Below are 57,671 nucleotides of genomic sequence, written 5' to 3' on the forward strand. Positions count from 1 at the left end.
CAAGCAGGCCGACATGGCGCTGGTGACGCTCAAAGCACCCGACGGCCGCCTCGCCATGCCCGTGTTCACCTCGGCGGCAGCCCTGGCGTCGTGGCACCCGGAGGCGCGGCCCGTGGCCGTTTACGCCGCGAGGGCAGCCTTGTCCGCCGTCGCCGAAGGCGCCGAGCTGCTGGTCGTGGACCCCGGTTCGGAGATAACCTTCGTGGTCCGGCGCCCCGGCGTCTGGGCCCTCGCGCAGCAGCGGCAGTGGGTGCCGGCCTACCTGGACACCGAGCTGGCCGCGGTGCTGCGCGCCGGAGCGGACGGCAAGCCCGCAGTCCGCGGCCTCGAGGTCCTGCCCGGCGGGGGAGTGGCCACCACCACGACCTCAGGCCGCCGCGTCGATGGCGGCGGAGCCGGACCGGAACTGCGCGTGGTGCTCTATCTGGAGGACGGACTTGATGCAGCCGCGGTCCAGGCCCTCGTTGCCGGCCTCCAGGCCGAGTGGAGCCGGAATGTATTGTTTGGTGAGCGCGTTGATTCGATCGAAGTCAAGCTAAGGCGCGCCGCGCAGTAGCCGCGGGCCCGGTGGGCCCGTTCCGTTGCTGTCCGGCGGCGAAACTGAGGATCCACCTGTGAATTTCAGCCTGTACCGGGAGCTGCTGGCCGTTCGGCCCATCCGCCGGCTCCTGGCGGTGGGCATGATTGCCCGCATTCCCCATTCGGCGGCGGGCGTCCTGCTGACGCTGCACATCGTCCTGACCCTCGGCGAGGGCTATGCGGCCGCGGGAACGGCGGCCGCCGTGATGACCATCGGAATCGCGCTTGGCGCACCTTGGCGCGGCCGCCGGGTGGATACGGCGGGTCTGCGGACGGCCCTGATACCTTCCGTGATTTCGGAAACCGTCATCTGGTCCATCGTGCCGCACGTCTCCTACCAGTGGCTGCTGCCCCTCGTGTTTGTCGGCGGCCTGCTGACCCTTCCCATTTTCAGCGTGGTGCGGCAGTCCCTGGGCGTGCTGGCGGACGGTGACCAGCGCAGGACCGCGTTCGCGCTGGACGCAGTCAGCACCGAGCTGGTGTTTATGATCGGCCCGGCAGCGGGTGCTGTGGTGGCCACGAGCGGCCATTCCGTGCTGGGGCTGACCGCCGTCGGTGTCTCGACGTCGCTGGCCGGGCTCTTCCTGATGTGGTTCAACCCGCCCACCCGCAGTGCTGTCCGCAGCGAATCCTGTGAGGCGGACGAGCAGGAAGCTGCGGAGGTAGCCGTTGTGGCCGCCGCCCCCGCACACCTGCAGGAGGCTGCGGCTGAGCTCGGCCCCGCGGCGGCGGGCAGCAGGCGGCGGGCTGTTTTGAAGGGCCGGGTGGCGCACAGCTTCGGCTGGTTCACCGCAGCGGTAGCCGCGGTCTTCGCCGTCGCCGCCGGCGCCGGCATGGTGCTCAGCGGCACCGACGTGGGCATCGTGGCCGCGCTGGAGACCGGGGGCCACCAGGCCGAGATCGGCGTTGTGTTCCTCTTCTGGTGCGCCGCCTCGGTGGTGGGCGGCCTTGTTTACGGGGCCATGCACCGGCCTGTTTCACCGATTCTCCTGCTGCTGGGCATGGCTGCCCTGACCATTCCCATGGGCTTTGCCACCGACACGCTGACGCTCAGCCTGCTGTCGCTGCTTCCGGGGCTCCTGTGTGCTCCGGTCCTTTCGGCAGCTTCCGAGAAGGTGGCCGAACTGGTCGATGAAGCCCGGCGGGGCGAGGCCATGGGCTGGTACGGGTCCGCGCTGACCGCGGGCGTGGCACTGGGGGCTCCGCTGGCCGGACTTTTCATCGACAGCATTGGCGCTGCGGGAGGCTTCGTGTCCGTCGGAGTGGCAGGAGTGCTGCTTTGCGTCGTGGGGCTTGTCCTGCAGCAGCGGCGCCGCCGCGCCGCCACATCCTGACGGGCCGCCACGACCTGACGGGCTCGGGCTTCGTTGGGTGAGGTTTCGGTGTTTCGGTGGGAAGGACTTCCCCGGGAAGTGCCCCAAGAGACAAAAACGGCGGCGGTCCGGCCCCGAAGAGCCGGCCCGCCGCCGTCGAAGTTCAATCCTTAGTTCACTGCACCGGTGAATTTCTCACCGGGACCCTTGCCCGGGGGATCCGGGATGATGGACTCTTCGCGGAAGGCGAGTTGCAGTGACCGCAGGCCATCGCGCAACGGACCGGCATGCTGCGAACCGATTTCCGGGGCGGCCGCCGTCACCAGGCCGGCGAGGGCGGTGATGAGCTTGCGGGCCTCATCCAGGTCCTTCAGCTCAGCGGCGTTCTCCTCTGCGGCCAGGCCGAGCTTCACGGCGGAGGCGCTCATCAGGTGCACGGCGGCCGTGGTGATGACCTCGATCGCAGGAACTTCGGAGATGTCGCGGATTTGCTGCGTGACGTCGTCCCCGGCGCCAGGCGCCTGGTAGACGTGTGAATTGCTGTCTGGAGTGCTCATACTGGTAAGCTTGTCACAGACCGACTGGATGTCGTTATTTTGCCGTGGATGAGACCCACTGCCGCGAATGTGCGGTAAGCGGGCATCTTTATGTAGAATTGATATTCAGTTTGCAAGCGGAGTTCTCTCCCACCCGCGTCAGCCGTTTTTCCCGGAAGTTTCAGGGAAGCAAGGTTGCCGGGTAACGGTCGGGCGGTTCACCGGGCAGGAGCCTGGGGAAGTGCGTGCAGTCCCTCGCGGGATGTGCACATCCGATCCTTTGAGGCCTTCGATTGCTCCGGCAATTGGGGGCCTTCTCTATTTTGCCGGTGGAACACCCATCACGAACACAGGAGCTTTAACATTAGCGAGCCAAGAATCAATGAGCGTATCCGCGTCCCTGAGGTGCGGCTGGTCGGCCCTGCCGGCGAACAGGTAGGAATCGTCCGTATTGAGGATGCCCTGCGTCTGGCTGCCGAGTCCGACCTGGATCTCGTTGAAGTTGCACCGCAGGCCAAGCCTCCGGTGTGCAAGCTGATGGACTTCGGCAAGTACAAGTACGAAGCCGCGGTAAAGGCCCGTGAGGCCCGGAAGAACCAGACCAACACGGTTTTGAAGGAAATCCGGTTCCGCCTGAAGATCGACACCCATGACTACGAGACCAAGCGCGGCCACGCCCTCCGCTTCCTCGGAGCCGGGGACAAGGTCAAGGCCATGATCCAGTTCCGTGGCCGTGAGCAGCAGCGTCCCGAAATGGGCCTGCGCCTGCTTCAGCGTTTCGCGGAAGATGTCGGTGAGGTCGGTGTCGTGGAGTCCAGCCCCCGCATCGACGGCCGCAACATGGTCATGGTCATCGGTCCGCTGAAGAACAAGGCAGAAGCCAAGGCCGAAGCGCGCCGTGCAACGCAGCGTGCGGAAGCCAAGGCCCAGAATGAAGCCAAGGCCGCAGGCCGCGTGGACACCTCCGGTGACGATCAGGCACCCCTGACGCAGTCGCTTGCCGACCTTCTGCCGGAAGGCTTCCAGGTTTCCACGGAGGCCGCTGTGCAGGACGCCCCGGCAGTAGCTGAGGCAGCCGCTCCGGAAGCCGCCGTCGAAGCGCCCTCGGTTCCGGTCGAAGTAGCTCCGGCTGCCGAGGCTCCCGCGGAAGCACCCAAGGTTGCCGAGGCGCCCAAGGTTGCCAAGGAGGCCGAGCCGAAGCGCGAGGTACCCAAGGCTGCAGCACCCAAGGCAGCCCCCGCAGCACCGAAGGCGGCAGCGCCTGCAGAGCCGAAGGCGGCAGCGCCTGCAGAGCCGAAGGCGGCAGCGCCTGCAGAGCCGAAGGCTCCCGTAGCTGAATCGCCTGCTCCCGCAGCGCCGAAGCCTGCGGCTGCCCCGGCCCCGCCCAAGCCGGTGGCCAGGCCGGCAGCGCCGAAGCCTGTTGCACGACCCGCAGCGCCCCGGCCCACGCCAAAGCCGGCGGGCAAGAAGACCACCTAGTTCGAAACTGCGGAAGGCATCGCCTTCAGGCAGCCAGCAACCAGCATGCCGCCCGCAGGGGCGGCTGCACGATAGAACTGCGGACATTGTCCGCGGATACGTAAGGAGATCGGTTTCCATGCCGAAGATGAAGACCCACAGCGGTGCTAAGAAGCGCTTCAAGCTGACCGGCAGCGGCAAGCTGCGCCGCCAGCAGGCCAACCGCCGCCACTACCTGGAGCACAAGTCCTCCAGGCTGACCCGCCGCCTCGCCGGCGACAAGATCGTCTTCAAGGGCGACGCCAAGGTCATCCGGAAGATGCTCGGCATCTAATTTCCAAGCATTCTGACTGACTGACTGCCGCCTGGCAGCAGTCAACTACCAATAAGCCTTCTCAGGCCAGCCGGTTACCGGCAGTAGTCGCTTGGGATCAGATTTTTGAAGGAGTACGCACGTGGCACGTGTGAAGCGGGCGGTAAACGCCCACAAGAAGCGCCGGGTTATCCTCGAACGCGCCAAAGGTTACCGTGGACAGCGCTCACGCCTGTACCGCAAGGCCAAAGAGCAGCTGCTGCACTCGTTTGTGTACAGCTACGGCGACCGCAAGAAGAAGAAGGGCGACTTCCGCCGCCTGTGGATCCAGCGCATCAACGCTGCGTCCCGCGCCAACGGCCTGACCTACAACCGCCTGATCCAGGGCCTGAAGGCCGCTGAGGTCGAGGTTGACCGCCGCATGCTGGCCGAGCTCGCCGTTTCCGACGCCAACGCTTTCGCTGCGCTGGTCCAGGTTGCCAAGGACTCCCTGCCTGCAGACACCTCCGCTCCGGCCGCCAAGGCTGAGGCTGCACCGAAGGCCAAGGCAACCCGCGCACGCGCTGCGAAGAAGCCGGCTGCTGCAGCTGCTGAGTAAGCACGCAACTCCCAGTTCAAGGACCGGTGGCAACAGCCACTAAGGTTTCTTATATGAACGAAACCGGGCGCCCGCAAGACTTTCCACTCTCCAATCCCCGAGCAGATCGGGTCAGGGACGTGGCAAAGCTTGCAGGGCGCCCGGTTCGTTTAAAGCGCCGGCAGTTCCTGGCCGAAGGCCCGCAGGCGGTACGTGAGGCCCTGGTGCTTCACGGCAAGCGGATCGCCGTGGGCCAGCCGGGCATAGTCCGCGAGGTGTATGCCAGCGAGGCCTGCCTGGACCGGTACCCGGAGTTTGAGGAACTGGCCGTGGGAACCAGCGCCCGGCTCGCCACGGACGACGTGCTGGCCGCCATGGCGGACACTGTCACCCCGCAGGGCATTGTTGCGGTGTGTGATTTCGTGGACGTCGCCCTGGCGGACGTGCTCGACGCCGGTCCGCGGCTGATTGCCGTGCTCTGCCAGGTCCGCGATCCCGGCAATGCCGGGACGGTGCTTCGGGCCGCAGATGCAGCCGGTGCCGACGCCGTGGTCCTGACCGGTGCCAGCGTGGACATCTACAATCCCAAGGCGGTGCGCTCGACCGCTGGCTCCCTTTTCCACCTGCCTGTCGTCCTGGGCGCCGACGTTAATGAGCTGGTGGCGCTGTGCAAGGGCCGGGGGATCGGCGTGCTTGCGGCGGACGGCTACGGGCAACTGAACCTTGACCGCCTGCAGGACGAGAACGCCGCACGCCGGCTTGGCGCATCAAGCGCCGGCTCGGACTACGCACTGGAGAACCCCACGGCCTGGCTTTTTGGCAACGAAGCCCAGGGGCTCTCCGAGGACGAGCTTGCCCTTGCCGACCATCGGGTGGCTGTGCCCGTGTATGGCGCCGCCGAGAGCCTGAACCTTGGCACGGCCGCCACGGTCTGCCTCTACGCGAGCGCGAGATCCCAGCAGCCCGCCTAGCGCGGATGAGTTTTTGTACAGATGTTGGCCGCAAAGGGCACTCTAGGTCGCGACAACTGCACAAAAACTCCAACCGCAGGCACCGCCGGTAGCACGGCAAAGCTGGCAGCAACTCAGAGCCGGTAGCAACTCAAAGAGGAGCGGGGGTCCACCGTTTGGTGGACCCCCGCTCCTGTCTGTTTTGTCTGATATGGACTGGGCCTGCTGAGGACCAGTGCCTGTGATCCGGGGCTGTTACGGTGCCCGGGTGCTGTGGCTGCGGCCGGTGATTGCGCCGTAGATGCCTGCAACTACGAGGCCGCCGATGATGGCGAGGATCCAGGTGCCGAGGTCAAAGAACGCCAGGTCACCCTTGCCGAAGAGAAGGCTGCCAATCCAGCCGCCGACGATGGCGCCAACGACGCCCAGAACCAAGCTGGTGACCCAGCCGCCGCCGACCCTGCCGGGCATGACGGCTTTAACAATTGCGCCTACGATCAGGCCGAGAATAATCCAAGCAAGAAAACCCATTGTCTGCTCCTTCATATTCGTCGGGATCGATTCTTATCAGTCCCGATATGGCTTCAAGCTAACACAGTGCGCGTTTCTTTGTCAGCAGGCTTAGTTTTGGCTTTTTTGCGGCGCCCAGTGGCGCTGTGCGGTGTCTCTTCCGGGCCGGACGGGTACGGTATTTACTAGACGGCGGTTCCATACCGCCCTGTCCCATCCGTTGAAATACCCACGTGAAGAGGTGAGCCTCCCTTGGCTGCAAATGGCGGTACCAAGGCGATTGTTGCGGCGCTAGCCGCCAACCTGACCATCGCCGTCCTGAAGTTCGTCGCGTTCCTGCTGACACGCTCCTCATCCATGCTGGCTGAGGCCATCCACTCTCTCGCCGACTCGGGCAACCAGGTCCTGCTGCTGGTGGGCGGGAAGCGCGCCCAACGGGCGGCCAGCCCGGAACACCCCTTCGGCTACGGACGCGAACGCTACATTTACGCGTTCATCGTTTCCATCGTGCTCTTCAGCGTCGGCGGCCTGTTTGCCCTGTATGAGGCATGGGAAAAGATCCAGCACCCGCACGCGATCGAAGGTGACTTCTGGTGGGTGCCCCTGGCCGTGCTGGTGGGTGCCATCATCGCCGAGGCATTCTCGTTCCGGACGGCCATCATGGAAGCCAACCACGTCCGCGGCAGCCAGGGCTGGATCAGCTTCGTGCGGACCGCCAAGCAGCCCGAGCTTCCGGTGATCCTGCTCGAGGACTTCGGTGCCCTGCTGGGACTGGTTTTCGCCCTATTCGGCGTGGGGCTGACCCTGCTGACCGGCGACGGCATCTGGGACGCAATCGGCACCGGCATGATCGGCCTGCTGCTGGTGGCCATTGCTGTGATTTTGGCGATGGAGACCAAGTCCCTGCTGCTGGGGGAGTCGGCAACCAAGGACGACGTTGGGCGCATCCGGCACGCCATCGAAACGGACGGCACCGCCATCATCCACCTCAAAACCCTGCATCTGGGCCCGGAGGAGCTGCTCGTGGCCGCCAAGATCAGCGTGGAGGCGGGTGATTCCGGGCTGGATATCGCCAAGGCCATCGACGACGCCGAAGCCCGGATCCGCTCGGCAGTTCCCATCGCGCGGGTCATCTACCTGGAGCCCGACATCCGCCGTGCCCAGGTGGCCAGCGGGCCCGCCCTCGCGGGCGACTCAGGCGCCTAGCTGCTTAGCCGAAGTAGAGCCGCTGGCTCCGTGACACCTGTTACGGGGCCAGCGGTTTTTTGCGTTCCAGCAGGCCGCTGAGCAGGGCCACCATCAGGCCGAGAATGGCCAGGACGGCACCCACCAGCGCGGGCGCAACATAGCCCCAGCCCCAGGCGATCACCACACCGCCGAGGAACGCGCCCAGGGCGTTGGCGACGTTCAGCGCGGCGTGGTTGAGTGAGGACGCCAGCGACGGCGCATCAGGAGACGCGTCCAGCAGCCGGGTCTGCAGGGCCGGGACGAGCATGGACCCGGCGCCGCCCACCACGAACACCATGACGAAGGCTGACCACGGCCAGTGCACGGCCACGGCGTATACCACCAGTGCGACGGCGATTCCCGGCAGGACGCGGTAGATGGTCCCCATCACGGACTTGTCCGCGATCCGGCCACCGAGGATATTGCCGGCCACCATTCCCAGGCCGTACAGGGCCACCACAAACGGCAGCAGGGCGGCGGGGATCCCGGCCACGGAGGTCATGGTGTGGGAGATATAGGTGTACGTGGCGAAGAACCCGCCAAATCCGACGATGCCAATGAGGATGGCCAGCCAGACCTGCGCCCGCTTCAGTGCGCCCAGTTCCCTGCGGATGCTGGCGTCCGCATGCGCCTGCTGGAACGGAACGAATCTCCAGATGAGCGCCAGGGTCACCAGTCCCAGCACTCCCACCAGGACAAAGAGCAGCCGCCAGCCAAAGGCCTGGCCGAGCCAGGTGGCGAAGGGAACACCGACCACATTGGCAACGGTGAGCCCCGCCATGACCATGGAGATGGCCCAGCCCCGTTTTGTCGGCGCCACCGAGCGAAGCGGCAATCACGGCGGCCACGCCAAAGAACGCGCCGTGCGGCAGTCCGGCGGCGAAGCGGGAAACCAGCATACTCGCGTAATCGGGAGCGATGAACGAGGACAGGTTGGCAACGCTGAAGAACAGCATGAGGCCCAGCGCAAGGAACTTGCGCGGCAGTTTCGCCCCGACGGCGGCGAGTACCGGGGCTCCCACCACGACGCCCAGGGCGTAGGCCGAGATGAGATGGCCGGCCTCTGGGGTGCTGATCCGGAGTCCGAGTTCGACCTCTTTGAGCAGCCCCATCATGGCGAACTCGGTGACCCCGATGCCGAAGCCACCCATGGCCAGGGCCAGGATGGCGGGACCGATGCGCGTGGCGGCCTTGGGCGTGCGGGGAGCCTGGACAGTGGAAGTCATGTGCCTGCTTTTCGAAGGGAGATACGGAGTAGGCCTCGTTGCCACTGATATGTCTGATTTTAACAAGCTCTGGGGCGGGATGGATATTCCGGCCCTCATAGACTGGACCCGTGACTGAACTGATCAACGTCGTCGGCGGCGCCGTGCTCGACTCGCTGTCCGCTCCCGCCCGGCTTCTCGTGGCGCGCCGGACGGCGCCTCCGCAGTTTGCCGGCATGTGGGAATTTCCGGGCGGCAAGGTGGAACGGGGGGAAGCTCCGGAAAGTGCACTGCACCGGGAGCTCCGTGAAGAACTCGGCATCGGCGTCGTGCTTGGGGAGGAGCTGGAAGCGCCAGGACCGGCCGGCTGGCCCCTGAACGACAAAGCCGCGATGCGGGTGTGGTTCGCGGAAGTGGCCGACGGCGACCCCCGGCCGCTTGAGGACCACGATGAACTTCGCTGGGTCAGCATCCGCGAAGGTGACGAAGCTCTCAGCCTGCCCTGGATTCCGGCCGACCTCCCGATTGTCCAGGCGCTGCTCGCCAGCGTCGCCGCGGTGAACCGTGCGGACTCTGTCCCCGGGAATTAACACCACCCTTCACGGCTTTCCTTGAGCTGATTGTTCGGATTTGTTGCCCTTCGGGTGTGGTCGGGCAAAGCGGCGCGGGCAAAAGCACCCTGATCCGCACCATCAACTCCCTGGAGCAGCCGGACTCTGGCACCGTCCACGTCGATGGCCGGGATATGACAAAGCTTGCCGGCAAGGAGCTGCGGCAGGCCCGCCACGGCATCGGCATGATCTTCCAGCACTTTAATCTCCTCAGCGGGCGGACAGTGCAGGCGAACGTCGAACTGTCGCTGGAGATCACCGGTGCGGGCCGGGCCCAGCGCCGGACCCGAGCGCTGGATATCCTTGAACTCGTGGGCTTGCACGGCAAGGCGGACGCCTATCCCGCCCAGCTGTCAGGTGGCCAGAAGCAGCGCGTCGGCATCGCCCGTGCGCTGGCGTCCAACCCGTCCGTCCTGCTCAGTGATGAAGCCACCTCGGCGCTGGACCCGGACACCACACGCCAGATCCTTGACCTGATCCGGCAGCTGAGCAGGGATTTGGGCCTGACCGTGCTCCTCATTACGCACGAGATGGACGTGGTCAAACGCATCTGCGACTCGGCCGCGGTCATGAGCCAGGGAAGGATCCTGGAACAGGGATCCGTCGAGGAGCTGCTGACCACGGAGAAGTCCCTGCTTGGCCAGGCACTCTTCCCCCTCGGCGACATCCCGCAGACGTCCAACGCAGTCGTGGAAATCACCTTCACCGGAGTGGCCACCGACCGGCCGGTCATTGCCCAGCTGGCACGCCAGCACGGCATCGACGTCGGGATCCTGGGTGCCGCCGTGGAGACCATCCACGGCCGCCAGACAGGGCGGACCCGGCTGGAACTGCCCGGCGACGAAAGGACCGTGTCCGGGGCCGTCGCCGACCTGCGGTCCCAAGGACTCTACGTGGAGGTAATCAAGTGATCGACCGCAACGATCCGTACTTTTGGGCGGACCTGCTGGACACCATCCTCAAGGGCGCCGGGGAGACCTTTTACACGGTGGGCGCCAGCCTGCTCCTCACGGTTCTCTTCGGGCTGGCGGCCGGCGTACTGCTGGTGACCACTGAGGCTGACGGGCTGCTGGCCAGGCCCTTCGGCAGCCGTGCCCTGGGTGTCGCGCTGAACCGGGTACTCGACGTCGTGGTGAACATCGGCCGGTCCATCCCGTTCATCATCCTGATGATCCTCCTGATTCCCTTTACCCGCCTGCTGGTCGGCTCCTTCATCGGCCCGACCGCGGCGATCGTGCCGCTGGCGATCGCCGGCATTCCGTTCTTCGCCAGGCTCGTCGAAATCGGCATCCGCGAGGTGCCCAAGGGCCTGGTTGAAGCTGCCCAGTCGCTCGGCGCCACCCGGTGGACGATTCTCACCAAGGTCCTGGTTGCCGAGGCAGTCCCCGCCCTGGCACTGGGGCTGTCCACCACCGTTGTGGGCCTCATCGGATACTCCGCCATGGTGGGCGCGGTCGGCGGCGGCGGACTGGGCGATGTGGCCTTCCGCTACGGCTACCAGCGCTACAGCCCCGAGTACATGTTCGCCGTCGTCATCCTGCTGATCCTCCTGGTCCAGCTGTTTCAGTCGCTGGGCAACTTCGCCGCCCGCCGGCTGTCCCACCGCTGACAGCGGTTCCCACACCCACCCGATTTTCACCCCATCCGCTCCACCCTGAAAGAGTCCAGCATGATCCGATCCACCATCCTCAAGGCCGCCGCGGCCGGAGCCGCAGCCGTCCTGGCCCTCTCTGCCTGTGGCAGCCCAAGCTCGTCCACCGCCTCCGAGACCATCAAAGTGGGTGCCCTCGCGGTGCCCGCCGGCGACATGCTCAAGCACGTGCAGCGGGAGCTCGCGCCCAAGGAAGGGCTCACGGTCGAATACAAGGAGTTCAGCGACTACAACACGCCGAACCCTGCCGTGAGCGACGGCGACATAGACGCCAACCTCTTCCAGAACACCACGTTCATGGAGACGTACAACAAGGCCGCCGGCAAGAACCTGGTCAGCGTCGGGAAGGTGTACCTGCCGCCGATTGCCCTGTACTCCAACGAGGTGAAGAGCCTGGACGCCCTGCCCGAGGGCGCGTCGGTGGCCATCCCGAACGATCCCACGAATGAGGCCCGCGCGCTGAAGCTGCTCGCGTCCAAGGGGCTCATCGAGGTGACGGAGAACCCCATCACTCTCAAGGACGTGACGGCGAACCCCAAGAACCTGGAGTTCACGGAGATCGAAAACGCCAGCCTCCCGCAGGCACTGAACGACAAGGACGCTGCCATTGTCACCCTGGCGTTCGCTCTGCCGGCCGGCCTGAGCACGGACAAGCAGATCCTCGTCGAGGGCAAGGACAGCGCCTACTACAACGTGCTGGCCGTGAACGCCGACAAGAAGGACGACGCCCGGGTGCAGAAGCTCTACAAGATCCTGACGTCGCAGGAGATGAAGGACTTCATCCAGACGGAGTTCAAGGGCCTGGTGATTCCGGCCAGCTAGAGCTGGCTCAGAGCTAAGGCGGGCTCAGAACAGCGTGGGCTGGGACGTCCGGTCTGAGCTGCGGTGGCCATGCTGCCCCGTCCTCTGTTGCTCCGTCCTGTGTTGTCCTGTCCTATCCTGCCCTGGGCGATCCGGCGGAATGCTTCCCTCGGGGTAGGCGGCTTCCTCGCCGCGGGGATCGTCGGCCTGGTGATCGTCGACGTCCCGGTGGCTGAATCCGTGGGAGCCGGAAAAGCCGTGCCGGGCTTTGAAGTAGCGGACCCTGCCCGCCAGCCAGGTGCGGTATTCCTTGGACGCATACGAGCCCGTGCCGTACAGCCTGCGGTAGCGGCCCACGAGTTCCGGATGCCGGGCGGCGATCCACTGCATGAACCATTCCCGGGTGCCGGGCTTCAAATAAAGCGCTCCCGCCGTGACGCCGGTTGCACCCGCGGCCGCCAGTGAGGCGAACAGGGAGTCCAGTGCCTCGTCGCTGTCCGAGAGCCACGGCAGGATGGGCATGGCCATCACCCCGCAGGGCAGCCCGGCTTCGCGGAGCCTGGAAACGAGTTTGAGCCGGGCCCGCGGTCCAGGGGTGCCGGGTTCGATGGCCTCGGAGAGCTGCTCGTCCGTCATGGCGAGCGAGATCCCGACGCCCACCGGCACCTGTGCCGCGGCATGCTTCAGGAGCGGGATGTCACGCGCCAGCAGCGTCCCCTTGGTCAGAATGGACAGCGGAGTCCCCGAATCGGCCAGCGCACCGATGATGCCGGGCATCAGCCGGTACCGGCCCTCCGCCCGCTGGTAGGGGTCCGTGTTGGTGCCCAGTGCCACGTGCTGCCGGTTCCATGCGGGCTTGGCCAGCTCTTTGCGGAGCACCTCGGCCGCGTTGATCTTCACCACCACTTGGCTGTCGAAATCCAGTCCGGCGTCGAAGTCCAGATAGGTGTGGCTCTTGCGGGCGAAGCAGTAGACGCAGGCGTGGCTGCAGCCCCGGTAGGGGTTCACGGTCCACTCGAACGGCATCCGGGAGCCGGCGGGCACCTTGTTGAGCACCGATTTGGCGGTGACCTCATGAAAGGTGACGCCGGCGAACTCGGGCGTGGACACAGACCGCACCAGACCGGCCAGGGGAAGCAGCGGTGCAGTCCCGGGCATCTCTTCCTGTGCCGGTTTGAGTGCCTGTGCGTCCCATCTCATGCCCTCCATTCGAAGGTATGTTCGAACTTAAGTCAAGGTCCGCCGTCGGCGTTTCCCGCGGACAGGCGACTACGCTGGGTCCATGATTCTGCTCACCGGCTTTGAACCATTCGGCGGCCAGTCGATGAATCCGTCCTGGGTGGCCGCCCTGAGCGCACGGGATCTGCTCCGGGCCGACGGCCTTGCCGTGGGGGCGCTGGAACTGCCGTGCGTGTTCGGGGCGGCCGGGAGTGTGCTGCGGGATGTCCTCGGTGACCTGGAGCCGGAACTCGTGGTGTGCATCGGACAGGCCGGAGGCCGCGGGCGGGTGTCCCTGGAAAGGGTTGCCATCAACTGCGATGATGCGCCCATCCCGGACAACGCAGGGAACCAGCCCGTGGACCGGGATGTGGTGCCGGGCGGGCCTGCCGCCTATTTCACCTCGCTGCCAGTCAAGGCAGCCCTGCTCGCCGTTGAAAAGGCGGGTATTTCCGTGGAGATCTCACAAACGGCGGGAACCTACGTCTGCAACCACGTTTTCTATACACTCATGCACGAGCTCGCGTCCCGTCCGGGCGTCCGCGGGGGATTTGTCCACGTACCGTTCGCGCCGGACCAGGTAGAGCAGGGGAGCAGCAAACCGTCACTGCCTGTGGCGTCGATGGCGGAGGCGATTGCCGCCGTCGTCCGAACCTCGCTTAACCAGTCAATCGACGCAACCCAGCCAAACAACGCAACCCGGCGGTCCGACGTCGCGCTCGCCGCCGGCAGCATCCACTAGGCGGCAGGCCTTTCCCCCTGGTTCATCCGGTGGGGTGCGGGTCAGCCTCTGCGGGAGCCCAGCCCCCACTCAGCAGCTTCCACTCAACTGTGACACTGGTGCTAACGCCGGATTCACCGGATTCCACCGCCATGGCGTCGGCGGCGAAGGCCCGCTGCATCCCGCCCACCGGAACGGGCGCCGACGGCACGGGATGCTGCCGCACAGTGACCACCTCGCCCAGCTCAGTTCCGGCAAGCCCGGCGAGCTGTGCGGCTGCCGCCCGGGCGTCAGCCCAGGCGGCCTCACGGGCCAGCGCCATCACGGCTGCCGTATCGGCAAAGCCGAGCTGAACGCCATCCAGGCGCACGTCGTTGCCGCCTGCCTCCACTGCCGCCGCGATGACGCCCGGGCCGGCAGCGAGATCCCGGAGCCGGACGCTGAGCATGCTGGATGCCACATAGCCCGTGACCTGCTGGCCGCGGCCCTCCTGCCAGACGACGTCGGCACGGACGTTAAGCCCGGACGTCCTGATATCCCGGCCCTGCACTCCCCGCCTGCGCAGTGCGCCCGCTACGGCAGCGGACGCCTCGCCGGCGGCGGCATAGGCATCCCCGGCGCTGTCGCGCCGGCATTCCACGCCAACGGAGAGCGTCAGCAGGTCCGGTGCGGCCTCGGCGGTTCCGAATCCCGTGACGGTGACAGTCCGGGCTGCCGCTTGGCCCGCGGGTTCACTCATGCCTGCGCCTCCGGTCCACATAGCCGCCGGCCTCCAGGCCGGCATGCCGCTCGAAGGGATTTCCCGACGCCGGATCGCCGTAGCGTACTGCCGACCAGGCAGCGGCCGCGAAATAGAACAGCAGGAAGGGCAGCCCCAGGCACCACGCGTACTGGGTGCTGTGCCGCTCCTCGTGGCCCAGGAGCACACGGCCCGTCAAAGCCGTGTCGGCGTCTGCACGGAAGATGACCACGTTCCCCACGGTGAAAGCACCAGCCACCGGCAGCCGCCAGCGGTAACCGGTGGCGACAATCAGGCCGCGGGGACCCCGGAACGTCCTGGTGCCGGCCAGTCCGGCAAGCACCAGCCCCAAGGGGGTGGAGGCGTTCAGCACGTTTGCGAGTTGCCTAAGGCGCTGTCTTTGCGTCAGGGGGCCTCTTGTTCTGCGGCCTCTTGTTCTGCGGCCTCTCGTTAGGGGGCCTCTCGCTCGGGGGCCTTGCGTCATGAGGCCATGCTAGCCGCGGCCGGCCGCGCAGGACAGGCGCACGACAGGCGCAGGAAAGACAACGGCCCGGCGCTGCCTGACAGTCGCAGGCCTGACAGATGGCAGCCCTTTGACACAGGCGGCCGGGCCGCTGTCAATTAGCCCGGCGCTGTCAATTAGACTGGGAACAGTGCCTGCCGGCCACCCGCCGGCGAGCCTGCCCTTGTCTTTGGATGGCGTCTTTGGATGACGTCCTTGGATGACTTCATGCAATGACGTGCCAGCGACGGACGCGCTGCCGGGGAAACCGGCGCGGCTGCACCGGCGGCTGGCATCACCCGACTCGTAGCTAAGAACAGTAGATGACTGAAACTTTGCCGGGCGCCGCCGTCCCGAACCCTCTGGATGAAACCGCCATCAACGCCGCCGTGGAGCAGGCCGTCGCCGCCATCGCCGGCGCGTCCACGCTCGATGAACTCAAGGCAGTCCGCCTGGCCCACACCGGTGAGAAGTCGCCGCTCAGCCTGGCCAACCGTGGGATCGGAAGCCTGCCCAAGGACCAGAAGGCCGTCGCCGGCAAGTTGATGGGCTCATCGCGCGGCCGTGTTAACAAGGCGCTCGCGGACCGCACCGCCGAACTCGAAGCGGAGAACGACGCCCGGATCCTGGTTGAGGAGACCGTTGACGTCACGGCAGCCCCGCGCCGCCGCCGGGCCGGAGCCCGTCATCCGCTGTCCACGCTGCAGGACCGCGTTGCGGACATCTTCGTGGGCATGGGCTGGGAAATCGCCGAAGGCCCCGAGGTGGAATCCGAATGGTTTAACTTCGACGCACTGAACTTCAAGCCGGACCACCCGGCCCGCGAAATGCAGGACACGTTCTTCGTGGAGCCGCCCGAAGCCCACCTGCTGATGCGCACACACACCTCCCCGGTGCAGGTCCGGTCCATGCTGGAGCGGGAGCTGCCCATCTACGTGCTGTGCCCGGGCAAGGTGTTCCGCACCGATGAGCTCGATGCCACCCACACCCCGGTTTTCCACCAGTTCGAGGGCCTGGCCATCGACAAGAAGCTCAGCATGGCTGACCTCCGCGGAACCCTGGAGCACTTCGCCCGCCAGATGTTCGGCGACGAAGCCCAGATCCGGCTGCGCCCCAACTACTTCCCGTTCACCGAGCCGTCCGCCGAGCTGGACATCTTCCACCCCGGTGCCAAGGGCGGGCCGCGCTGGATCGAATGGGGCGGCTGCGGCATGGTCAACCCCAACGTCCTGCGGGCCGCCGGCATCGATCCGGACGTCTATTCAGGCTTTGCCTTCGGCATGGGCATCGAGCGGACGCTGATGTTCCGCAACGAGGTCGGCGACATGCGCGACATGATCGAGGGCGATGTACGTTTCAGCGAGCACTTCGGGATGGAGATCTAACAGTGCGTATCCCACTTTCCTGGCTGCGTGAATTCGCGCAGATACCGGCCGGAGCCACGGCCGAAGACGTCATGGCGGACCTCGTCAAGGTCGGCTTTGAAGAGGAAGCGGTCCACCGCCCCACGGACGCCCTGCGCGGACCCGTCGTGGTGGGCCAGGTCCTGAGCCTGGTCAAGGAACCGCAGTCCAACGGCAAGACCATCAACTGGTGCCAGGTCCGCGTCGTCCCCGAGGGGCAGGAACAGACCCTCACCGGCAAGGGCATCGATCCCTCCGGCGTGCAGGGCATCGTCTGCGGCGCCCACAACTTCGTTGAGGGCGACAAGGTGGTGGTCACCCTGCCTGGCGCCGTCCTGCCCGGCGACTTCCACATCTCGGCACGGAAGACCTACGGCCACATGTCCGCGGGCATGATCGCCTCCGTCCGCGAACTGGGCATCGGCGAGGACCACGACGGCATCCTCGTGCTTTCCCGGATCGGCCTGGACCCCGAGATCGGGGCCGACGCCATGGAACTGCTGGGCCTCTACGACCAGGCCGCCGAAATCAACGTGACCCCGGACCGCGGCTACGCCTTCTCGATCCGCGGCGTGGCACGCGAATACGCCCACGCCACCGGCACGGAATTCACCGATCCGGCGTCGAAGGTCAACGCCCCGGCTGTCCTCTCCGGTGGTTATGGCGTCAAGATCAACGACGACGCACCGATCTACGGCAAGCCCGGCTGCGACCGCTTCGTGGCGCGCACCGTCCGCGGCGTGGACGCCACCAGGCCCACGCCACCGTGGATGAGTTCCCGGCTGAGGTTGGCCGGAATCCGGTCCATCTCCCTGCCGGTGGACATCTCGAACTACGTGATGCTTGAACTCGGCCAGCCGCTGCACTTCTACGACCAGGACAAGCTGTCCGGCGACATCGTGGTGCGCAGGGCCGTGGCGGGGGAGAAGCTGACGACCCTCGACGGCAAGGAGCGCTCGCTTGACCCCGAGGACCTGCTGATCACCGACGCCTCCGGCCCCATCGGCGTCGCCGGCGTCATGGGCGGCGCGTCCACCGAGGTCTCCGACGCCACCACGGCCGTCCTGATCGAGGCAGCCCACTTCGAGGAAGTCTCCATTGCCCGCTCCCGCCGGCGCCACAAGCTCCCGTCCGAAGCCTCCAAGCGCTTTGAACGCGGCGTGGACTGGCAGGTCGCCAACATCGCGGCCCAGCGCGCCGTCGATCTTCTCGTGGAACTGGCCGGCGGGACCGCCGATGAGGCGGGCACCGACGTCGGAACCGCCCCGGATCCGGTGACCATCGCACTTCCGGCGGAATTCCCCGCCGCCCGGATCGGCATTGACTTCACCGAGGAGCAGATCGTCACGTCCCTCGAGGACCTCGGTGCCATCCTCGAAAAGACCGACGTCGGCTGGACCGTCACCGCGCCGAGCTGGCGGAACGATCTGGAAACCAAGGAGGACCTCTCCGAGGAGGTAGCCCGCCTGGTGGGCTACGACCAGATCCCCGCGACCCTGCCGGTGGCGCCCCCCGGCCGCGGCCTGACCCGCGTGCAGCAGCAGCGCCGCCGCCTGGTCCAGGCCCTGGCCGACGCCGGCCTGACCGAGGTCCTGGCCTACCCCTTCGTGTCGAAGGCCGCCAACGACACGTTCGGCGTGGCCGAGGAGGGTGCACCCCGGACTGCGGTCAAGCTTGCCAACCCGATCAGCGAAGAGCACGGATACCTGCGCACTTCGGTGCTGCCGGGCCTGCTGGAGATCGTCAAGCGCAACCACTCCCGCGGCTTCCGCGACCTCGCCGTCTTCGAAGCCGGCATGGTGTTCCTGCCCGGTGACACCCTGGGCACGCCGTCCATTCCTCCGCTGGGCGTCAAGCCGAGCGATGAGGTGCTGGACGCGCTGTACGACGGCGTTCCGGACCAGCCGCTGCACGTCGCCGCCGTCCTGACGGGCCACGATTCACCCGCTGCTGCCGGCCACGCCCCGCGGCTGTGGGACTGGGCAGACGCTCTGGACATCGCCCGCCTGGCCGGTGACGTCCTTGGGGTGGAGCTTGTGGTCACCCAGGGCCGGCACCAGGCCTTCCACCCCGGCCGCGCCGCGCAGCTTTCGCTGCGCTCCGGCGAGGTCGTGGGATACGCCGGCGAGCTGCACCCGAAGCTGCTGGCTGCGCACGACGTGCCGGCGCGGTCCGTCGCGCTGGAACTCAACGCTGACGCCCTCTTCGAGGCGGCGGCCGACGTCGTGGTGGCCCGCCACATCTCCACCTTCCCGGTAGCCACGCAGGACGTGGCGCTCGTGGTGCCACAGAACGTCCCCGCCGACGACGTGCTGGCAGCGCTGCGTGAAGGCGCCGGCGAACTGCTCGAGGACGTCGCCCTGTTCGACGTCTACGCGGGGAAGGGGATTGAGGACGGCAAGAAGTCCCTCGCCTTCGGCCTGCGGTTCCGCGCCACCGACCGGACACTGACGGCCGACGAGGCGTCGGAGGCGCGGGAGCGCGCCGTCGCCACCGCGGCCGAGCGGTTTGGTGCCGTCCAGCGCTAACCGGCATAAAGAAAGACCACGCCATTTGGCGTGGTCTTTCTTTTATGCCGGAAAACTGAATGCCGGAAACCATTCACGGCAGCGGCGGCAGGGCCTCTTCGTAGAGCCAAGGGTGCAGCACCGATTCCGAGTCCAGTCCCGTGACGCGGTCGGCCGTGAGGATAAAATCGGGCGTCGACACGGAACTGTGGGCATGGGTGCGGGTCCATTCCTGCAGCAGCGCGAAGAAGGCGAGGTCGCCGCAGCGCCGGCGCAGCGCGTGCAGGGCAAGTGCTCCGCGTTTGTAGACCCGGTCGTCGAACATCAGCTCGGGTCCGGGATCACCCACCAGAAGGTCCTGCGCGTTGGCGCTGAGCCGCTGCCAGGCCGCCACCGCCCGGTCATGCGCGGGCAGCACGCCGGCTTCCTCGGACCAGATCCACTCCGCGTAACAGGCGAACCCTTCATGCAGCCAGATGTCGCTCCAGGTGCCGAGCGTCAGCGAGTTCCCGAACCACTGGTGGGCAAGTTCATGTGCGATGAGCCGCTGCGCCTCCCAGCCGGCATCCAGATGGTTGGCGCCGAGGATGGACAGCGACTGGGCCTCGAGCGGGATTTCCAGCTCATCGGCGGTGACCACCACCGTGTATTCCGGAAAGGGATACGGGCCGAAGCGGCTGACGAACGTACTTATCATGGCTTCCTGCCGGGCCAGCGCGGTCCGTGCACGGGGTGCCAGCTGGGCCGGTGCTGCAAGGAACTGGGGCACGCCGCCCGGGGCCGGCAGTCGCTCCAGGCCGTACCGGCCGATCTGGACCGTTGCCAGGTACGTTGCCATGGGCTCGTTCTGCTCATACACCCAGGTCTCGCGGCTCGACTTCACAGTATGCCCCGCCAGGAGGCCGTTGCAGACGGCCCGGTAGCCGGCGTCGGTGGTGACAGTGATGCGGTAGCTGGCCTTGTTTCGCGGATGGTCGTTGCACGGGAACCATGACGGCGCCCCGTTGGGCTGGCCTGCTACGAGGACGCCGTCCGTGAGTTCCTCCCAGCCCACCTCGCCCCAGAGACCGCGCCGCGGCTGGGGATTGCCGTCATAGCGGATCTCCAGGCTGAATTCGGAGCCCGCCTCGAGGGGCTGTTCGCAGTGCACCACGAGCTGTTCCGCCCGCTGCGTAAACTTCCGCACCCGGGTGCCGTTCAGCTGCACCTTGAGGGCCCGGAGACCGGTCATGTCAAGCACGACGGCGGCTGTGCGGCGTGCCGCCACAGCAGCCAGTACGGCGCGGCCGGCCAGCCGGTTGCTGGCGAGCCTGTAGTCCAGCTCCAGGTCATAGTGCAGGACGCGGTAGGCATCCGTTCCGTGGCCCGGGACGTAGGGGTCGCCGGTGGCCGTGGCGCCGGCGGAGAGGACGGCGGCCGGGCCGGGCGATTCTCCGGAGCTCATTCTGCGTGTGACTTCCTTAGCTGTGGTGGGGCCGCTCCCGGCGGTGTTCATGTCGGGCGGTGTTCATGTCAGGCGGCGCTTATTTGAGGCGGGGTGCGGGAACGGCGGGCCCGGTCCACGGGCTGACCGGATTGCCCATCCAGTACGTCCCGGCCGGAACGGTCTCGCCGCGCATCACCAGGGACGCCGGGCCAACGGTACCGCCCTTGCCAATCCTCGCCTGCGGCAGAATCACGCCGTGCGGGCCCATCGTCGCCCCGTCTTCGAGACTAACAGTGTCGATGCTCATGATGCGGTCGTGAAAGAGGTGGGTCTGGACAACGCAGCCGCGGTTGACCGTGGAGCTGGCGCCGAGGGTCACGAGGTCCGCCTCGGGAAGCCAATAACTTTCACACCATGTGCCCCTGCCGATTTTGGCACCGAGGGCACGCAGCCACCAGACGAGGGCCGGGGTACCGCTGGCGGACCGGGCGAACCACGGGGCACTCACCATTTCGATGAAGGTGTCCACCACCTCATTGCGCCAGATGAAGGAGCTCCACAGGGGGTGTTCGCCGGTCTTGATCCTGCCCACGAGCAACCACTTGGCCGCGACGGAGAAGCCTGCCGCCACCCCGCCCGCCAGCAGCAGGACCACGCCTCCGAGTGCCGTTGCCGCAGCGTAGCCGAGGGCGGTGGCGAGCCAGTCGAAGATAAGCAGCACGCCGAGGGCCAGGCCCACCGTCAGGGCCACCGGCACGAACCGGCACAGTTCCCAGAGGCTCCTGGCCACCTTGAGCCTGGCCGGGGGCTGGAAGGTACGGGCGCTGTCCGAGGCCACCGCCGTACGCCGCAGCCTGACCGGAGGGCTGCCCAGCCAGGACGTGCCCGACTTGGCCTTGCCCGGCGTCGCCGAGAGGACTGCGACCAGGGAGTTCTTTGGCACGCTGCGCCCCGCCGCGGTCATCCCGGAGTTGCCAAGGAAGGAGCGCTTTCCGATTTTCGCGGGCGCGATGCGCATCCATCCTCCGCCGAGCTCGTACGAAGCCACCATGGTGTCATCGGCGAGGAAAGCACCCTCGCCGACCGTGGTCATGCGCGGCAACAGCAGGACGGTGGAGGCCTCGACATTCTTTCCGACCTTCGCCCCCAGCAGCCTCAGCCACACCGGCGTGAAAAGGCTGGCGTAAATCGGGAACAGGAGGTCCCGTGCCATGTCCAGCACCCGCTCGGTGGCCCAGACCTGCCAGCCGACGCGGCTGCGGACCCGGTAGTAGCCCTCTTTCAGGCCGAGGCCCAGCAGCCTGGTGGTGACCAGGATCAGCAGCAAATTGGTGAGGAACCAGGTCAAAGCGGCGAGCGGGAGCGACGCCAGCACCTGCGGCAAGGCATTGAGCAGCGAGTCGTTGCCCCTGATGAACAGAAAGACCACCAGGGCTGCGGCCGCGGCCGAAGCGTAGGGAATCAGGGCGAGGACAGCGGACGCGGCAGCGAAGGCCGTGAACCAGAGGTGCCCCAGGACGGAACTGACCGGCTGGCCGGCGGGCCAGTCCTGCTTCGCCTTGCCCCGCCGTTCTGCCGGGGACCCGGCCACCAACTGGCCGGCCTTGACCTTGCCCAGCACGGCGGAGCCCGGTTCCACCTGGCCGCCGGCGCCGATGCTGGCCCCGGGCATCAGGGTGCTGCGGGCCCCTACGGTGGCGTCCGCCCCGACGTGGACGTGGCCGATCCGGACGATGTCACCGTCGATCCACCACCCGGACAGGTCCACCTCGGGTTCGATGTTGCAGCCGCGGCCCAGGGTGAGGAAGCCGGTCACCGGGGGAAGGGAGTGCAGATGGATGTTGCTTCCGATCTTGGCGCCGAGGGCCCTGGCGTAGTACGGCACCCACGGTGCGCTGGCGAGGCTGATGGCGCCGGCCAGGTCCTGGATCTGTTCGGCCAGCCAGAGGCGCAGGTGCACCTTGCCTGCGCGCGGGTAGGTCCCGGGCTGCACGTTGCGAAGCAGGAGGCGGGCGGCGGCAACGGAGATGGCCATCCGTCCGGGCGGGCTGACGAAGACCAGCCAGGACGCGGCCACCCACCACCACGACACGGTGGGTGCGGCGGTGAAGCCGGCAAACGTGAACAGGACGTTGTTGGCGGCCATCAGATAGGTCAGCCAGCGCATGCCCGCCAGAATGTGCAGCGGTATGCCCATGAGCGTCTGGAAGACCTGCGACTTCAGGGCCGTGGGGCGGACCGGCCGTTCCGGGACCGGGCCCGCCGAAACACCGTCGGGCAGGGATTGGCGGGCTACCTCTATTAGCGCGCCGATGCGCGGCGTGGCGTAGATGTCGGCCACGGTGATGGTGGGGTAGCGGACCCGGAGTGCCGAGACCAGCTGCGCCGCGGCCAGCGATCCGCCACCGTGGGAAAAGAAGTCCGCGTCGAGGCCGGCGACGCTGCTGCCCAGGACTGCCTGCCACTGGTCAACGATCCACTGGGCATCCTCGGGAACGTTCAGCGGCGCGGCGTCCGCGTCCGCCGCGCCGGCACCCTGCAGGGGCCATGGCAGCGCATGCCGGTCGACTTTCCCGCTGGTCTTGGTGGGCAGCGTGTCGACGACGGTCAGCATCGGGATGAGCGGAGCGGGCAGCGTGGCGGACAGCAGTTCACGGAACGCGGCCAGGTCCGGTGCGGGGTCCGTGCCGCCGGCGGGAGCCAGGTAGCCCACGAGGACCTGGTTGCCGGCCGCCGTCGTGCGTACTGCAGCGGCGGCGCCCGCCATGCCCGGGAGTGACTGCAGGGCAGCGTCGATCTCACCGAGTTCGATCCGGCGGCCGCCAAGCTTGACCTGCTCGTCGGCGCGGCCCACGAAGATCAGGCCGGCGTGCTCGAAGCGGACCAGGTCGCCGGAGCGGTAGGCGCGCCCCCACCCGAGTGAGGGCATGGGGGCATATTTCTCCGCATCCTTCTGCGGATCGAGGTAGCGGGCCAGCCCCACGCCGCCGATGATGAGCTCGCCGACCTCGCCCTCGGCCACCGGTACCCCGTCGGAGTCGACCACCGCCAGGTCCCAGCCGTCCAGCGGGAGCCCAATCCTGACCGGGCCGGTACCGCCCAGGGGAGCCGCGCAGGCCACGACCGTTGCCTCGGTGGGTCCATACGAGTTCCACACCTCACGGCCGTCCACGGCCAGGCGCTCGGCCAGCTCCGGCGGGCAGGCCTCGCCGCCGAAGATCAGCAGCCGGACGTTCTCCAGGGCCTCGGCCGGCCACAGTGCCGCAAGGGTGGGAACGGTGGAGACCACCGTGATGCCGTGGTTGATCAGCCACGGCCCCAGGTCCATGCCGGTGCGGACCAGGGCCCGCGGGGCAGGCACGAGGCAGGCGCCATGGCGCCAGGCCAGCCACATCTCCTCGCAGGACGCGTCGAAGGCCACCGAAAGTCCCGCGAGCACACGGTCCTGCGGCCCCACCGGATCGTCCTGCAGGAAGATGCGGGCTTCCGCATCCACGAACGCGGCCGACGAGCGGTGCTGCACCGCCACGCCCTTGGGCGTCCCGGTGGAACCGGACGTGAAGATGACCCAGGCGTCGTCGTCGGGGGTGGCCTGGCGCGGAGCCGGGAAGGGGACGGGCCGCTTATGGTCCGTGACCATCACCCCGTTGGCCCGCAGGATGCCGGCCACCCGTGCCTCAGTGAACACCAGCCTGGCCCGTTCGTCCGGATCGTCCGCGTCCACGGGGACGTAGGCGGCGCCGATCAGCAGGATCGCAAGGATCGCGATGTAGAGCTCGTTGGTGCCCGAGGGAATCCGCACCCCGATTTTGTCTCCCGCTCCGAGGCCGGCCTGGTGGAGCCGCCGGCCCTCGGCCTTGACCTCCGCCAGGAGCTGGGCGTAGCTCAGGGAGCGGCCGCCGTCGTCGAGCGCGGAAGCATCCGGAAAGCGCGCGGCGGTGCCGGTGAGGATGTCCACCAGGGTCCGCTCCGGCGGGGCGGAGGCAGCGCCCGGCATTTGCGCCGGGTACAGCACAGCCGCCTGTCCGCCGCCGGCGGAGGGAGCGGTGGTGTCCATGGTGTGCGGGAGTGGGTCAGTCACGGCTGGATTCTTTCCCGGCAAGATGAACGGAAGGTGACATCGTTTCCTTCATGTTCATCCGAGGCTGGTTTGCTATGGAACCAGCAGAACCTTGCCGGTGGTGCGCCGGCCCTCGAGATCCTCGTGTGCCTGGCGGGCCTCAGCCAACGGGTAGCTGGCGCCGACGCGGACCTTGAGGTTTCCGTTGGCGGCGGCAGCGAAAATCTCCCCGGACCTCCAGTGGCGTTCCTGTTCGTTGAGAAGGAAGTGCGCAAGGGAAGGCCGGGTCAGCGTCAGCGAGCCGCCGGCATTCAGTCGCTGGGGGTCCACAGGCGCAACGGCTCCGGAGGCTGCTCCGAACAGGACGAGCGATCCGCGCGTGCGCAGGCAGGACATGGACCCGTCAAAGGTGTTCCGGCCGACGCCGTCATACACGACGTCCACGCCTTTGCCTCCGGTCAGCTCGCGGACGTGGTGGGGGAAACCCTTGATAGCGCAGCACGTGATCGGCTCCGGCTTCCCGGGCCAGTTCCTCTTTGGCATCGGAGGATACCGTGGTGATGACCCGTGCCCCGCGCTCCTTCAGCAGCTGGGTCAGCAGCAGGCCAACACCCCCTGCGCCCGCATGCGTCAGCACCGTGTGGCCCGGCTCCACCCTGAATGACGAATTGATGAGGTAGTGCGCCGTCATGCCCTGAAGCGGGAGGGCGGCTGCTGTCTGGTCATCCAGGCCGTCCGGCACCGGAAGGGCCTTCGCTGCGTCCAGCACGGTGTAGCCGGCATAGCATTTGGAACCTTCGGCCGTGGCGACCCTGCTGCCGACTGTGAAGGCCTCAACGCCTTCACCCACTTCCTCAACGGTGCCGGCGGCCTCGGAGCCCGGGGTGAAGGGAAAAGGCACTTTGTACATGCCGCCGCGCTGGTAGGTGTCGATGAAGTTCACGCCGGCCGCTGCCACTTTGATGAGCAGCTGGCCGGGACCGGGGACGGGGCGGTCGGCCTCCGTGAAGTCCAGAACCTCGGGTCCGCCTGCCTGCCGGGCGACGATGGCGTGCGTCATGGAATTCTCCTTTTCCGGGCCGGGACCTCCGGCACCCTTCCTCCCCTCATCCTAGGGACCGGTGCGGTGCAGGCGAAGTCCGGGTGGCCGCTTAGTAGCGGCGGGAGATCGTTGCCATGGGGCATTCGAAGTGGCGTCCCGCAGCGAGCCCCACCTCATTGAGGTACCTGACGATGATTCCGAACGAGGCCGCCAGTGTGGTCTCCGTGAAGGGAATCCCCTGTTTTTCGCAGTGCTGGCGCACAATCGCGGTTGCCTTGTGCAGCTGGGGCCGGGCCATGTCGGGGAAGAGGTGGTGCTCCACCTGGCGGTTCAGGCCGCCGAGCAGGATATCCATGAACCGGCCGCCGGAAATGTTGCGTGATGTCAGGACCTGACGGCTGAGGAAGTCGACGCGGCTGTCTGCCGGAAGGACCGGCATGCCCTTGTGGTTGGGAGCGAAGGACGCACCCATGTAAAACCCGAAAACAGCGAGCTGCACGCCGATGAAGGCGGCGGCCATGCCCAGCGGCAGGAAGGAAAACGCCAGCACAGGAAGGATGCTGAGGCGGGTCAGCAGGATCGGCAGTTCCACCCAGCGGTGCGTGACCTTGGCGCGCCGGAAAATGAAGCGGACCGAATCTATCTGCAGGCCGAGCCCCACAAGGAAGAGCAGGGGGAAGAAAAGCCAGCCTTGCTTGCGCGTGAGCAGGGCCAGCCGGCCCTGCCGTGCGGCCGCGGCTTCCGGGTGGAAGACGATGGCACCCGGGGCGATGTCCGGGTCCTTGGAGATGACGTTGGGGTGGTTGTGGTGCGCCCCGTGTTTCTGTTCCCACCACGAGTAGCTGACGCCGGCCACGGATGTTGCCAGGAGCCGTGCTGACCAGTCGTTCGCGCGCCGGGAGGCGAATATCTGGCGGTGGCCCGCCTCATGGGCCAGGAAGCTCAGCTGCGTGCAGATGATGCCGAGCGCTGCGGCGATGAGGAGCTGGAACCAGCTCTGGCCGATCAGGGCGAAACCGAACCAGGTGGCTGCCATCAGGACGACCAGGCTGGAGAACACGGTGAGGTAGAAGCCCTGGCGCCGCTCCAGGAGTCCGGCTGCGCGCACGGATTTGAGCAGATCGGAGTAGCTCTGGGTGACAGGGTTGGCCTGGCGGACCCTGCTCAGCTTGCTGATCCGGGGCTGCGGGCGCTCGGAAGTGATGGTGGACGTCATGAACGGCGTGCCTCGTAACTGTTACGGGCAACGCTGCGGCCGACATTCGGCGCGCACGGTCTGGATCACCCTTTGTTAATCATACGGCGGCTCCGCATCGCGGCGGACCGGCTCACGGCATGGAAAGGCATGCATAAATATCGGGACCTATGCATAGTCTTGCTGTATAGTCGTCTTCATGACTATTTCTGTTGCCGTTTCCGGCGCCAGCGGCTACGCCGGCGGCGAAGTTCTTCGCCTTTTGGCCGGCCATCCGGATGTCACCATCGGAGCCATCACGGCACACAGCAACGCCGGTTCCAGACTAGGCGAACTGCAGCCGCATCTCCATGGCCTGGCGAGCAGGATTCTCGAGGAAACCAGCGTGGAGAACCTGTCCGGGCACGACGTCGTGTTCCTGGCCCTCCCGCACGGTGCGTCCGCCGAGATTGCGGCCAAGCTGCCCGAGGGCACGGTGGTGATCGACGCCGGCGCGGACCACCGCCTGGAGGACGCCACCGCGTGGGAAAAGTTCTACGGCTCGGACCACGCCGGAACGTGGCCCTACGGCCTGCCTGAACTGCCGGGCCAGCGCGAGAAACTCAAGGGCGCCAACCGGATCGCCGTCCCGGGCTGCTACCCAACGTCGGCGCTGCTCGCCCTCACGCCCGGCTTCGCCGGCGGCCTGCTCGAGGGGAACGACATCGTCATCGTCTCCGCCTCCGGCACCTCCGGGGCCGGAAAGGCAGCCAAGGTGAACCTCATCGGCGCCGAGGTCATGGGGTCCATGAGCCCCTATGGCGTGGGCGGCGGCCACCGGCACACGCCGGAAATCGAGCAGGGCCTGTCCAACGCCTCCGGTGAGCCGGTCACGGTTTCCTTCACGCCCACCCTGGCTCCCATGAGCCGTGGCATCCTCACCACCGCCACCGCGCGGGTCAAGCCCGGTGTCGGGGCCGAGGAACTTCGCCGTGCCTGGGCGGAGGCGTATGACGACGAGCCGTTCGTCCACCTGCTGCCCGAAGGCCAGTGGCCCACCACCAAGTCCGTGCAGGGCTCCAACCACGCTGCCATGCAGCTGGCGTTCGACCAGCACGTCGGGCGCGTCATTGTCACGTGCGCCATCGACAACCTGACCAAAGGCACCGCCGGTGGAGCGGTGCAGTCCATGAACATTGCCCTTGGCCTGCCGGAGACTGCCGGCCTTAACCTGCAGGGAGTTGCCCCGTGACCGTTACCGCCCCCAAGGGATTCCGTGCTGCCGGTGTCACAGCCGGACTCAAGGCCTCAGGAAACCCGGACCTCGCCCTCGTGGTCAACGACGGACCGTCCAAGGCGGCAGCCGCCGTCTTCACCTCCAACCGGGTTGCCGCGGCCCCCGTCCACTGGTCGCGCCAGGTGGTCTCGGACGGCCGCGTTGACGCTGTGATCCTCAACTCCGGCGGCGCCAACGCCTGCACCGGCCCGCAGGGCTTCCAGAACACGCACACGACGGCCGAGAAAACGGCCGAGGCGCTGGGGCTGTCAGCCACCGACGTCTTCGTCTGTTCCACCGGCCTGATCGGGGAGCAGCTGCCCATGGACAAGATTGTCCCCGGCATCGACGCCGCGGCCGCCGCCTTGAGCGCCGACGGCGGTCCCGAGGCGGCCACTGCCATCATGACCACCGACACGGTGTCCAAGCAGGCCGTCTTCAGCGGCGCCGACGCCGAAGGAAATGAATTCACCATTGGCGGCATCGCCAAGGGCGCCGGCATGCTGGCACCCGGGCTCGCCACCATGCTGGTGGTGCTGACCACCGATGCCGACGTGCAGCCGGAAATGCTCGACGTCGTCCTCCGCGACGCCACGCGCGTCACCTTTGACCGGGCAGACTCCGACGGCTGCATGTCCACCAACGACACCGTGGTGCTGCTCGCCTCCGGCGCTTCCAAGGCCGTTCCGTCAGCCGAGGCCTTCGGCCAGGGCCTCACCCAGGTCTGCGCCGAGCTGGCCCGCAAGCTGATCGGCGACGCCGAGGGTGCCAGCCACGACATCGCGATCCGGACGTTCAACGCCGCCACCGAGCGCGACGCAGAAACCGTCAGCCGCGCCGTGGCCCGCTCCAACCTCTTCAAGGCCGCCATCTTCGGCAAGGACCCCAACTGGGGCCGGGTGCTCTCCGCCGTGGGAACCACCGACGCCGTGTTTGAACCGGACCAGCTCAACGTGTCCATGAACGGCGTCCAGATCTGCCAGAACGGCGGCATCGGCCAGGACCGCAAGCTCGTGGACCTGGAACCACGCGAGGTGCTCGTGGAGATCGACCTGCAGGCCGGCGGGGCGGAAGCCACCATCTGGACCAACGACCTCACGCACGACTACGTCCACGAGAACAGCGCTTACTCAAGCTAGATCCGCCAGCAACCCTGGAGAACCAGCCGCATGAACACCCAGACCCGCGAGTCAACGTCCATGAGTGATGCCCAAGCCAAGGCCGGCACCCTCATCGAAGCCCTGCCGTGGATCCAGCGCTTCGCCGGAACCACCATGGTGATCAAGTACGGCGGCAACGCCATGGTCAACGACGAGCTGCGCCGCGCCTTCGCCGAGGACGTCGTGTTCCTCCACCACGTGGGCATCCACCCGGTGGTGGTGCACGGCGGCGGACCGCAGATCAACTCGATGCTGGGCAGGCTCGGCATCGAGTCGGAATTCAAGGGCGGCCTGCGCGTCACCACGCCCGAGGCGATGGACGTGGTGCGCATGGTCCTCACCGGCCAGGTGGGTCGTGAACTGGTGGGCCTGATCAACTCGCACGGGCCCTACGCCGTCGGCATGTCCGGTGAAGACGGCGGCCTCTTGCGTGCCGTCCGCACCGGCACTGTGGTTGACGGCGAGCAGGTGGACCTCGGGCTCGTGGGCGAGGTGGTCGGAGTGGACCCCGCCGGCATCGTGGACATTCTCGACGCCGGCCGGATCCCCGTGATCTCCACCGTCGCCCCGGAGATCACCGACGCCGGCGACGGCGTGGCGGGCGCCGCGCGCTTCCAGCCCACCGGCCAGGTCCTGAACGTCAACGCGGACACCGCCGCGGCGGCTGTGGCCTCCGCACTGGGCGCCTCGAAGCTGGTCATCCTGACCGACGTCGAAGGCCTCTACGCCAACTGGCCGGACAGGTCCTCGCTCATTTCGTCCCTGACGGCCTCCGAGCTGCGGGACATGCTGCCCAGGCTCGAATCAGGCATGATTCCCAAGATGGCCGCCTGCCTCAAGGCCATCGATGAGGGAGTTGAGCGTGCGCACATCGTGGACGGCCGGCTGCCCCACTCAATGCTTCTGGAAACTTTCACCACCGCCGGAATTGGCACCCAAGTCGTACCCGATGAGGAAGTGAACGCATAGTGAGCAGCACTGAACTGAGCCATTCCGCTGAAGGCCGCAGCAGCAATGGCGGACCGGGCGGGGCCCCCGTCGCTGCGGAGCCCGCCGTAACCACAATTGTCCCCAGCAGCAGCGGTTCGGAGTGGCTGGCACGCTACTCGTCGTCGCTGATGGGTGTCTTCGGCACGCCCCAGCGGGTGCTGGTCCGCGGCGCGGGCTGCCTCGTCTGGGACGCCGACGGCAAGGAGTACCTGGACCTCCTGGGCGGCATCGCCGTCAACGCGCTGGGCCACGCCCACCCGTTCGTGACCTCGGTGATCTCCAGCCAGTTGGCCACCCTGGGGCACGTCTCCAACTTCTTCACCAGCCCCACGCAGATCGCCCTGGCGGAAAAGCTGCTGGAACTCACGGCAGCCCCGGCCGGTTCCAAGGTGTTCTTCACCAACTCCGGCACCGAGGCCAACGAGGCCGCCTTTAAGCTGGCCCGCCGGAACTCCGGGTCTCCCGCCGGGGGCGCCGAAGGCGGCAAGCCCCGCACCCGGATCATCGCGCTCGAAGGCGCATTCCACGGCCGGACCATGGGCGCACTCGCGCTCACGGCCAAGGAAGCCTACCGCACGCCCTTCGAGCCGGTGCCGGGCGGCGTCGAGCACATTCCGTTCGGCGACATCGAGGCCCTGCGTAACGCGGTGGACGACACCGTGGCTGCGGTCTTCCTGGAGCCGATCCAGGGCGAGGCAGGCGTCCGGCCCCTTCCGGCCGGTTACCTGAAGGCAGCCCGCGAGTTCACCGCCGAAGCCGGCGCCCTGCTGATCCTCGATGAGGTGCAGACCGGCATCGCACGCACGGGCAAGTGGTTGGCCAGCGAGGACGCCGGGATCGTGCCCGACGCCATCACCCTGGCCAAGGGCCTTGGCGGCGGTTTCCCGATCGGCGCGCTCGTCACGTTCGGTGAGAAGACGTCGTCGCTGCTCTCCGCAGGGCAGCATGGCACCACCTTCGGCGGGAACCCGGTGGCCACCGCAGCGGCCCTGGCCACGCTGCACGCCATCGAAAGCCAGCACGTGATGGACAACGTCCGCGTGGTGGGTGAGCATGTGCGCCAGGCCCTGGCCGCCGTCGACGGCGTGACAGAGGTGCGTGGCGAGGGATTGCTGATCGGCTTCGACCTTGATGCCGACGTCGCCCCGGCCGCCGTGACCGCTGCCCTGGATGCCGGCTTCATCGTCAACAGCCCTGGCCCCCGCACGATCCGCCTGGCCCCGCCGCTCATCCTGACCACCGAGCAGGCGGACCGTTTCCTGGCCGCCCTTCCGGCCATCCTGCAAACCGCAAAGGACGCACAGTGACTTCCACCGGCACCATCCGCCACTTCCTCAAGGACACGGACCTCAGCCCTGCCGAGCAGGCGGAAGTCCTGGAACTCGCGGGCCGCATGAAGGCGGCGCCGTACAGCGTACAGCCGTTCGCCGCCGAAGGCAGCGGCCGCAAGACCGTTGCGGTGATCTTCGACAAGACCTCCACCCGGACCCGGGTCTCCTTTGCCACCGGCGTGGCGGACATGGGCGGCAACGCCCTGATCATCAACCCCGGCGAGGCGCAGATCGGCCACAAGGAATCCGTGGAGGACACCGCCAAGGTCCTCGAGCGCATGGTTTCCACCATCGTGTGGCGGACCGGCGCGCACTCCGGCCTGGTGACCATGGCCGAGAACTCAAAGGTTCCGGTCATCAACGCCCTGTGCGACGACTACCACCCCTGCCAGCTGCTGGCCGACCTGCTGACCGTCAAGGAGCACAAGGGCGAACTCAAGGGCCTCACCATGGCCTACCTCGGCGACGCCGCCAACAACATGGCCAACTCCTACCTGCTGGCAGGCGTCACCGCCGGCATGCACGTCCGCATCGCCGGTCCTGAAGGCTACCTGCCCGCGGACGGCATCGTGTCGGCTGCCCGGGAACGTGCCGCCGAGACTGGCGGATCCGTGCTCATCACGACCGACGCGGCGGAGGCACTCAAGGGGGCCGACGTCGTCGCCACCGACACCTGGGTCTCCATGGGCCAGGAAGCCGAAAAGGAAGCACGGATGCAGCTGTTCCGTGAATACTCCGTGGACGAGGCCGCGCTGGCCCAGGCCGCCGCCGACGCCGTCGTGCTGCACTGCCTTCCCGCCTACCGCGGCTACGAAATCTCGGCCGGCGTGATTGACGGCCCGCAGTCGATCGTGTGGGACGAGGCTGAAAACCGCCTGCACGCGCAGAAGGGGCTCATGGCCTGGCTCATGCACCGGTCCGGGCTGGCGTTCGTCGACGGTCTTTCTCCGGTTGAGGGCACCGGGGAGAGCACGTTCTAGTGTCCACCAACCCGGCGGCCCCGGGCGCGAGCCCGGCCACCAAGACCGCCCGCCAGGCGCGGATCACCGCGATCCTGACCGGCGAATCGGTGCGTTCCCAGGCTGAGCTTGCGGCGCTGCTCGCGGACGACGGCGTGCAGGTCACCCAGGCCACGCTGTCGCGTGACCTCGTGGAGCTTGGTGCCGTCCGCGTCCGGGGCAAGGAAGGCGTGCTGGTGTACGCGGTTCCCGGTGAAGGCGGGGAGCGGGCGGCCAAGAGCGGGGTCAGCCAGGAAATCCTCGACGCCAGGCTGGCACGGCTGTGCGGCGAGCTGCTGGTCACGGCCGAGGCATCCGCCAACCTCGTGGTGCTCCGGACCCCGCCGGGCGCGGCGAACTTCCTCGCCCTCGCCATCGACCATTCCGTAATGCCCTCGATCCTGGGCACCATCGCCGGGGACGACACCGTGCTGCTCGTGGCCCGGGACCCGCTGGGCGGGCCGGAACTGGCTGCCCGCTTCCTGCAGCTCGCTGAGGAAGCCGGCCAGTAGCACCCGGCAGCTGCCTTTCAAGACAAACAAAAAACAGAAACAACAACTAAGGAGCATATTCCGTGACTGAGCGTATTGTTCTGGCCTACTCAGGTGGCCTGGATACTTCCGTAGCCATCGGCTGGATCGGCGAAGCCACCGGCGCCGAGGTCATCGCCGTGGCGGTCGACGTCGGACAGGGCGGCGAATCGCTGGAGACCATCCGCCAGCGCGCCCTCGGCTGCGGCGCCGTCGAGGCCTACGTGGCGGACGCGAGCGACGAGTTCGCCAACGAATACTGCGTGCCCACGCTGAAGGCCAACGCCCTCTACCAGGGCCACTACCCGCTGGTCTCGGCCATCTCCCGCCCGGTCATCGTCAAGCACCTGGTCAAGGCCGCCCGCGAATTCGGCGCCACCACCGTGGCCCACGGCTGCACCGGCAAGGGCAACGACCAGGTCCGCTTCGAAGTGGGCATCCAGACGCTCGGCCCGGACCTGAAGTGCATCGCCCCGGTCCGTGACCTCGCCCTGACCCGCGACAAGGCCATCGCCTTCGCCGAGGAAAAGGGACTGCCGATCGAGACCACCAAGAAGAACCCGTACTCGATCGACCAGAACGTCTGGGGACGCGCCGTCGAAACCGGCTACCTCGAGGACATCTGGAACGCCCCCACCAAGGACATCTACGACTACACCGCCACGCCGGAATTCCCGCCAGCACCGGACGAGGTCACCATCTCCTTCGAAGCAGGCGTTCCGGTAGCGATCGACGGCGTCAAGGTCACCCCGCTGCAGGCCATCAAGGAACTGAACCGCCGCGCCGGCGCCCAGGGCGTGGGCCGCATCGACGTCGTCGAGGACCGCCTGGTGGGCATCAAGTCCCGCGAAATCTACGAAGCCCCGGGTGCCATGGCGCTCATCACCGCGCACAAGCACCTCGAGGACGTCACCATCGAGCGCGAGCAGGCCCGCTTCAAGGCCACCGTTGGCCAGCGCTGGGCCGAACTGGTGTACGACGGCCAGTGGTTCTCCCCGCTGAAGCGTTCCCTGGACGCCTTCATCGAGGACACCCAGAAGTACGTCACCGGCGACATCCGCATGGTGCTGCACGGCGGCCAGGCGATCGTCACCGGACGCCGCTCCGAGACCTCGCTCTACGACTTCGAGCTCGCCACCTACGACACCGGCGACACGTTCGACCAGTCCATGGCGCGCGGCTTCATCGAGCTGTGGGGCATGTCCGCCAAGGTTGCCTCCGGCCGCGACATCCGCGTCGCAGGAAAGTAGCCCCCGGTGGCTGAGCAGAAATCGGAAATGGGCCCACGAGCGCAGGGGTCCCCTGCCGAGCGAAGCGAGGTTGGGGCGCGCTCGGGGACCAACGAGGGTGCACTGTGGGGCGGCCGGTTCGCCGGCGGCCCCGCCGATGCCCTGGCGGCGCTGAGTAAGTCGACGCACTTCGACTGGCGCCTGGCCCGCTACGACATCGCCGGTTCCAAGGCGCACGCCCGCGTGCTGCACAAGGCCGGGCTGCTGGATGCCGCCGAACTCGAAGGCATGCTCGCGGCCCTGGACCAGCTGGACGCGGACGTCGCCTCGGGCGCCTACGTGCCGGCGGAGTCCGACGAGGACGTACACGGTTCCCTGGAGCGCGGCCTGATTGAGCGGGCCGGGACCCAGCTGGGCGGCAAGCTCCGGGCCGGGCGTTCCCGCAACGACCAGGTGGCAACCCTGGGCCGCATGTTCCTGCGCGACCACGCCCGGGTCATCGCCCGCGGCGTGCTCGCCACCATCGACGCGCTGGTGGACCAGGCCAAGGCCCACTCCGGCGTGGCGATGCCGGGGCGCACACACCTGCAGCACGCGCAGCCCGTCCTGCTCAGCCACCATCTCCTGGCCCACGCCTGGGCGCTGCTGCGCGACGTGCAGCGGCTGCAGGACTGGGACAAGCGGGCCGGCGTTTCGCCGTACGGTTCGGGTGCCCTCGCCGGCTCGTCGCTGGGCCTTGACCCCGAGGCAGTTGCCGCGGACCTTGGCTTCTTCTCCGCCGTCCACAACTCGATCGACGGCACCGCTTCCCGCGACGTCTTCGCCGAATTCGGCTGGGTAGCCGCGATGATCGGCGTCGACCTGTCCCGGATCTCGGAGGAAGTCATCTTTTGGGCCACCAAGGAGTTCTCCTTCGTCACGCTGCACGATTCCTACTCCACGGGATCGTCCATCATGCCGCAGAAGAAGAACCCGGACGTGGCCGAGCTGGCCCGAGGCAAGGCCGGCCGCCTGATCGGCAACCTCACCGGCCTGCTGGCCACGCTGAAGGGCCTGCCGCTCGCGTACAACCGCGACCTGCAGGAGGACAAGGAGCCGGTGTTCGACGCCGCCGACACGCTGGAGCTGCTGCTGCCGGCAGTTTCGGGGATGATCGCCACGCTCAAGTTCAATGCCGACCGGATGGAATCGCTGGCCCCGCAGGGCTTCGCGCTGGCCACGGACATCGCCGAGTGGCTGGTCCGCCAGGGCGTGCCCTTCCGCGAAGCGCACGAGCTCTCCGGCGCGGCCGTGAAGCAGGCCGAGAGCCGCGGCGTGGAGCTGTGGGACCTGACGGATGAGGAGTACGCGGCCATTTCGGAGCACCTCACCCCTGAGGTCCGCAGCGTCCTGAGCACGGAAGGCTCGCTCAACAGCCGGAACTCGCAGGGCGGCACGGCCCCGGCCGCCGTCGAACGCCAGCTTGCTGCGCTGGAAGGTGAGCTTAGCGGCGTCCGCGAGTACGCGGGCTAGGCCATAGCGAAGAGTGGGCCCCCGCCCGCAGGATTCCATGGCGGGGGCCCACGCCGGCGAGGGCCCCGGCCTGAGCTTGCGAAGGCAGGGAGCCGGTGGGGATGCTCCGCTACGATTGCGGCATGACCGCGATCACACCTGACACTTTGCTTGCCGAGCTCCACAAAGCGGCCGACGCCGTTTCCTCCCTGGCGGCCAAACTCGCCGATGCCGACGTCCCGGCTCCCTCGGCCCTCCCGGGTTGGACCCGCGGGCATGTCCTCGCGCACATCACCGGCATCTCCAACGCGATGGCCCGGCAGCTCGAATACGCCGCACGCGGGGAAACGGTGGAACTGTACGACGGCGGCTATGACGGCCGCACGAAGGCCATCGAAATGAACGCCGGGCATGCCCTGGAACGGCACCGCGCGGACCTGGACGCAGCGCTGGAGCGGGCGCTGCGCGCCTTCGATTCACTGGCGGCGGATGCGGATGCGGATGCCGGCAGCTGGCATGCGCCCATCTCCTACCGCGGGGGAGTCGTGCTGGACGGTGGCTTCGCGCTCTGGCGCGAGCTGGTGATCCACGCCTCCGACCTCAACACCGGCCGCGGTCCGGAAACGTGGAGCCGGCCATTCTGCGAGCACCTGTTCACCTTCCTCGCCGCGCGCGTGCCCGAGGACCAGAAGCTGGTGCTGCAGCCGCTCGGCATGCCTCCCGTGGCGATCGGGACCGGTGGCCGCTCCACGGTCATCAGCGGAATGATCACCGACATCGCCGCCTGGCTCGCAGGACGGGAACCGTCGCTTGGCAGCCTGCGCGCCTCGGCCGCCGCCGACGACGTGGACCTGCCGGAACTGCTGCCGTGGCCCGCCGGTGTTCCGGCGAAATAGCGGCCAACCCAGGGCCCGGCTGCTCAACCTGCGGCGAGTCCCTGCTTTTCCCGGGCCAACAGGCTTTCCTTGATCCGTAGGCCCCAGCGGAAGCCGCCCATGGTGCCGTCCGTGCGGACTACGCGGTGGCACGGAACGAACAGCGCCACCGCGTTGAAGGCACAGGCGCTGGCGGCGGCCCGGACCGCCTTGGCGTTGCCGGACAGCTCCGCGTATTCGGTGTAAGTCACCGGCGCCCCCGGGCTGACGGTGCGGAGCACGTCCCAGGCGTGAGCGCGGAACGGGCCTGATTTCTGCAGGACGGGCACGCTCATGGCCGGAGCGGGGTCGCCCGCATAGAAGGCGTCCACCGCGGCCGAAATCGGGCCGAGGTGCTCCACCGCTTCGTAGACATCCGGCACCAGCTCAGGATGGATCTGGCCCGTGAGGTCCTTGGGGTCCGCAGTCCAGCCCGAGGCGAGCACCACCCCGTCGCGGGCGATGATCGTGAACGGCCCGTCCGGCGTGGTCATGGTGAGCAGTTGGGCTTTCATTGCACTGTCGCTTTCATGGCACGGTCACTTTCATTGCACTGTCACTTTCATTGTCTGCGCCCCGCGGGCGGCGGGGGTTCGCGGATGCAGCCGCGGCTGCCCGCCAGAGATGCATGGTGGCGTAGGAACGCCACGGGCTGACGTCGCGGAAGTCCGGCGACGGGGCGTCCGACGACGGCGCGGCGCCACTTCCGGCAGCACCGCCGGGCAGCGCCCGGATTCCGTTGCGCACCGCGGCGTCGTTGGCGAGGAAGATATCCGGTGCGCCGATGACCCGCATGGCCACATATCCCACGGTCCACGGCCCGACGCCAGGCTGCGGCAGCAGCTTGGCGGAAAGGCCGGCCAGATCGTCCCCGTAGCCAAGCTCCAGCTTGTTTTCGGCCAGTGCCGTGGCAACGGCCAGCAGAGACTCTATCCTGCGCCGCGGGCCGCGCAGCAGCTCCGCGCCGGCCCCGGCGATCTGCGCCGGCGTCGGAAACAGCCGGGAAAGCCCGTCGCCTGCGGCCGCGCTGGGGCTGCCGGCCTCGGCCAGCTGCGTGAGCGCCGTGCGCGCGGCGGCCACCGTTATCTGCTGCCCGATCATGGCCCGGACCAGCAGTTCCTGCGGATCCAGGGCGCCCGGCAGGCGGATGCCCGGCGCTGCCGCCACGGACGCCGAAAGCCGGGGGTCGGCGCCGAGCGCCCCATCGATGGCGACGGGATCGGCGTCGAGGTCAAAAAGCCGGCGTACCCTGCTCAGCAGGGCCGGCAGGTCCCGGAGGTCCACCGCGCCGATGGTGAGAACCAGCGGCCGCCGGTGCGGCCCGCCGTCGTACTTCACTGAGTTATCCAATGCTGTGTCACCCAACGCTGTGCCGCCTTCTCCGGTGCGATCACCGGCATACTCAACGCTGAACCGCGCGTCGCCGTGCGGAAGCTGCAGTGTGCGGGCATAGGACGTTGCGGTTCCGGCCTCGATCCCGGGGATGGCACGGACGGCAAGGAAACTGAACACACCGGGGTCGAACGGCTCGCGGTAGGGGAGAGCCAGGGTGAGTGAGGTGCTCGCGCGGGCGGACCGATGGTGCCGTGCGGTGTTGCGCAGGGCGGTCGGCGTCATGTCGAACACCTCGGCAACGGTCTCGTTGAACTGGCGGACGCTGCTGAAACCCGAGGCGAAGGCGACGTCCGCAAGCTTCATCCCCGTGGACACCAGCAGCGTGCGCGCGGTCTGTGCCCTGCTGGCCCGGGCCAGGGACAGGGGACCGGCGCCGAGTTCATGGCTGAGGATCCGGTTCAGCTGGCGGGACGAATAGCCCAGCCTCGAGGCGAGCCCCTCAACGCCGTCGCGGTTGATCACGCCGTCGTTGATCAGCCGCATGGCCCGGCCGGCGATATCCGACCGGAGGTTCCAGGCCGGTGTGCCCGGCACAGCCTCCGGCAGGCAGCGCTTGCAGGCGCGGTAGCCGGCGTCGTGGGCGGCGGCGGAGGTCTCATAGAAGGTGACGTTCTCCGCTTTGGGCGTCCTCGCCGGACATGACGGCCGGCAGTAGATGCCCGTGGTCCGCACCGCCGTGTAGAACTGCCCGTCGAAGCGGGTGTCCCGCGCGTCGATGGCGCGGTAGCGCTGCCAGAAGTCCATGCCTCCATCCTGCCAGCCGGCAGAAGGCCGTGCTAGCGGAAATCGGACATGGCCGTCGAGCGGCTTTTCGGGCACCAGGACCGGACAACAGGCGCTTCGGTAAAGTCGGGGCATGAGCACCAGCGGCCCTGTGCGGCAGTTCCTGTCCGGCGATGCCCGCGAAATAGCCCCGCTGCTCCTTGGCGCTGTCCTGACCCACGAGAGTGAGGAAGGCCCCGTCGCCGTCCGGATCACTGAACTCGAGGCCTACATGGGTCCCGTCGATTCGCTGCACCCTGATCCCGGCTCCCACACGTACCGCGGCCCGACTCGCAGGAACGCTCCCATGTTCGGCCCGGCCGGCCACCTCTACGTCTACTTCACGTATGGCATGCACTACTGCGCCAACATCGTCTGCGGTCCGGCTGGCCACGCCTCGGCCGTCCTGCTGCGGGCGGGGGAAATCGTCGCGGGCCGGGAACTCGCGCTTGCCCGGCGGCCGACGTCGAAAGCCGCCAAGGATCTTGCCAGCGGACCGGCCCGGCTGGCCACAGCCCTCGGACTGACCACCGAGGACAGCGGGCGGGACGCCCTGGCCCCTCCGTTTGGCTTGGCTCTGCCGCCGGCACCCGCCGCCCACGTCAGCACCGGGCCGCGGGTCGGCGTCGCCGGGCATGGCGGCACGCACGACTATCCGTGGCGGTTTTGGCTCACCGGCGACCCCACCGTGTCCCGTTACAAGGCTGCGAAGGCGCGCCCGCCGCGGGCGTAGGCTGGACGGGTGAACCACAGCGAACAAGCCCCTGCCCGCAGGCCCGTCCCCGTGGACGAACTCGTTACCAGCCTCTGTGCGACCGTTCCGGACTACCCCGAACCCGGAATCACCTTCAAAGACCTCACCCCCGTCTTCGCCGACGGCACCGCGTTCCGGGCAGTCGTTGACGCGCTCGTGGAACCGTTCAAGGGGCAGTTCGACGCCGTGGCAGGCGTCGAGGCGCGGGGGTTCCTGCTCGCCGCCGCCGCGGCCTACGCCACGGGCACCGGTGTGGTGACAGTGCGGAAGGCCGGGAAGCTGCCGCGCGAGGTTTACTCAGAGGACTATGCCCTGGAATACGGCAACGCCACCCTGGAACTTCACACCACGGACCTGGCCCGCGGCAGCCGGGTGCTGATCCTCGACGACGTCCTCGCCACCGGCGGCACCCTCGGGGCAGCCGCCCGCCTGTTTGAACGCTGCGGCGTCCACGTCTCAGGCGTGGGCGTGGTGATGGAACTCGGCGAGCTGCGCGGCCGCTCCGCGCTTGCCGGGCACCGCGTGCGGTCGCTGCTGCGCCTCTGACGCTGCGGTCCGCGGGCCTGGCGGGGCCCTGGCATACCGGGCTCTGACCAGCGGCCCTGTCGGTGAGCGGCGAAGCCGCGCCGTCAGATAACCTGCTGTAAGCAGCTCAACAGCCGCCACGTCAGCCGAAAAGGTTATAGAATGGACGGTCTGTCTTTTGCGATAGGGGAACGATGCTCGACGCCGATTTGGCCCACGAACGGGACTACGTAGCCGGTCTGTACACACGGCTTGATGAACTGCGCGAGGAAAAGCGCGCCCAGCTGGCCCAGGTGCGCCGCGCGGGAGCCGTCGGCACCATGCAGAACGTTTCCGAACGCGACGCCTTTGCGGCCCTGTACGAGGACCGCCTCGCCCAGCTCGACGCCGTCGACGACCGCCTGGTGTTCGGGCGGCTGGACCTGGACTCCGGCGAGGCGCAGTACATCGGCCGCATCGGGCTCACCACCGAGGACCTCGTCCGGCTCATGGTCGACTGGCGTGCGCCGGAGGCCGGCCACTTCTACCAGGCCACCGCGTTTGACCGGCAGGGCGTGCGCCGGCGCCGGCACCTGATCCTGCAGGGCCGCGAGGTCAAGGCCATCGAGGACGACGTCCTGGATGCCGACATGCTTTCCGACGCCGACTCGCTCCAGGGCGAGGGCGCCCTGCTGGCCGCCCTGAACTCCAAGCGCACGGGCCGGATGTCGGACATCGTGGGCACCATCCAGTCCGAGCAGGACCGCATCATCCGGTCCTCCATCTCCGGCGCCCTCGTGGTCCAGGGTGGGCCGGGTACCGGCAAGACCGCCGTCGCCCTGCACCGTGCCGCCTATCTGCTGTACACCCACCGCGACCGGCTCAAGTCCGCCGGCGTGCTGCTGGTGGGCCCGTCGTCGTCGTTCATGAAATACATCGAACGTGTCCTGCCGTCGCTGGGTGAGACCGGCGTGGTCATGGCCAGCCTCGGCAGGCTCATGCCTGGCATCCATGCGGTGCCGGAACAGGAGGCGGACGTTGCCGCCATCAAGGGCCGGCTGGAGATGGCCGAGGTCATTGCCAATGCCGTGGCCAACCGGCAGCGCATTCCGGCCGAAAACCGGATCCTGGAAGTCGACGGCCGCAAGCTGACCCTCACACCCCGACAGGTCCGGCGCGCACGTGAACGCGCACGCTCCACCGGCAAGCCGCACAATGAGGCCCGCGTTACGTTCGTCAAGATCCTGCTCCGCGAGCTGACCGAGCAGATGACCGAACTCGTCGAGGCCGGCAACATCGGCAACAACGCCGACCGCTCGTACCTCGCCGAAGACGTCCGGACGTCCCGCGACGTGCGTATCGCGCTGAACCTGTGCTGGATGCCGATGACGCCCGAGAAGCTGGTGAACGAACTCCTCAGCAAGCCCGCCCTCCTCGAAGCCTGCACCCCCGGGTTCACCACCAGGGAACGCGAGCTCCTGCTGCGGGCTCCCAACGCCCCCTGGACCGAGGCCGACGTGCCCCTGCTCGACGAAGCCGCGGAACTCCTCGGTGAACTGGATCCGGCGGCAGGCCGCGGCCTCGCCCAGCAGGAGCAGGACCGGACCCGCGCCCTGGCCAACGCCCGGCAGACCCTGGTCAACATGGAATCGGCCGGCGTCGATGTCCTGATGTCTGCCGAGGAACTCGTTGAACAGAACGAGGAACGCGAGGCCCGCCTGACGGCAGCCGAGCGCGCCACCAGCGACCGTACATGGGCGTTCGGCCACATCGTCGTCGACGAGGCGCAGGAACTCTCGCCCATGCAGTGGCGGCTCCTGGTCCGCCGCTGCCCGCTCAAGTCCTTCACCATCGTGGGGGATATCGCCCAGACCAGTTCCGTGGCCGGCGCGAAATCCTGGCAGGGAGCCCTCGCCCCGATGTTCGGCGACCGCTGGCAGCTGGAGGAGCTCACGGTGAACTACCGCACGCCGTCGCAAATCGCCGAAGCGGCGGCCCGGATGGCCAACGCCGCCGGCCTGGTGGTCTCCGCACCGAAGGCCGTCCGGGAAGGCCGCTGGTCGCCGATCATCGACCGCGTGGAGCAGTCGGACATTGTGAGCCGGCTGGTGGAGGTCCTCCCCGAGGAGCTCGAAGCGCTCGACGGCGGTCTGCTCGCCGTGATTGCCGACGGGGAGTTGCTCCGGGAAGCCACCGCGGCGCTGCGCGCCGAGTACGGTTCCCGGCTGGGCACGGGTGCCGGCAGCTATGAACAGGACGTGGTGGTCATCAGCCCGCGGGAGGCCAAGGGACTTGAATTCGACGGCGTCGTGGTCCTTGAGCCGAGCGCCATGCTGAACCACGAGCACGGCAGGGTCGGCGATCTGTACGTCGCCATGACCCGGCCCACGCAGCGGCTTCGGCTGATCGCGGCCGCGGACGTTCCGGCGGGCATCGAGCGTTAAGGTTTCCGGGCAGGCCCGGCCGTTCGCGGCCCGTCCTGCCCGCTTGCCCTCCACGAGGGTCGGGGTGGCCCTGACCCTGCTAACTTAGAAGGCGTGTCACAACTAAACGACCTCGAATCCCAGCAGAACGACCCCAGCTTCGCCAACATCTGGCAGGAGCTCAAATGGCGCGGCCTTGTCCACGTATCCACCGACGAGGTGGAACTGGAAAAGCTCCTCGCCGGGGAACCGGTCACCTATTACTGCGGATTCGACCCCACGGCGCCGAGCCTCCACCTGGGAAACCTGGTCCAGCTCCTCCTCATGAGGCGGCTCCAGCTGGCCGGCCACAAACCCCTCGGTCTCGTGGGCGGCTCCACCGGGCTGATCGGCGATCCGCGTCCGACGGCGGAACGCACCCTGAATACCAAGGACACCGTTTCGGAGTGGGTCGGCTACCTGCAGGCCCAGGTCCGCCGCTTCCTCAGCTTCGACGGCGCCAACGCCGCCCGGATGGTCAACAACCTCGACTGGACCGCACCGCTGAGCGCGATCGACTTCCTTCGCGAGGTCGGCAAGCACTTCCGCGTGGGCACCATGCTCCGCAAGGACGCTGTGGCCTCACGCCTCAGCTCCGAGGAAGGCATCAGCTACACGGAATTCAGCTACCAGATCCTGCAGGGCATGGATTACCTCCAGCTCTACCGAGACTACGGCTGCATGCTGCAGACCGGCGGATCCGACCAGTGGGGTAACCTCACCAGCGGTACGGAGCTCATCCGCAAGGTGGAGGGCAAGACGGTCCACGCACTGGGCACTCCGCTCATCACCAACGCCGACGGCACCAAGTTCGGCAAGAGCGAGGGCAACGCCATTTGGCTGGATTCCGCAATGGTCAGCCCGTACACCTTTTACCAGTTCTGGCTGAACACCGCCGATGCGGATGTCGTGGACCGGCTGAAGGTGTTCACCTTCCTCACCCGGGCCGAGATTGACGAGATTGCCGTCTCTGTCGCCGAGCGTCCGTTCGCCCGCGAAGGCCAGCGGAAGCTCGCCTACGAAGTGACGGCGCTGGTCCACGGGGCCGAAGCCACCGAAAAGGTCATTGCTGCTTCCGCGGCTGTTTTCGGCAATGGCGACCTGTCGGTGCTGGACGAGCAGACGCTTGCCGCGGCAACTGCAGAACTGCCGTCCGCTTCCGTGGACGGCACCGGGCTCGGCATCATCGACTTGCTGGTTGCCTCGGGGCTCTCGGACAGCAAGTCCGCCGCACGCCGTGTCGTCGGAGAGGGCGGTGCCTACGTCAACAATGCCAAGGTCACGGATCCGGACGCGGTGATCCCACCGTCCCAGCTGCTGCACGGCAAGTACCTGCTGCTTCGCCGGGGCAAGAAGAACCTGGCCACTGTTCAGGTGTCCGGCGCCTAGCACCGGAACAGGCAAAATACACGCTCCTCCGCAGCCGATTTGCACGGCCGCGGGGGAGCGTGTAATGTCTTCTGAGTCGCCGCCGCTGAGCGGTGACAAACCCCCTTCACTAAGAAGCAATTCTTCAACTTCAAGAATGAATGAAGAAAAGCTTCCATTAGTGCTGGGTCGATTCATGCCGCGAGGTGAATATCGGGTGAATAACCCGGATTTGCAAAGTGAAAATGAATGAAATAAGCTAGAAACATCGCAGCGAAGAAAAGCGAAAAATAAATTCCAGATACTAATTCTTGAATTGTTTCGCGAGTATTCGAATGTGTCTGTTGTTTGAGAACTCAATAGTGTGCCAAGTTTGTTGATACCGATTTTTTATGAATTGGTTGATTGTGCCGGGCTGCCCACCCCCGTGGTGTGGCCTGGTGTTTTTGGCTGGTTTCAAATTTTGTGCAGCCTTCGTTCCCGTTATTTCCGGGGGTGTTGGTTGTGTCTGTTTTACTTCAACGGAGAGTTTGATCCTGGCTCAGGATGAACGCTGGCGGCGTGCTTAACACATGCAAGTCGAACGATGATCCGGTGCTTGCACCGGGGATTAGTGGCGAACGGGTGAGTAACACGTGAGTAACCTGCCCTTGACTCTGGGATAAGCCTGGGAAACTGGGTCTAATACCGGATATGACTCCTCATCGCATGGTGGGGGGTGGAAAGCTTTTGCGGTTTTGGATGGACTCGCGGCCTATCAGCTTGTTGGTGAGGTAATGGCTCACCAAGGCGACGACGGGTAGCCGGCCTGAGAGGGTGACCGGCCACACTGGGACTGAGACACGGCCCAGACTCCTACGGGAGGCAGCAGTGGGGAATATTGCACAATGGGCGAAAGCCTGATGCAGCGACGCCGCGTGAGGGATGACGGCCTTCGGGTTGTAAACCTCTTTCAGTAGGGAAGAAGCGAAAGTGACGGTACCTGCAGAAGAAGCGCCGGCTAACTACGTGCCAGCAGCCGCGGTAATACGTAGGGCGCAAGCGTTATCCGGAATTATTGGGCGTAAAGAGCTCGTAGGCGGTTTGTCGCGTCTGCCGTGAAAGTCCGGGGCTCAACTCCGGATCTGCGGTGGGTACGGGCAGACTAGAGTGATGTAGGGGAGACTGGAATTCCTGGTGTAGCGGTGAAATGCGCAGATATCAGGAGGAACACCGATGGCGAAGGCAGGTCTCTGGGCATTAACTGACGCTGAGGAGCGAAAGCATGGGGAGCGAACAGGATTAGATACCCTGGTAGTCCATGCCGTAAACGTTGGGCACTAGGTGTGGGGGACATTCCACGTTTTCCGCGCCGTAGCTAACGCATTAAGTGCCCCGCCTGGGGAGTACGGCCGCAAGGCTAAAACTCAAAGGAATTGACGGGGGCCCGCACAAGCGGCGGAGCATGCGGATTAATTCGATGCAACGCGAAGAACCTTACCAAGGCTTGACATGGACCGGACCGCCGCAGAAATGTGGTTTCTCCTTTTGGGGCCGGTTCACAGGTGGTGCATGGTTGTCGTCAGCTCGTGTCGTGAGATGTTGGGTTAAGTCCCGCAACGAGCGCAACCCTCGTTCCATGTTGCCAGCGCGTAATGGCGGGGACTCATGGGAGACTGCCGGGGTCAACTCGGAGGAAGGTGGGGACGACGTCAAATCATCATGCCCCTTATGTCTTGGGCTTCACGCATGCTACAATGGCCGGTACAAAGGGTTGCGATACTGTGAGGTGGAGCTAATCCCAAAAAGCCGGTCTCAGTTCGGATTGGGGTCTGCAACTCGACCCCATGAAGTCGGAGTCGCTAGTAATCGCAGATCAGCAACGCTGCGGTGAATACGTTCCCGGGCCTTGTACACACCGCCCGTCAAGTCACGAAAGTTGGTAACACCCGAAGCCGGTGGCCTAACCCCTTGTGGGAGGGAGCCGTCGAAGGTGGGACTGGCGATTGGGACTAAGTCGTAACAAGGTAGCCGTACCGGAAGGTGCGGCTGGATCACCTCCTTTCTAAGGAGCACCTACAGTCCTCTGTGCCCGTGTATGCGGGTGTGGTGGGGTTGTCAGGAGTAAAGGCCCGTTGCGCAGACGCAAGTTCTGCGGCGGGTGCTCATGGGTGGAATATCAACGGATAGCGGCCGCGGGTTTTTCTCCTGTGCTTAGTACGGATCTTCTTTTTGGAGGGGGTCCTGGAACGGTGCGGGTGGGGGATGCGCGGTTTAGTGTTTGGCACACTGTTGGGTCCTGAGGCAACAGGGCCGGGGAGGGTGACTTTCCCGGGTTTTGTTTGTTTCTGGTTTCCTGGCTGCACGGATCATGCGCGTTGGCTCCTTTGGGGGTGGTGTGTGGGGTGTGTGGTACGGGGTTGTTGTTTGAGAACTACATAGTGGACGCGAGCATCTTTTATAAGAAGCAATTTCCAAGAATATGAACCTGGATCTGGCTGCGCGTGATGATGGCTTCCCTTGTGGGGGAGTGGTTGTTGGGTGTGGTTGGTTTTCGTGGTTCTCTCGAAAATTACTCCTTGATCTTTTGTGGTCAAGTTTTTAAGAGCACACGGTGGATGCCTTGGCATTAGGAGCCGAAGAAGGACGTAGGAATCTGCGATAAGCCTGGGGGAGTCGATAACCGGACTGTGATCCCAGGGTGTCCGAATGGGGAAACCCCGCCAGACGCGCGAGTGATCTGGTGACCCGCATCTGAACACATAGGGTGCGTGGAGGGAACGCGGGGAAGTGAAACATCTCAGTACCCGCAGGAAGAGAAAACAACAGTGATTCCGTTAGTAGTGGCGAGCGAACGCGGATCAGGCTAAACCGACCCATGTGTGATAGCCGGCGGGCGTTGCATGGGCGGGGTTGTGGGACTTGTTGTCCTGGTTCTGCCGGACCGGGGAGGTGTGAGTGCTGGTATAGGTGAACGGTCTTGAAAGGCCGGCCGTAGAGGGTGTGAGCCCCGTAACCGTAATGCTGTGCACCGCCTTTGATGAGTATCCCAAGTAGCACGGGGCCCGAGAAATCCCGTGTGAATCTGTCAGGACCACCTGATAAGCCTAAATACTCCCTAATGACCGATAGCGGACCAGTACCGTGAGGGAAAGGTGAAAAGTACCCCGGGAGGGGAGTGAAACAGTACCTGAAACCGTGTGCTTACAATCCGTCGGAGCAGCCTTGTAGCTGTGACGGCGTGCCTTTTGAAGAATGAGCCTGCGAGTTAGTGTTACGTCGCGAGGTTAACCCGTGTGGGGAAGCCGTAGCGAAAGCGAGTCTGAACAGGGCGTTGCAGTGGCGTGATCTAGACCCGAAGCGAAGTGATCTACCCATGGCCAGGTTGAAGCGACGGTAAGACGTCGTGGAGGACCGAACCCACTTCAGTTGAAAATGGAGGGGATGAGCTGTGGGTAGGGGTGAAAGGCCAATCAAACTTCGTGATAGCTGGTTCTCCCCGAAATGCATTTAGGTGCAGCGTTGCGTGTTTCTTACCGGAGGTAGAGCTACTGGATGGCTAATGGGCCCTACAAGGTTACTGACGTCAGCCAAACTCCGAATGCCGGTAAGTGAGAGCGCAGCAGTGAGACTGTGGGGGATAAGCTTCATAGTCGAGAGGGAAACAGCCCAGACCACCAACTAAGGCCCCTAAGCGTGTGCTAAGTGGGAAAGGATGTGGAGTTGCGAAGACAACCAGGAGGTTGGCTTAGAAGCAGCCATCCTTAAAAGAGTGCGTAATAGCTCACTGGTCAAGTGATTCCGCGCCGACAATGTAGCGGGGCTCAAGTACACCGCCGAAGTTGTGGCATTCACATATTTTCCAAGCCTTTGTGGTTCAGGAGTGTGGATGGGTAGGGGAGCGTCGTGTGGGCGGTGAAGTCGCGGTGTAAACCAGCGGTGGAGCCTACACGAGTGAGAATGCAGGCATGAGTAGCGAAAGACGGGTGAGAAACCCGTCCGCCGGATGATCAAGGGTTCCAGGGTCAAGCTAATCTGCCCTGGGTAAGTCGGGACCTAAGGCGAGGCCGACAGGCGTAGTCGATGGACAACGGGTTGATATTCCCGTACCGGTGAAAAACCGCCCATGTTGAACAGGGGATACTAACCGCCCGAGACCTGCCCGACACCCCTTGTGGGTGAAGGGTTTTGGTGGAGCGCGGGACCTGATCCTGGGAGGCAAGCGTATTAACAGGTGTGACGCAGGAAGGTAGCCGAGCCGGGCGATGGTTGTCCCGGTCCAAGGATGTAGGGCGAACGGTAGGCAAATCCGCTGTTCATGTGCCTGAGATCTGACGGGACTCCCGTAAAGGGGGGATTCGGTGATCCTATGCTGCCTAGAAAAGCATCGGCGCGAGGTTTTAGCCGCCCGTACCCCAAACCGACACAGGTGATCAGGTAGAGAATACTAAGGCGATCGAGAGAATTATGGTTAAGGAACTCGGCAAAATGCCCCCGTAACTTCGGGAGAAGGGGGGCCCCAACCTTGAACGGTACTAGCGACCGGGAGGGGATCGGGGCCGCAGAGACCAGGGGGAAGCGACTGTTTACTAAAAACACAGGTCCGTGCGAAGTCGCAAGACGATGTATACGGACTGACTCCTGCCCGGTGCTGGAAGGTTAAGAGGACCGGTTAGCCTCACGGCGAAGCTGAGAATTTAAGCCCCAGTAAACGGCGGTGGTAACTATAACCATCCTAAGGTAGCGAAATTCCTTGTCGGGTAAGTTCCGACCTGCACGAATGGAGTAACGACTTCCCCGCTGTCTCAACCATAAACTCGGCGAAATTGCAGTACGAGTAAAGATGCTCGTTACGCGCAGCAGGACGGAAAGACCCCGAGACCTTTACTATAGTTTGGTATTGGTGTTCGGAGTGGCTTGTGTAGGATAGGTGGGAGACGTTGAAGCCCGGACGCCAGTTCGGGTGGAGTCATCGTTGAAATACCACTCTGGTCACTTTGGACATCTAACTTCGGCCCGTAATCCGGGTCAGGGACAGTGCCTGATGGGTAGTTTAACTGGGGCGGTTGCCTCCTAAAAAGTAACGGAGGCGCCCAAAGGTTCCCTCAGCCTGGTTGGCAATCAGGTGTCGAGTGTAAGTGCACAAGGGAGCTTGACTGTGAGAGAGACATCTCGAGCAGGGACGAAAGTCGGGACTAGTGATCCGGCGGTACATTGTGGAATGGCCGTCGCTCAACGGATAAAAGGTACCTCGGGGATAACAGGCTGATCTTGCCCAAGAGTCCATATCGACGGCATGGTTTGGCACCTCGATGTCGGCTCGTCGCATCCTGGGGCTGGAGTAGGTCCCAAGGGTTGGGCTGTTCGCCCATTAAAGCGGTACGCGAGCTGGGTTTAGAACGTCGTGAGACAGTTCGGTCCCTATCCGCTGCGCGCGCAGGAAATTTGAGAAGGGCTGTCCTTAGTACGAGAGGACCGGGACGGACGAACCTCTGGTGTGTCAGTTGTACTGCCAAGTGCACCGCTGATTAGCTACGTTCGGATGGGATAACCGCTGAAAGCATCTAAGCGGGAAGCTCGCTTCGAGATGAGATTTCCATACACCTCCGGGTGTGAGAGGCCCCCAGCCAGACCACTGGGTTGATAGGCCGGATGTGGAAGCGAGGACTAACGACTCGTGAAGCTGACCGGTACTAATAGGCCGATAACTTACACCACACAAGAACAAAGAATGCTTGCGTCCACTATGTGGTTCCCAACCAACAAACCCGTTGGAAGCGAACCGAAATAAATTGAATAACAACACCACTGTTGTTGTAACCACTGTTTTCCCACACACACCCGCGCGGGTGTGTGCCGGGTCAAAGGGTTACGGCGGTCATAGCGTGGGGGAAACGCCCGGTCCCATTCCGAACCCGGAAGCTAAGACCCACAGCGCCGATGGTACTGCACCCGGGAGGGTGTGGGAGAGTAGGTCACCGCCGGACAACCATTAGGTCGAGAGCCCCAACCAGTCACTGGTCGGGGCTCTCCCGCATTTAACCCGGTTTTCACAGCACCGGGAGCCTGGTTTCGACAGGCTCAACCAACGGACCCCTCCCGCAGGCTCCGGCAGCACCCCCGCGGGAGCTGAGGAAGCGTCCGGACCCAGGCGACAAGATGTGAGGAAGCGTCGGGAGTGAGGCGACGGGAGCTGAGGAAGCGTCCGGACCCAGGCGACGGGACGTGAGGAAGCGTCCGGACCCAGGCGACGGGACGTGAGGAAGCGTCCGGATGGAAGTGACATTTCACCGACGCTTCCTCAGGCCCCGACGTGTGTGTCGGGGCCTGAGCCGCTTAAGGGCCTTCTTCCGCTTTTGGGCTGCATTGCCCTTTCACCTGGTTCTTACGCTCGCTGTCGCTGTCCCGCCTACGCTTGATTCGGCCTTGACAGCGGTGACCTGCTTGGCTGGTCCGGGCTTGACCGCCAGCGTCCACGTCCCCGGGGAGTTTGCCTTCACAGTTCCCAAGCGTGCGGCAGCACGCCCTGGCGTCACGTCGTACAGCACGACGGTGGCCGAGGTTGCCGCCGTCGAGCCGGCGTACCTGGAAGTACCGCTGAAGGTCATGTCCTTCTTCAGGCGGTGCCGGGCACTGGTAATGGTCACGACGTCTTTCTGTCCCACAGGCGCGGCAGCCGGGGCTGGCGCCGGTGATGATGCCACCGGTGACGTGGCCGGTTCGGTCGTCACCGGTGTGGCTGCCTCTGCTGGCTGGGTGGTCTGCGGTGCCGGCACTTCGGTCGTCTCTTGTACGGGTGCAGTCTGATTGATTGGGTGCGGCTTTACGGCTTCCACTGGATGATTGGGATCTGGGTCGTTCGTGTCGATGCCGACACTGAACTGGGCCATCATGTCATGGTCCTCGTGGGGCAGGTTGTGGCAGTGGATCATGTACCTGCCGCGGTGGTGTTCGAATTTCATGAGCAGCCGGACGGTCTCGCCCTCGCCCACGTAGACAACGTCCTTGGGCCCACGCTCGTGGGCGAAGGGTGCCTGCCCGTTGCGGCTGAGGACCTGGAAGTCCACGAGATGGATGTGGACCGGATGGAACCATCCTCCTGAGCTGTTTTCTATTTCCCAGATTTCCACGTCATCGAGGTCGGGATCGGCAAGGACCTTTCTGTAGCCACTCTCGACCACCTCGTCCCACGTCATGCCCCCGATAGTCCAGATGTCGTTGTCCCGCTTCACGCGCATGCGCCTGGTCTTCACGGAGTCCGAAGGCTTGAGGCTCATGGTCGTGCTCGGGGCGAGAAGCGTCGGCAGCACCCTGGCACCGGGTCCGGACGTGTCGACAGGCTCGTCCGTCACGTCGAAGGCCATGACTTTGTTGGTGAAGTCGTAGTCCACGTTGTTCTTGTTGGACAGATTGCGCAGTTCGACCCGCTTGCCGACGGGGTACTTCGAGAAGTCGATGAGGATCTCGTAGCGCTCGGCACCGCCGTGCCGCCACGATGTCACCTGCTGGGCGGCCGGCATCAGGCCGCCGTCCGTCGCGACGATGGTCATTGCGTCTCCTGTGCTCAAGGAGAAGCGGTAGGAACGCGCAATGGAGGCATTGAGAATGCGGAAGCGGTAGATCCTTCGCTGGACCTTCATCACCGGCCAAGGCGCTCCGTTCACAAGGATGACGTCGCCCCACAGGCCGGAGTGGGTGTTGTCGTTGTAGCCGAGGGAGCCGTTGGCTGCGAACATGGCATCGGATACCGTGAGCGGCACGTCGAACTTGCCCTGTGGAAGAATGCTGCCCTCCACTTCGTCGTGCAGGTGGTACTGGGCGGCGAGGCCGGAGTAGACGCTCTGGGCCGTATTGTGGACGGCGTGGTCGTGGTACCACAGGGTCCGTGCCGGCTGGAAGTTGGGGTATTCATAATCCTTGCAGTAGCCCAGGCCGGTGAGGTCGTTGGCGTAGCCGTCGAACTGCGGCAGCGACGCCGACCCGTGCAGGTGGGTCGAGGTGTCAAGCCGGTACCCCCACTGCGGGTGGAACAGGGGCAACACGTTGTCCATCTCCAGAGTGATGCGTTCGCCCTGATTCACCTTGATGGTCGGCCCCGGAAATGTCCCGTTGTAGCCGAGGATTGGTGTGCTGAGGCCAGGCACGATGTTGGCCAGGGCGGCTTTCTGTTCGATCTTGTACAGGTGCCGCTTGTGGCCGTCGGGGTCCACGACCGTGCTATTGGGCCTTAGCACCTCCGGAATGGGAAGTGTCCGTTGAAAGGGCTTCGGCATGTTGCGGGACGCCAGCTGGCTTGCTGACTTGGCGTTGACCGAGGTCAAGGGCACAGCCAGTCCAAAGGCGCCGATGATCCCCACTCCACCTATTTGCAATGCCTGACGGCGTGTAACTGACACGACTACCTCCGACGTCGTAAAGAAAGTCCAATTGATTTAGTTGAAGGGTGTAATACCTACCCTGCGGAAACCTTGAGGGAGGCAGGGCTGGCGGTGGCCTTCTTTGGGTGGAAGCCACCCAAGAGACGCCCGCATGGGGGCGAAGCCCATCAGGGCTCAGAGGACATCACAAGATTGTGGTCGCGCTCAGTAGCGGAACGGTGCCGTGCGATCGGGTCGCGGCCTCGGCGTGACGTGGACAGCACAGCCGCCGCCGCGACAAGTAGTGTGCCGCCCGCGATGATCCACATGGCCATGCCCGCCGGCTCGACCACCGCCAGAACCGGTTGGTCCCAGGGCAGGCCCACGGTGATCAGCCATTCCTGCCGCCGCGAATCCGGCAGCTGGTCTGCTTGTTGGGCGAGGGCCCAGCCGTGCGCCGCATAGAGCGCAGCCACGGCACCTATGGTCGCCAGCCTGGAGGGCAGTGACGATCCAGGGCCGGCGCTGGTGGCGCGGGTAAGGGAAGCTGTGAACAGGCAGCCGGAGAGCAACGCCAACAGGGCCATTGCCTGGTACCCGAACTGGGTGCGTGACGAGTACTCCAGTAAAGGCGTGTAGTACAGGGCAGCCAGCACCGCGGCCAAGCCAGCGGCCGCCATATATGGCGCCGACGTAGCACTCATGACAGGACGCAGGATTAACATGAGTGCTTCCGCGCCGCCTATCGTCCCGTCCTGCCTGGGCGAAGCGGCGAGCCTGGCCAATGTCAGCGGCGCACCGGGAACCAGCAGGAGCGGAACGACGGCAATGAGAAGCATCTGCGTCGTGACGTGCGCACTGATCAGGTACTCCTGGTAAACGCGGAGTCCTCCGTTGGTGACCAGGAACAGCAGCGCGACTCCAGCCACCCAGAGACCCGCGCGGTAGGCAGGCCAGTGCCCGCCACCGTTCCTGACGCGCCGCACGCCGGCTGCATACAAGAACAGAGCACCGGCGCAGAGGAAGATCCACAGGGCGTCGGGCTTCCAACTGCCGAGCAAATCCACAAAGCCCGGAAGACGTAGGGACACCGGGGCGGGCGCTGCCTGCGAAACCGTTGGCGGTGGGGTACGCGCCAGTGCGGCCGCCAGCCCAGAGGCGGCTGCCATGACGGCAAGTTCGGCCACCGCCAGAGCCGAGAAGGTGATTCGTGCCCGGCTTGGGACCGACGCCAGCTTTGTGAGGATCCACTTTCGGTGCAGGGCCCCGAACACGCCCAGAACCCCCAGAATTGCGGTCTTGGCCAAGAGGATCAGGCCGTACGGTGTGGCCAGCCCTTCAAGGGTGCCGATGCCTGTCACTCCGGCCGCTACGCCCGAGATTGCCAGGGCAAGGAAGGACAGCAGCGCCAACGTCGAGTAACGCCGGACCGCGGCCAGCAGCTCCGTTCCCAGCGTCCGTCGAAGCAGGATGAGCGCGGCCAGGCCGCCGATCCAGATGGCTGCGGCGGCCATGTGCATCACTACCGAGACCGTACTGTCGGCGTGGCTGGCACCACCCGCGGCATGGGAGTTTAGAGCCAGAGGTATCAGTCCCGTGGCAGCCAGCACTGCCGTGACGGCAACAGCCCGCTGGCTCTGAACTCCGAAGCAGAGGAGCGCCACGGTTGCCGTAATCACGACGGTCAGAGCGTTTCTCCGCCCAGCGTCGACGTCCGTCAGGAAGCTCACGAGAATGGCGCCGGATCCTTCCGAAAACAGCGGCAGGTTGGCCAGCGAGTGGAAGGTGAGGACGCTGATCGCGGCTGCGGTGGCTGTCCAGAGCACAGCGGATATGCCGGCAAGGACGAGTGCCTTCGAGAACGCTTTTCCCTTCGGGGGGAGGGCAAAGAGCGCCAGGACAAGAGGCCCGACAGTCCCGGCAGCCGCGACATTGAAAACAAGTTTGGCAAGAGGAAGCCCCCAGATGACCGCCGCGCCGGTCCGGTCCAGGAACGCCGCTTCCTTGCCGGCCTCGGTCGAGTAGGCAACGAACAGTGCCAGTAGCCCGCAACCCAGGATCATGGCTGCAGCGGCCACCGGCTTCGTCCGTGATTTCTTCATGGTTCCCCCTCGGCGGATGCTGTAGGCCCAGTCTTGCCACGCCTCCTTGGATTTTTCCTGTGGGATGTTGCGCCCCGCCGGACGCCCCGAAGCACGAATAAACGGACCGGCCCCCAACAGATCGAGTGGCCCACGCCCCTGTGAGGATGCACACGCCGGCCCGTGGACGGCCCTCGCCGTTAGTGGCTGGCACCGGCTCTCGCCTAGAATTGCTAGAGATATGCGGACACCGGAAGCTTCACCACGGGTCGCGCAGGACAACCAAACACGGACAAGAGCGGCTGCACATCGCGCCAGTGGTCGGCTCACTACAGGAGGAATCCACCATGGCTGAGCACAAGGGCGGCGGTTACCGCGGCGGAAATGACCGGGGGGACTCGGGAAGCAACCGGGGACGGCAGGGGGGCCCGTTTAGGGGGACCAATAACTCCGGCGGGGATCCGCGGGGCTTCCGCTCCCGGGAGGGCGACGGCGATCGTCGCGGTTTTGGTGGTGGTGAGCGTAAGCCGTTTGGTGACCGTCCGCGCCGTGAGGGCGAGGGTGACCGCCGCAGTTTTGGTGGTGGTGAGCGTAAGCCGTTTGGTGATCGTCCGCGCCGTGAGGGCGAGGGTGACCGCCGCGGTTTTGGTGGTGGTGAGCGTAAGCCGTTTGGTGATCGTGACCGTAAGCCCTTTGGTGACCGTCCGCGCCGTGAGGGCGAGGGTGACCGCCGCGGTTTTGGTGGTGGTGAGCGTAAGCCGTTCTCTGATCGTCCGCGCCGTGAGGGCGAGGGTGACCGCCGCGGTTTTGGTGGTGGTGAGCGTAAGCCGTTTGGTGACCGTCCGCGCCGTGAGGGCGAGGGTGACCGCCGCGGTTTTGGTGGTGGCGAGCGTAAGCCGTTTGGTGATCGTGACCGTAAGCCGTTTGGTGACCGTCCGCGCCGTGAGGGCGAGGGTGACCGCCGCGGTTTTGGTGGTGGTGAGCGTAAGCCGTTTGCTGATCGTCCGCGCCGTGAGGGCGAGGGCGACCGCCGCGGTTTTGGTGGCGGAGACAACCGCAGGCCTTTCGGCGACCGGCAGGACCGGGCACCCCGCGAGGACCGCGCTGGCTGGCAGGACCGGGCACCCCGCAGCTTTGACCGCGGCGACTCCGGCCCCCGCCAGTTCGGCCGCGACAGGGCTGAGGACCGCCCGGCCCGCGTTCCCAACGCCCGGGACCTCCGCAGCGCCAACCGCCCGGACCGTGAGCGTTCGCCCGAAATCGACGAAGATGTCACGGGCAAGGAACTCGACCGCGCCACACAGCACCAGATCAAGACCCTGGAATCCAACAGCGCGGAATGGGTTGCTCGCCACCTCGTCATGGCCGGACGGCTTCTCGACGAGGAGCCTGAACTGGCGTTCCAGCACGCCCTCGCTGCCAGCCGCCGCGGCGGACGCCTTGCCGCTGTCCGCGAGGCAGTGGGCCTGACCGCTTATGCCGCCGGACACTACGGCGAGGCCCTGCGCGAGTTCCGCACGTACCGCCGGATCAGCGGTTCCAACGTCCACCTGCCCGTGATGGCCGACTGTGAACGTGGCCTGGGCCGGCCCGACCGCGCCCTGGACGTCGTTCGTTCCGAGGAAGCCCAGGACCTCGATGCGCCCGGCAAGGTGGAGTTGGCGATTGTCGCCTCCGGTGCCCGCGCCGACCTTGGCCAGCTGGACGCCGCCGTGGCGGAGCTGGAGATCCCGCAGCTGGACATCAACCGGGCCTTTTCCTACAGCCCGCGCCTGTTCCGCGCCTATGCCGACGCCCTGACCGCCGTTGGCCGCGAAACCGAGGCCGGAAAATGGCAGCGGCAGGCCGTCGTAGCGGAAGAAGCCCTGGGTCTGGGCATGGCCGAGGAACCCGACATCATCGACCTTGGCTGGGACGAGGAAGAGGAAGCCCGCGAAGAAGCCGAACGCCGGAAGCGGATAGCGCAGGCTGCCGGCACGCCGGCGCCGGCCGGAACCGAGTCTTCCGACAGCCAGGCGGACCCCGGCATCAGCGCCGGGGAGGAAGCTGCTGCACAGCAGTCCTCAGCGGATGCGGCGGTAGAAAACCTGGACGACGCCGAGGCGGATTACTTCGAATCCGACGACGCCGAGTCCGACGAGGATTCCGCCGAGCCGGATGAGGGCGCCGAGGCCGAAGCCGAGCACACCGAGCAGCAGGATGCCGACCGCCGCCAGAACGGCTCGGAGGAGTAGTCGCACATGACTGATGCACAACTGATTTCGCGGTTCGACGCCCTGCTGGCTGACCTGGACGGAGTGGTCTACAGAGGCCCCCACGCGATCCCCGGCGCTGTGGAATCCCTGCAGCGGCTGGACGGGATCGGTGTCGGCCTTGGTTACGTCACCAACAACGCCTCCCGCAGCCCGGCTCAGGTCGCGGCCCACCTGCGTGAGCTCGGCGCCCCCGCAGAGGACCACCAGGTGGTGAGCTCCTCCCAAGCCGGGGCTGACCTGTTGGCGTCTCTGCTGTCCCCGGGCGCCGCCGTCCTGATCACCGGAAGCCCGGCGCTGGCCCACGAGGTTGAGCTTGTTGGCCTGAAGCCGGTGCACAGCGCCGAGGAGAATCCGGTGGCAGTCGTGCAGGGCTTCAACCCTGCAATCGGCTGGAAGGATCTCGCCGAAGCGTCCTTCGTCCTGGCGGACGGCGACGTGCTGTGGGTTGCGACGAACACTGACATGACTCTCCCGCAGACCCGGGGCACCGCGCCGGGCAACGGGTCTCTCGTGGCGGCGGTGGCCGCTGCAACCGGCCGGCAGCCCCTCGTCGCCGGCAAACCGGAGGCCCCGCTGTTCCATGCAGCGGCCAAGCGCCTGTCGTCAGACCGGCCGCTGGTGGTCGGCGACCGGCTGGACACCGACATCCTCGGCGGCAACCGGGCCGGCTTCGCCACGGTGGCCGTGCTGACCGGCATTGACACCCTGGAAAGCATGCTGGCGGCCCGGACCGAGGAGCGGCCACGCTACATCATCCGGGACCTGGCCGGCCTCTACGAGGCATATCCGGAAATTGATAACGACGGCGGGACGTTTCGTTGCGGGAACGCCACCGCAACCGTTGCCGGAGACGCCATCCGCATCGCCGGGCTCAAGGACGACCTCGATTCCTGGCGCGCGGCGTGTGCCGCGTGGTGGGTGGCCCGGCCCGACGCCGACGTCCCCACGGCTCCCGAACTCGAGTGGCTGGATCAATAGACTGGTGCCATGCCCGAGTTGAACAACGACGCGTCGGACGGTGCGGCTCCGGACGTTACCTGGCCGCAGCTAGCGGTGCCTGGCAGTACTTCTGAAGCCGGCGTCGCTGACCCGGCGGTGCTTGCCATCCTGGACCGGGTCCGTAGCGTTCCCGGGCTCCCGGTGTCGGAGCACCCCGCCGCCTATGCAGCCATGCACGACGCCCTGCTGGAAGCCCTGAACGAGGAGCCGCAGAACGAGGAGCCTCAGCTGGGTCCGGGTGCCGCCTGACCATGCCCAGACTCGACCAACTGCTCGTCAGCAGGGGCCTGGCGAGGTCTCGCACGCACGCCGC

45 protein-coding genes, 3 rRNA genes and 2 pseudogenes (2 of these 50 cut by a window edge) are annotated in these 57,671 nt (G+C 66.1%); 35 read left to right on the forward strand and 15 right to left on the reverse strand.

The window, feature by feature from the left end; all coding sequences use genetic code 11:
* Nucleotides 1–556, forward strand: the 3' portion of a protein-coding gene (locus tag QF036_RS09070) for an SseB family protein (protein WP_307101116.1). It extends 356 nt beyond the left edge of the window; only the last 556 of its 912 coding nucleotides appear in the window; its start codon lies beyond the left edge, outside the window; it ends in the stop codon at nt 554–556.
* A 58-nt stretch (nt 557–614) separates the two neighbouring features.
* Nucleotides 615–1,913, forward strand: coding sequence for an MFS transporter (locus QF036_RS09075; protein ID WP_307101118.1), 1,299 nt, complete (start codon nt 615–617; stop codon nt 1,911–1,913).
* A gap of 149 nt (nt 1,914–2,062) precedes the next feature.
* Here QF036_RS09075 and QF036_RS09080 read toward each other — a convergent pair whose 3' ends face one another.
* On the reverse strand, nt 2,063–2,449 hold the full coding sequence (locus QF036_RS09080) for a DUF1844 domain-containing protein (RefSeq protein ID WP_003798723.1): 387 nt from the start codon (nt 2,447–2,449) through the stop codon (nt 2,063–2,065).
* A gap of 384 nt (nt 2,450–2,833) precedes the next feature.
* Here QF036_RS09080 and infC point away from each other — a divergent pair, with 384 nt between their 5' ends.
* From infC to QF036_RS09100, 4 genes are all read left to right on the forward strand, one after another.
* Nucleotides 2,834–3,907 carry a translation initiation factor IF-3 gene (infC, locus tag QF036_RS09085; protein ID WP_307101119.1) on the forward strand — a complete coding sequence of 358 codons (1,074 nt, stop codon included), beginning with the start codon at nt 2,834–2,836 and terminating at the stop codon, nt 3,905–3,907.
* Between the two features lie 118 nt (nt 3,908–4,025).
* A complete protein-coding gene (gene rpmI / locus QF036_RS09090) occupies nt 4,026–4,220 on the forward strand; it encodes a 50S ribosomal protein L35 (RefSeq protein ID WP_009358635.1) in 195 nt (64 codons plus the stop codon).
* 121 nt (nt 4,221–4,341) lie between these two features.
* Nucleotides 4,342–4,797, forward strand: a complete 456-nt coding sequence (gene rplT, locus QF036_RS09095; protein WP_003798718.1) for a 50S ribosomal protein L20 — start codon at nt 4,342–4,344, stop codon at nt 4,795–4,797.
* Nucleotides 4,798–4,850: 53 nt separating this feature from the next.
* The gene (locus QF036_RS09100) at nt 4,851–5,747 is read left to right on the forward strand and encodes a TrmH family RNA methyltransferase (RefSeq protein ID WP_307101121.1); all 897 of its coding nucleotides are present in this window, start codon (nt 4,851–4,853) and stop codon (nt 5,745–5,747) included.
* A 234-nt stretch (nt 5,748–5,981) separates the two neighbouring features.
* Here QF036_RS09100 and QF036_RS09105 read toward each other — a convergent pair whose 3' ends face one another.
* Nucleotides 5,982–6,257, reverse strand: coding sequence for a GlsB/YeaQ/YmgE family stress response membrane protein (locus QF036_RS09105; protein WP_003798714.1), 276 nt, complete (start codon nt 6,255–6,257; stop codon nt 5,982–5,984).
* Nucleotides 6,258–6,488: 231 nt separating this feature from the next.
* Between QF036_RS09105 and QF036_RS09110 the strand changes: the two genes are divergently transcribed.
* On the forward strand, nt 6,489–7,442 hold the full coding sequence (locus QF036_RS09110; RefSeq protein WP_307101123.1) for a cation diffusion facilitator family transporter: 954 nt from the start codon (nt 6,489–6,491) through the stop codon (nt 7,440–7,442).
* A gap of 40 nt (nt 7,443–7,482) precedes the next feature.
* Here QF036_RS09110 and QF036_RS09115 read toward each other — a convergent pair.
* Nucleotides 7,483–8,689 (reverse strand): annotated as a pseudogene (locus QF036_RS09115) (MFS transporter).
* Between the two features lie 110 nt (nt 8,690–8,799).
* On the opposite strand from QF036_RS09115, the gene QF036_RS09120 reads away from it, so the two are divergent.
* From QF036_RS09120 to QF036_RS09135, 4 genes are read left to right on the forward strand one after another with little or no spacing between them, the layout of a single operon-like run.
* Entirely contained in the window at nt 8,800–9,258 is a 459-nt protein-coding gene (locus tag QF036_RS09120; protein WP_307101125.1) for a (deoxy)nucleoside triphosphate pyrophosphohydrolase, read from the forward strand.
* A 56-nt stretch (nt 9,259–9,314) separates the two neighbouring features.
* The gene (locus tag QF036_RS09125; protein ID WP_307101127.1) at nt 9,315–10,190 is read left to right on the forward strand and encodes a methionine ABC transporter ATP-binding protein; all 876 of its coding nucleotides are present in this window, start codon (nt 9,315–9,317) and stop codon (nt 10,188–10,190) included.
* On the forward strand, nt 10,187–10,888 hold the full coding sequence (locus tag QF036_RS09130) for a methionine ABC transporter permease (protein WP_307101130.1): 702 nt from the start codon (nt 10,187–10,189) through the stop codon (nt 10,886–10,888). The genes QF036_RS09125 and QF036_RS09130 overlap by 4 nt, the downstream gene beginning before the upstream one ends.
* A gap of 60 nt (nt 10,889–10,948) precedes the next feature.
* Nucleotides 10,949–11,752 (forward strand): MetQ/NlpA family ABC transporter substrate-binding protein, encoded by an 804-nt coding sequence (locus QF036_RS09135; protein ID WP_307101132.1) that lies wholly within the window; start codon nt 10,949–10,951, stop codon nt 11,750–11,752.
* A 24-nt stretch (nt 11,753–11,776) separates the two neighbouring features.
* Here QF036_RS09135 and QF036_RS09140 read toward each other — a convergent pair whose 3' ends face one another.
* Nucleotides 11,777–12,931 carry an Rv2578c family radical SAM protein gene (locus tag QF036_RS09140; protein WP_307101135.1) on the reverse strand — a complete coding sequence of 385 codons (1,155 nt, stop codon included), beginning with the start codon at nt 12,929–12,931 and terminating at the stop codon, nt 11,777–11,779.
* 82 nt (nt 12,932–13,013) lie between these two features.
* Between QF036_RS09140 and pcp the strand changes: the two genes are divergently transcribed.
* Nucleotides 13,014–13,691 carry a pyroglutamyl-peptidase I gene (gene pcp, locus QF036_RS09145; protein WP_307101136.1) on the forward strand — a complete coding sequence of 226 codons (678 nt, stop codon included), beginning with the start codon at nt 13,014–13,016 and terminating at the stop codon, nt 13,689–13,691.
* A gap of 22 nt (nt 13,692–13,713) precedes the next feature.
* Here the strand turns inward: pcp and QF036_RS09150 are convergent, their stop codons facing one another.
* Complete coding sequence (locus QF036_RS09150) at nt 13,714–14,409, reverse strand: SIMPL domain-containing protein (protein ID WP_307101138.1); 696 nt, start codon at nt 14,407–14,409, stop codon at nt 13,714–13,716.
* Nucleotides 14,402–14,782 carry a DUF4157 domain-containing protein gene (locus tag QF036_RS09155; RefSeq protein WP_307101140.1) on the reverse strand — a complete coding sequence of 127 codons (381 nt, stop codon included), beginning with the start codon at nt 14,780–14,782 and terminating at the stop codon, nt 14,402–14,404. Before QF036_RS09155 ends, QF036_RS09150 begins: the two co-directional genes overlap by 8 nt.
* Nucleotides 14,783–15,234: 452 nt before the next feature.
* Here QF036_RS09155 and pheS point away from each other — a divergent pair, with 452 nt between their 5' ends.
* Together pheS and pheT are read left to right on the forward strand one after the other, a co-directional pair.
* Nucleotides 15,235–16,296: a phenylalanine--tRNA ligase subunit alpha gene (gene pheS, locus QF036_RS09160; RefSeq protein ID WP_307101142.1), complete on the forward strand. Its 1,062-nt coding sequence runs from the start codon at nt 15,235–15,237 to the stop codon at nt 16,294–16,296.
* 2 nt (nt 16,297–16,298) lie between these two features.
* A complete protein-coding gene (gene pheT / locus QF036_RS09165) occupies nt 16,299–18,842 on the forward strand; it encodes a phenylalanine--tRNA ligase subunit beta (RefSeq protein ID WP_307101145.1) in 2,544 nt (847 codons plus the stop codon).
* Between the two features lie 73 nt (nt 18,843–18,915).
* Here pheT and QF036_RS09170 read toward each other — a convergent pair whose 3' ends face one another.
* The 4 genes and pseudogenes from QF036_RS09170 to QF036_RS09185 all read right to left on the reverse strand — a co-directional run bounded on the left by QF036_RS09170 (nt 18,916) and on the right by QF036_RS09185 (nt 26,565).
* On the reverse strand, nt 18,916–20,265 hold the full coding sequence (locus QF036_RS09170) for a M1 family metallopeptidase (RefSeq protein ID WP_307101147.1): 1,350 nt from the start codon (nt 20,263–20,265) through the stop codon (nt 18,916–18,918).
* A gap of 79 nt (nt 20,266–20,344) precedes the next feature.
* Nucleotides 20,345–24,304: a Pls/PosA family non-ribosomal peptide synthetase gene (locus tag QF036_RS09175; protein ID WP_307105867.1), complete on the reverse strand. Its 3,960-nt coding sequence runs from the start codon at nt 24,302–24,304 to the stop codon at nt 20,345–20,347.
* A 96-nt stretch (nt 24,305–24,400) separates the two neighbouring features.
* Nucleotides 24,401–25,367 (reverse strand): annotated as a pseudogene (locus tag QF036_RS09180) (quinone oxidoreductase family protein).
* A 91-nt stretch (nt 25,368–25,458) separates the two neighbouring features.
* Nucleotides 25,459–26,565: a fatty acid desaturase family protein gene (locus tag QF036_RS09185; protein ID WP_307101149.1), complete on the reverse strand. Its 1,107-nt coding sequence runs from the start codon at nt 26,563–26,565 to the stop codon at nt 25,459–25,461.
* A gap of 178 nt (nt 26,566–26,743) precedes the next feature.
* Between QF036_RS09185 and argC the strand changes: the two genes are divergently transcribed.
* From argC to QF036_RS09230, 9 genes are all read left to right on the forward strand, one after another.
* Complete coding sequence (gene argC / locus QF036_RS09190) at nt 26,744–27,775, forward strand: N-acetyl-gamma-glutamyl-phosphate reductase (protein WP_307101152.1); 1,032 nt, start codon at nt 26,744–26,746, stop codon at nt 27,773–27,775.
* Entirely contained in the window at nt 27,772–28,938 is a 1,167-nt protein-coding gene (argJ, locus tag QF036_RS09195; RefSeq protein WP_307101154.1) for a bifunctional glutamate N-acetyltransferase/amino-acid acetyltransferase ArgJ, read from the forward strand. Before argC ends, argJ begins: the two co-directional genes overlap by 4 nt.
* A 30-nt stretch (nt 28,939–28,968) precedes the next feature.
* Nucleotides 28,969–29,928 carry an acetylglutamate kinase gene (gene argB, locus QF036_RS09200; RefSeq protein ID WP_307101156.1) on the forward strand — a complete coding sequence of 320 codons (960 nt, stop codon included), beginning with the start codon at nt 28,969–28,971 and terminating at the stop codon, nt 29,926–29,928.
* A complete protein-coding gene (locus QF036_RS09205) occupies nt 29,928–31,256 on the forward strand; it encodes an acetylornithine transaminase (protein WP_373460124.1) in 1,329 nt (442 codons plus the stop codon). The genes argB and QF036_RS09205 overlap by 1 nt, the downstream gene beginning before the upstream one ends.
* Nucleotides 31,253–32,260, forward strand: coding sequence for an ornithine carbamoyltransferase (argF, locus tag QF036_RS09210; RefSeq protein ID WP_307101158.1), 1,008 nt, complete (start codon nt 31,253–31,255; stop codon nt 32,258–32,260). The genes QF036_RS09205 and argF overlap by 4 nt, the downstream gene beginning before the upstream one ends.
* Entirely contained in the window at nt 32,260–32,790 is a 531-nt protein-coding gene (locus tag QF036_RS09215; protein ID WP_307101160.1) for an arginine repressor, read from the forward strand. Before argF ends, QF036_RS09215 begins: the two co-directional genes overlap by 1 nt.
* A 62-nt stretch (nt 32,791–32,852) precedes the next feature.
* Nucleotides 32,853–34,058, forward strand: a complete 1,206-nt coding sequence (locus QF036_RS09220; RefSeq protein ID WP_307101162.1) for an argininosuccinate synthase — start codon at nt 32,853–32,855, stop codon at nt 34,056–34,058.
* A 27-nt stretch (nt 34,059–34,085) separates the two neighbouring features.
* Nucleotides 34,086–35,549 carry an argininosuccinate lyase gene (gene argH, locus QF036_RS09225; RefSeq protein ID WP_307105871.1) on the forward strand — a complete coding sequence of 488 codons (1,464 nt, stop codon included), beginning with the start codon at nt 34,086–34,088 and terminating at the stop codon, nt 35,547–35,549.
* Between the two features lie 122 nt (nt 35,550–35,671).
* A complete protein-coding gene (locus QF036_RS09230; RefSeq protein WP_307101164.1) occupies nt 35,672–36,424 on the forward strand; it encodes a maleylpyruvate isomerase family mycothiol-dependent enzyme in 753 nt (250 codons plus the stop codon).
* A 23-nt stretch (nt 36,425–36,447) separates the two neighbouring features.
* On the opposite strand, the gene QF036_RS09235 is transcribed toward QF036_RS09230, so the two are convergent.
* Nucleotides 36,448–36,957, reverse strand: coding sequence for a methylated-DNA--[protein]-cysteine S-methyltransferase (locus tag QF036_RS09235; protein WP_307101166.1), 510 nt, complete (start codon nt 36,955–36,957; stop codon nt 36,448–36,450).
* Between the two features lie 13 nt (nt 36,958–36,970).
* Entirely contained in the window at nt 36,971–38,581 is a 1,611-nt protein-coding gene (locus tag QF036_RS09240) for a DNA-3-methyladenine glycosylase 2 family protein (protein ID WP_307101168.1), read from the reverse strand.
* A 112-nt stretch (nt 38,582–38,693) separates the two neighbouring features.
* On the opposite strand from QF036_RS09240, the gene QF036_RS09245 reads away from it, so the two are divergent.
* The 8 genes from QF036_RS09245 to rrf all read left to right on the forward strand — a co-directional run bounded on the left by QF036_RS09245 (nt 38,694) and on the right by rrf (nt 49,653).
* Nucleotides 38,694–39,332, forward strand: coding sequence for a DNA-3-methyladenine glycosylase (locus QF036_RS09245; RefSeq protein WP_307101171.1), 639 nt, complete (start codon nt 38,694–38,696; stop codon nt 39,330–39,332).
* Between the two features lie 9 nt (nt 39,333–39,341).
* Complete coding sequence (locus QF036_RS09250) at nt 39,342–39,899, forward strand: adenine phosphoribosyltransferase (RefSeq protein WP_307101173.1); 558 nt, start codon at nt 39,342–39,344, stop codon at nt 39,897–39,899.
* Between the two features lie 173 nt (nt 39,900–40,072).
* Nucleotides 40,073–42,301 (forward strand): HelD family protein, encoded by a 2,229-nt coding sequence (locus QF036_RS09255; RefSeq protein WP_307101175.1) that lies wholly within the window; start codon nt 40,073–40,075, stop codon nt 42,299–42,301.
* Nucleotides 42,302–42,394: 93 nt separating this feature from the next.
* Entirely contained in the window at nt 42,395–43,708 is a 1,314-nt protein-coding gene (gene tyrS, locus QF036_RS09260; RefSeq protein ID WP_307101177.1) for a tyrosine--tRNA ligase, read from the forward strand.
* 64 nt (nt 43,709–43,772) lie between these two features.
* Entirely contained in the window at nt 43,773–43,940 is a 168-nt protein-coding gene (locus tag QF036_RS09265) for a hypothetical protein (protein WP_307101179.1), read from the forward strand.
* Nucleotides 43,941–44,205: 265 nt separating this feature from the next.
* Nucleotides 44,206–45,731, forward strand: a 16S ribosomal RNA gene (locus tag QF036_RS09270).
* Between the two features lie 526 nt (nt 45,732–46,257).
* Nucleotides 46,258–49,384: ribosomal RNA gene (locus QF036_RS09275) — 23S ribosomal RNA — on the forward strand.
* A 152-nt stretch (nt 49,385–49,536) separates the two neighbouring features.
* Nucleotides 49,537–49,653 (forward strand): 5S ribosomal RNA (gene rrf, locus QF036_RS09280).
* Together the 16S, 23S and 5S rRNA genes form the textbook arrangement of a ribosomal RNA operon.
* 387 nt (nt 49,654–50,040) lie before the next feature.
* Here rrf and QF036_RS09285 read toward each other — a convergent pair.
* The 3 genes from QF036_RS09285 to QF036_RS09295 form a co-directional block, all read right to left on the reverse strand.
* Complete coding sequence (locus tag QF036_RS09285; protein ID WP_307101181.1) at nt 50,041–52,062, reverse strand: multicopper oxidase family protein; 2,022 nt, start codon at nt 52,060–52,062, stop codon at nt 50,041–50,043.
* Between the two features lie 149 nt (nt 52,063–52,211).
* Complete coding sequence (locus QF036_RS09290) at nt 52,212–54,125, reverse strand: cytochrome c oxidase assembly protein (protein ID WP_307101182.1); 1,914 nt, start codon at nt 54,123–54,125, stop codon at nt 52,212–52,214.
* A 308-nt stretch (nt 54,126–54,433) separates the two neighbouring features.
* Nucleotides 54,434–55,513, reverse strand: coding sequence for a hypothetical protein (locus QF036_RS09295; protein WP_307101184.1), 1,080 nt, complete (start codon nt 55,511–55,513; stop codon nt 54,434–54,436).
* Between QF036_RS09295 and QF036_RS09300 the strand changes: the two genes are divergently transcribed.
* The 4 genes in view from QF036_RS09300 to QF036_RS09315 are tightly spaced (at most 9 nt apart) and all read left to right on the forward strand, a layout consistent with a single transcriptional unit that may run on beyond the window.
* A complete protein-coding gene (locus tag QF036_RS09300) occupies nt 55,466–56,338 on the forward strand; it encodes a hypothetical protein (RefSeq protein WP_307101186.1) in 873 nt (290 codons plus the stop codon). The genes QF036_RS09295 and QF036_RS09300 overlap by 48 nt on opposite strands.
* A 6-nt stretch (nt 56,339–56,344) precedes the next feature.
* Nucleotides 56,345–57,337 (forward strand): HAD-IIA family hydrolase, encoded by a 993-nt coding sequence (locus tag QF036_RS09305; RefSeq protein ID WP_307101188.1) that lies wholly within the window; start codon nt 56,345–56,347, stop codon nt 57,335–57,337.
* A gap of 9 nt (nt 57,338–57,346) precedes the next feature.
* Nucleotides 57,347–57,607 carry a hypothetical protein gene (locus QF036_RS09310; protein ID WP_307101190.1) on the forward strand — a complete coding sequence of 87 codons (261 nt, stop codon included), beginning with the start codon at nt 57,347–57,349 and terminating at the stop codon, nt 57,605–57,607.
* Nucleotides 57,608–57,609: 2 nt separating this feature from the next.
* Nucleotides 57,610–57,671 carry the 5' portion of a TlyA family RNA methyltransferase gene (locus QF036_RS09315; protein ID WP_307101192.1) on the forward strand. 751 nt of this gene lie beyond the right edge of the window, so the window shows 62 of its 813 coding nt (coding positions 1–62); its start codon is at nt 57,610–57,612; its stop codon lies off the right edge, out of view.

The organism is Arthrobacter globiformis (assembly GCF_030817195.1).
Taxonomy (GTDB): domain Bacteria; phylum Actinomycetota; class Actinomycetes; order Actinomycetales; family Micrococcaceae; genus Arthrobacter; species Arthrobacter globiformis_D.

Bases quoted from the DNA above. Each gene is read 5' to 3' on its own strand.
- QF036_RS09080 (WP_003798723.1), bottom strand. From the start codon at position 2,449: ATGAGCACTCCAGACAGCAATTCACACGTCTACCAGGCGCCTGGCGCC.
- rpmI (WP_009358635.1), top strand. From the start codon at position 4,026: ATGCCGAAGATGAAGACCCACAGCGGTGCTAAGAAGCGCTTCAAGCTG.
- QF036_RS09100 (WP_307101121.1), top strand. From the start codon at position 4,851: ATGAACGAAACCGGGCGCCCGCAAGACTTTCCACTCTCCAATCCCCGA.
- QF036_RS09105 (WP_003798714.1), bottom strand. From the start codon at position 6,257: ATGGGTTTTCTTGCTTGGATTATTCTCGGCCTGATCGTAGGCGCAATT.
- QF036_RS09135 (WP_307101132.1), top strand. From the start codon at position 10,949: ATGATCCGATCCACCATCCTCAAGGCCGCCGCGGCCGGAGCCGCAGCC.
- QF036_RS09140 (WP_307101135.1), bottom strand. From the start codon at position 12,931: ATGAGATGGGACGCACAGGCACTCAAACCGGCACAGGAAGAGATGCCC.
- pcp (WP_307101136.1), top strand. From the start codon at position 13,014: ATGATTCTGCTCACCGGCTTTGAACCATTCGGCGGCCAGTCGATGAAT.
- QF036_RS09150 (WP_307101138.1), bottom strand. From the start codon at position 14,409: ATGAGTGAACCCGCGGGCCAAGCGGCAGCCCGGACTGTCACCGTCACG.
- pheS (WP_307101142.1), top strand. From the start codon at position 15,235: ATGACTGAAACTTTGCCGGGCGCCGCCGTCCCGAACCCTCTGGATGAA.
- QF036_RS09170 (WP_307101147.1), bottom strand. From the start codon at position 20,265: ATGAGCTCCGGAGAATCGCCCGGCCCGGCCGCCGTCCTCTCCGCCGGC.
- QF036_RS09175 (WP_307105867.1), bottom strand. From the start codon at position 24,304: ATGGACACCACCGCTCCCTCCGCCGGCGGCGGACAGGCGGCTGTGCTG.
- QF036_RS09185 (WP_307101149.1), bottom strand. From the start codon at position 26,565: ATGACGTCCACCATCACTTCCGAGCGCCCGCAGCCCCGGATCAGCAAG.
- argC (WP_307101152.1), top strand. From the start codon at position 26,744: ATGACTATTTCTGTTGCCGTTTCCGGCGCCAGCGGCTACGCCGGCGGC.
- argB (WP_307101156.1), top strand. From the start codon at position 28,969: ATGAACACCCAGACCCGCGAGTCAACGTCCATGAGTGATGCCCAAGCC.
- argH (WP_307105871.1), top strand. From the start codon at position 34,086: ATGGGCCCACGAGCGCAGGGGTCCCCTGCCGAGCGAAGCGAGGTTGGG.
- QF036_RS09230 (WP_307101164.1), top strand. From the start codon at position 35,672: ATGACCGCGATCACACCTGACACTTTGCTTGCCGAGCTCCACAAAGCG.
- QF036_RS09235 (WP_307101166.1), bottom strand. From the start codon at position 36,957: ATGAAAGCCCAACTGCTCACCATGACCACGCCGGACGGGCCGTTCACG.
- QF036_RS09240 (WP_307101168.1), bottom strand. From the start codon at position 38,581: ATGGACTTCTGGCAGCGCTACCGCGCCATCGACGCGCGGGACACCCGC.
- QF036_RS09245 (WP_307101171.1), top strand. From the start codon at position 38,694: ATGAGCACCAGCGGCCCTGTGCGGCAGTTCCTGTCCGGCGATGCCCGC.
- QF036_RS09255 (WP_307101175.1), top strand. From the start codon at position 40,073: ATGCTCGACGCCGATTTGGCCCACGAACGGGACTACGTAGCCGGTCTG.
- QF036_RS09265 (WP_307101179.1), top strand. From the start codon at position 43,773: ATGTCTTCTGAGTCGCCGCCGCTGAGCGGTGACAAACCCCCTTCACTA.
- QF036_RS09290 (WP_307101182.1), bottom strand. From the start codon at position 54,125: ATGAAGAAATCACGGACGAAGCCGGTGGCCGCTGCAGCCATGATCCTG.
- QF036_RS09300 (WP_307101186.1), top strand. From the start codon at position 55,466: ATGGCCGGACGGCTTCTCGACGAGGAGCCTGAACTGGCGTTCCAGCAC.
- QF036_RS09305 (WP_307101188.1), top strand. From the start codon at position 56,345: ATGACTGATGCACAACTGATTTCGCGGTTCGACGCCCTGCTGGCTGAC.
- QF036_RS09310 (WP_307101190.1), top strand. From the start codon at position 57,347: ATGCCCGAGTTGAACAACGACGCGTCGGACGGTGCGGCTCCGGACGTT.